The sequence below is a fragment of the Azospirillum sp. NS33 genome (assembly GCF_059703765.1).
The window spans coordinates 1-57,671 of the sequence record NZ_BAAKJB010000011.1; the positions used below are offsets into that span (position 1 = coordinate 1).

36 protein-coding genes and 1 tRNA gene (1 of these 37 running past the window's edge) are annotated in these 57,671 nt (G+C 75.2%); 30 read left to right on the forward strand and 7 right to left on the reverse strand.

Annotation, left to right across the window (positions count from 1 at the left end):
• The 7 genes from AC6H2I_RS11630 to AC6H2I_RS11660 all read left to right on the forward strand — a co-directional run.
• On the forward strand, window positions 1-3,917 hold a 3,917-nt coding region (locus tag AC6H2I_RS11630), incomplete at its 5' end, for an SDR family NAD(P)-dependent oxidoreductase (protein ID WP_497500798.1).
• Window positions 3,914-4,720 (forward strand): SDR family oxidoreductase, encoded by an 807-nt coding sequence (locus AC6H2I_RS11635; protein WP_497500799.1) that lies wholly within the window; start codon window positions 3,914-3,916, stop codon window positions 4,718-4,720. The genes AC6H2I_RS11630 and AC6H2I_RS11635, both read left to right, overlap by 4 nt.
• 17 nt (window positions 4,721-4,737) lie before the next feature.
• Window positions 4,738-23,829 carry an SDR family NAD(P)-dependent oxidoreductase gene (locus AC6H2I_RS11640; protein ID WP_497500800.1) on the forward strand — a complete coding sequence of 6,364 codons (19,092 nt, stop codon included), beginning with the start codon at window positions 4,738-4,740 and terminating at the stop codon, window positions 23,827-23,829.
• Window positions 23,816-25,111, forward strand: coding sequence for a beta-ketoacyl synthase N-terminal-like domain-containing protein (locus AC6H2I_RS11645; RefSeq protein WP_497500801.1), 1,296 nt, complete (start codon window positions 23,816-23,818; stop codon window positions 25,109-25,111). The genes AC6H2I_RS11640 and AC6H2I_RS11645 overlap by 14 nt, the downstream gene beginning before the upstream one ends.
• On the forward strand, window positions 25,108-26,331 hold the full coding sequence (locus AC6H2I_RS11650) for a hydroxymethylglutaryl-CoA synthase family protein (protein WP_497500802.1): 1,224 nt from the start codon (window positions 25,108-25,110) through the stop codon (window positions 26,329-26,331). The genes AC6H2I_RS11645 and AC6H2I_RS11650 overlap by 4 nt, the downstream gene beginning before the upstream one ends.
• A 4-nt stretch (window positions 26,332-26,335) precedes the next feature.
• Window positions 26,336-27,106 carry an enoyl-CoA hydratase-related protein gene (locus AC6H2I_RS11655; protein ID WP_497500803.1) on the forward strand — a complete coding sequence of 257 codons (771 nt, stop codon included), beginning with the start codon at window positions 26,336-26,338 and terminating at the stop codon, window positions 27,104-27,106.
• Window positions 27,091-27,858 (forward strand): polyketide synthase, encoded by a 768-nt coding sequence (locus tag AC6H2I_RS11660; protein WP_497500804.1) that lies wholly within the window; start codon window positions 27,091-27,093, stop codon window positions 27,856-27,858. Before AC6H2I_RS11655 ends, AC6H2I_RS11660 begins: the two co-directional genes overlap by 16 nt.
• A 25-nt stretch (window positions 27,859-27,883) precedes the next feature.
• On the opposite strand, the gene AC6H2I_RS11665 is transcribed toward AC6H2I_RS11660, so the two are convergent.
• Window positions 27,884-30,955, reverse strand: a complete 3,072-nt coding sequence (locus AC6H2I_RS11665; RefSeq protein WP_497500805.1) for an efflux RND transporter permease subunit — start codon at window positions 30,953-30,955, stop codon at window positions 27,884-27,886.
• Window positions 30,956-30,958: 3 nt separating this feature from the next.
• Window positions 30,959-32,047: an efflux RND transporter periplasmic adaptor subunit gene (locus tag AC6H2I_RS11670; RefSeq protein WP_497500806.1), complete on the reverse strand. Its 1,089-nt coding sequence runs from the start codon at window positions 32,045-32,047 to the stop codon at window positions 30,959-30,961.
• Window positions 32,048-32,436: 389 nt separating this feature from the next.
• Here AC6H2I_RS11670 and AC6H2I_RS11675 point away from each other — a divergent pair, with 389 nt between their 5' ends.
• Entirely contained in the window at window positions 32,437-32,628 is a 192-nt protein-coding gene (locus AC6H2I_RS11675) for a type II toxin-antitoxin system VapB family antitoxin (RefSeq protein ID WP_497500807.1), read from the forward strand.
• Window positions 32,625-32,996, forward strand: a complete 372-nt coding sequence (locus tag AC6H2I_RS11680) for a type II toxin-antitoxin system VapC family toxin (protein ID WP_497500808.1) — start codon at window positions 32,625-32,627, stop codon at window positions 32,994-32,996. The genes AC6H2I_RS11675 and AC6H2I_RS11680 overlap by 4 nt, the downstream gene beginning before the upstream one ends.
• A 123-nt stretch (window positions 32,997-33,119) precedes the next feature.
• Here AC6H2I_RS11680 and AC6H2I_RS11685 read toward each other — a convergent pair whose 3' ends face one another.
• Genes AC6H2I_RS11685 through AC6H2I_RS11695 form a run of 3 tightly spaced genes read right to left on the reverse strand, consistent with a single transcriptional unit; the run spans window position 33,120 to window position 37,227 of the window.
• On the reverse strand, window positions 33,120-34,508 hold the full coding sequence (locus AC6H2I_RS11685; protein WP_497500809.1) for a cytochrome P450: 1,389 nt from the start codon (window positions 34,506-34,508) through the stop codon (window positions 33,120-33,122).
• On the reverse strand, window positions 34,505-35,884 hold the full coding sequence (locus AC6H2I_RS11690) for a cytochrome P450 (protein ID WP_497500810.1): 1,380 nt from the start codon (window positions 35,882-35,884) through the stop codon (window positions 34,505-34,507). The genes AC6H2I_RS11685 and AC6H2I_RS11690 overlap by 4 nt, the downstream gene beginning before the upstream one ends.
• Window positions 35,881-37,227 carry a PfaD family polyunsaturated fatty acid/polyketide biosynthesis protein gene (locus tag AC6H2I_RS11695; RefSeq protein ID WP_497500811.1) on the reverse strand — a complete coding sequence of 449 codons (1,347 nt, stop codon included), beginning with the start codon at window positions 37,225-37,227 and terminating at the stop codon, window positions 35,881-35,883. The genes AC6H2I_RS11690 and AC6H2I_RS11695 overlap by 4 nt, the downstream gene beginning before the upstream one ends.
• 305 nt (window positions 37,228-37,532) lie before the next feature.
• On the opposite strand from AC6H2I_RS11695, the gene AC6H2I_RS11700 reads away from it, so the two are divergent.
• From AC6H2I_RS11700 to AC6H2I_RS11740, 9 genes are all read left to right on the forward strand, one after another.
• Window positions 37,533-37,850 (forward strand): DUF6312 domain-containing protein, encoded by a 318-nt coding sequence (locus tag AC6H2I_RS11700; protein ID WP_497500812.1) that lies wholly within the window; start codon window positions 37,533-37,535, stop codon window positions 37,848-37,850.
• A gap of 37 nt (window positions 37,851-37,887) precedes the next feature.
• Window positions 37,888-38,226, forward strand: coding sequence for a DUF6200 domain-containing protein (locus tag AC6H2I_RS11705; protein ID WP_497500813.1), 339 nt, complete (start codon window positions 37,888-37,890; stop codon window positions 38,224-38,226).
• A gap of 266 nt (window positions 38,227-38,492) precedes the next feature.
• Complete coding sequence (locus tag AC6H2I_RS11710; protein ID WP_497500814.1) at window positions 38,493-39,518, forward strand: efflux RND transporter periplasmic adaptor subunit; 1,026 nt, start codon at window positions 38,493-38,495, stop codon at window positions 39,516-39,518.
• Entirely contained in the window at window positions 39,518-42,613 is a 3,096-nt protein-coding gene (locus AC6H2I_RS11715; RefSeq protein ID WP_497500815.1) for an efflux RND transporter permease subunit, read from the forward strand. Before AC6H2I_RS11710 ends, AC6H2I_RS11715 begins: the two co-directional genes overlap by 1 nt.
• Window positions 42,614-42,680: 67 nt before the next feature.
• Complete coding sequence (locus AC6H2I_RS11720) at window positions 42,681-44,042, forward strand: hypothetical protein (protein WP_497500817.1); 1,362 nt, start codon at window positions 42,681-42,683, stop codon at window positions 44,040-44,042.
• Window positions 44,039-44,272: an acyl carrier protein gene (locus AC6H2I_RS11725; protein ID WP_497500818.1), complete on the forward strand. Its 234-nt coding sequence runs from the start codon at window positions 44,039-44,041 to the stop codon at window positions 44,270-44,272. Before AC6H2I_RS11720 ends, AC6H2I_RS11725 begins: the two co-directional genes overlap by 4 nt.
• Before the next feature lie 39 nt (window positions 44,273-44,311).
• Window positions 44,312-44,674 (forward strand): DUF6312 domain-containing protein, encoded by a 363-nt coding sequence (locus AC6H2I_RS11730; protein WP_497500819.1) that lies wholly within the window; start codon window positions 44,312-44,314, stop codon window positions 44,672-44,674.
• Between the two features lie 20 nt (window positions 44,675-44,694).
• Entirely contained in the window at window positions 44,695-44,985 is a 291-nt protein-coding gene (locus tag AC6H2I_RS11735; protein ID WP_497500820.1) for a DUF6200 domain-containing protein, read from the forward strand.
• Window positions 44,975-46,915 carry an ABC1 kinase family protein gene (locus AC6H2I_RS11740; RefSeq protein WP_497500821.1) on the forward strand — a complete coding sequence of 647 codons (1,941 nt, stop codon included), beginning with the start codon at window positions 44,975-44,977 and terminating at the stop codon, window positions 46,913-46,915. Before AC6H2I_RS11735 ends, AC6H2I_RS11740 begins: the two co-directional genes overlap by 11 nt.
• 13 nt (window positions 46,916-46,928) lie before the next feature.
• Here AC6H2I_RS11740 and AC6H2I_RS11745 read toward each other — a convergent pair whose 3' ends face one another.
• Both AC6H2I_RS11745 and AC6H2I_RS11750 read right to left on the reverse strand, forming a co-directional pair.
• Window positions 46,929-47,654: a 4'-phosphopantetheinyl transferase family protein gene (locus tag AC6H2I_RS11745; RefSeq protein WP_497500822.1), complete on the reverse strand. Its 726-nt coding sequence runs from the start codon at window positions 47,652-47,654 to the stop codon at window positions 46,929-46,931.
• Window positions 47,655-47,732: 78 nt separating this feature from the next.
• Window positions 47,733-47,822, reverse strand: a tRNA-Ser gene (locus AC6H2I_RS11750).
• A gap of 305 nt (window positions 47,823-48,127) precedes the next feature.
• Between AC6H2I_RS11750 and rplU the strand changes: the two genes are divergently transcribed.
• From rplU to AC6H2I_RS11810, 12 genes are all read left to right on the forward strand, one after another.
• A complete protein-coding gene (rplU, locus tag AC6H2I_RS11755) occupies window positions 48,128-48,445 on the forward strand; it encodes a 50S ribosomal protein L21 (RefSeq protein ID WP_497500929.1) in 318 nt (105 codons plus the stop codon).
• Window positions 48,446-48,479: 34 nt separating this feature from the next.
• Window positions 48,480-48,788: a 50S ribosomal protein L27 gene (gene rpmA / locus AC6H2I_RS11760; RefSeq protein ID WP_497500823.1), complete on the forward strand. Its 309-nt coding sequence runs from the start codon at window positions 48,480-48,482 to the stop codon at window positions 48,786-48,788.
• 87 nt (window positions 48,789-48,875) lie between these two features.
• A complete protein-coding gene (obgE, locus tag AC6H2I_RS11765) occupies window positions 48,876-50,015 on the forward strand; it encodes a GTPase ObgE (protein WP_497500824.1) in 1,140 nt (379 codons plus the stop codon).
• Window positions 49,993-51,150 carry a glutamate 5-kinase gene (gene proB, locus AC6H2I_RS11770; RefSeq protein ID WP_497500825.1) on the forward strand — a complete coding sequence of 386 codons (1,158 nt, stop codon included), beginning with the start codon at window positions 49,993-49,995 and terminating at the stop codon, window positions 51,148-51,150. Before obgE ends, proB begins: the two co-directional genes overlap by 23 nt.
• A gap of 68 nt (window positions 51,151-51,218) precedes the next feature.
• Window positions 51,219-51,887, forward strand: a complete 669-nt coding sequence (locus AC6H2I_RS11775) for an HAD family hydrolase (RefSeq protein ID WP_497500826.1) — start codon at window positions 51,219-51,221, stop codon at window positions 51,885-51,887.
• Between the two features lie 266 nt (window positions 51,888-52,153).
• Window positions 52,154-52,357 carry a 30S ribosomal protein S21 gene (gene rpsU / locus AC6H2I_RS11780; protein WP_497500827.1) on the forward strand — a complete coding sequence of 68 codons (204 nt, stop codon included), beginning with the start codon at window positions 52,154-52,156 and terminating at the stop codon, window positions 52,355-52,357.
• A gap of 599 nt (window positions 52,358-52,956) precedes the next feature.
• The gene (nhaA, locus tag AC6H2I_RS11785; protein ID WP_497500828.1) at window positions 52,957-54,156 is read left to right on the forward strand and encodes a Na+/H+ antiporter NhaA; all 1,200 of its coding nucleotides are present in this window, start codon (window positions 52,957-52,959) and stop codon (window positions 54,154-54,156) included.
• Between the two features lie 84 nt (window positions 54,157-54,240).
• Window positions 54,241-54,402 carry a YqaE/Pmp3 family membrane protein gene (locus tag AC6H2I_RS11790; RefSeq protein ID WP_497500829.1) on the forward strand — a complete coding sequence of 54 codons (162 nt, stop codon included), beginning with the start codon at window positions 54,241-54,243 and terminating at the stop codon, window positions 54,400-54,402.
• On the forward strand, window positions 54,371-54,757 hold the full coding sequence (locus AC6H2I_RS11795; RefSeq protein ID WP_497500830.1) for a DUF4112 domain-containing protein: 387 nt from the start codon (window positions 54,371-54,373) through the stop codon (window positions 54,755-54,757). The genes AC6H2I_RS11790 and AC6H2I_RS11795 overlap by 32 nt, the downstream gene beginning before the upstream one ends.
• Window positions 54,758-54,832: 75 nt before the next feature.
• Complete coding sequence (gene hemN, locus AC6H2I_RS11800; protein WP_497500831.1) at window positions 54,833-56,209, forward strand: oxygen-independent coproporphyrinogen III oxidase; 1,377 nt, start codon at window positions 54,833-54,835, stop codon at window positions 56,207-56,209.
• A gap of 128 nt (window positions 56,210-56,337) precedes the next feature.
• Window positions 56,338-56,949 carry a glutathione S-transferase family protein gene (locus tag AC6H2I_RS11805; protein ID WP_497500832.1) on the forward strand — a complete coding sequence of 204 codons (612 nt, stop codon included), beginning with the start codon at window positions 56,338-56,340 and terminating at the stop codon, window positions 56,947-56,949.
• A 13-nt stretch (window positions 56,950-56,962) separates the two neighbouring features.
• Window positions 56,963-57,671, forward strand: the 5' portion of a protein-coding gene (locus AC6H2I_RS11810) for a M20 aminoacylase family protein (RefSeq protein WP_497500833.1). Its footprint extends 467 nt past the window's final position; the window shows 709 of its 1,176 coding nt (coding positions 1-709); its start codon is at window positions 56,963-56,965; its stop codon lies off the right edge, out of view.

A 57,671-nucleotide genomic window follows, 5' to 3' on the forward strand; every position in this document is an offset into this window, starting at 1 on the left:
GGGCCGGCACGGCCGCCCGCGGCGCGCCGCCGCCGCCGGCCGGTGCCGACACCGCCGCCCTGGCCGCGTCCTGGGTGGCCGGGGCGGCCCTGGACCCGGCGGCGCTGCACACCGGCGCGCGGCGCCGGGTGCCGCTGCCGACCTATCCCTTCGCGCCGCGGCGCTGCTGGATCGACATCGCCCCGGCCCGCCCGGCCGCCCCCGGCCCGGTCGCCCCTGGCCCGGCCGGGCCGGCGACCCGCCGCTTCGACCCGGCGGAGCCGCGGCTGGCCGACCACGCCGTGGCCGGCGTGCCGGTGGTGGCGGGGGCGCTGCTGCTGGACTGGGTGCGCACGGCGACCGGCGCCACCGCGCTGCGCGGGATCGCGTGGCGCGAGCCGCTGCGCCTGGACGACGGTGCCGCGACCGCGACCCTGGAGCGCGACGGCGACACCGTCACCATCACCAGCGGCGGCCGGGCGCGCGCCAACGCCGTGGTGGCGGCGGCCGGGCCGGTGCCGCCGGCCATCGCCACGGCGGCGGCCGGCGAGCGGCTGGAGGGCGACGCGGTCTACGCCGCCCTGGGCACGGCCGGCGTCGCCTACGGGCCGTCGTTCCGCCACATCGCCCATGTGGTGCGCGGCGACGGGGCGGTCCTCGCCCGGCTGGAACCGGGCGCCGGCGCCGAGCCCGGCACGGTGCTGGACGCCGTGTTCCAGACCACCTTCGCCCTGCTGCCCGAGGGTGGCGGCGGCGCCTACCTGCCGTTCACCATCGACACCCTGTCCTGGTGGGGCGCGGTGGCGGGGCCGCTGTGGGTGCACGGCGTGCGCCGCGGGAGCGGCGAGGGGCATGTGCTGCTGGACTTCACCGTGGCCCGGGACGACGGCACCCCGGTGCTGGGCGTGGAGGGCTTCGCCGCGCGGCGTGTCGCGGCCCCGCCGCCGCTGCGCCTGCTGCGCCCGATGTGGGCGGCGGCCGACCGCCGCGCCGGCCCCGACCGGGCCGCCGGCACCCTGCTGGTCATCGCCACCCCCGGCGGCGAGGCGGTGGCCGAGGCCCTGGCCGCCGCCGCCCGGCACCGGCCGGTGCGCCGCCCGCCCGCCGACGGGCCGTGGTCCTTCGACGGCGTGGCGACGGTGGCGGTGACCGTCGAGCACGGCGACGCCCGGGTGGTGCTGGAGTGCCTGCTGCGGGTCATGCAGGCCGTCCAGGCGACGGCGGTGCGGCCGCTGCCGGCGCTGCTGCTGGTGACGGCCGGCGCCCAGGCGGTGCCCGGCGACGCCGCCCCGGCGCGTCCGGTGGGCGCCGCCGCGGTCGCCTTCGTCAAGGCGGCGGCCCGCGAGATCCCCGGCCTGGGGCTGCGCCTGGTGGACGTGGCGAGCGCCCACCGGGCCGGCGACGCGCTGACCGCGGGCGAGGAGCCGGCGGACGCCGAGGTCGCGGTGCGGCGCGGCGTCCGCCACGTCAAGCGGCTGGAGCCGGTGGCGCTCGACCCGCCCGCGGTGCCGGCCTGGCCGCGCGGTGCCGTGGTGCTCATCGCCGGGGGCGCCAGCGGGATCGGCGCGGCGCTGGCGCGGCGGCTGGCCGCCGGCGCCGCGGCGCGGCTGGTGCTGGTGGGCCGCAGCCCGCTGGACGGCGCCCGCCGCGCCCTGGTGGCGGAGCTGGAGCGGCTGGGCGGCGAAGCCGTCTATGTCAGCGCCGACCTGTCCGACGCCGCCGCCGTGCGCGCCGCGGTCGCCCAGGCGCGGGACTGCTTCGGCGCCGTGCACACGGTGGTGCATTCGGCGTTGGTGCTGCGCGACCGGGCGCTGGCCCGCAGCGGACCGGCCGACCTCGCCGCGGTGCTGGCGCCCAAGGTGGCCGGCCTCGATCATCTGCTCGACGCGCTGGGGCCGGGCGGGGCGGAGCGGCTGCTGGTGTTCTCCTCCTCCAACGCCCACACCGCCAACCCGGGCCAGGCGGCCTACGCCGCGGCCAGCGCCCATGTCGACGCGGCGGCGCTGCGCTGGGGCGGGACGGCGCGGGTCATCGACTGGGGGTTCTGGGGCGACACCGGGTCGGTCGCCGACGCCGAGCACCGCGACCGGCTGGCGGCGGTCGGCGTCTTTCCCATCGCCACGGCGGAGGGGCTGGAGACCATCGACCGGGTGCTCGCCGGCCCGGCCCCGCGGCTGCTGGCCCTGCGGGTCGCCGACGCCCTGCTGGAGCCGCTGGGGGTGCTGCCGGGCCCGGCCGGGCGCTGGCGGCCGGGCGGCGCGCCGGCGGTGTTCGACGCGCTCGCGCACCGCCTGGAGGAGGCCGCACGGGCCGCGGCCCCGGCGGCCGACGGCGCCGGTTTCGCCCGGGTCGACGCCTACGCCGCGCACGGCCTGTGGCTGGCCCTGCGGCGGGCGGCGGTGCCGCTGGACGAGGACTCCATCGTCACCGGCCTGGGCGTCGCCCCGGCGCGGCGCCGCCTGGTGGCGGCGCTGCTCGACGTGCTGCGGCGGGCCGGCCTGCTCGACGGCGGCGCCGCGACCGCCGAGCGGGCGTGGCGGGAGTCGCGGGCGGGGCTGCTGGCGGAGTCCGCCGACGCCGGCCCGTACCTCGACCTGCTCGACCACTGCCTCGACGCCCTGCCGGACGTGCTGGCCGGGCGCACCGACCCCGCGGAGGTGCTGTTCCCCGGCGGCTCGACCCACCGGGTGGAGGCGATCTACCGCGGCAACGCGGTGGTCGACTTCTACCAGGGTCTGGTCGCCGCCGCCGTCGCCGAGGCGGTGCGGCGCCACCCCGGCGACGCCCCGGTGCGGGTGCTGGAGGTGGGGGCCGGCACCGGCGGCACCACCGCCTTCGTGCTGCCGGCGCTGGCCGGGCTGGGCCGGGCGGTGGACTACCGCTTCACCGACATCGGCCGTGGCTTCCTCGACGCCGCGCCGGTGCGCTTCGCCGAGCATGGCTTCGTGCGCTACGAGGTCTTCGACGCGGAGCGCCCGCCCGGCCCCCAGGGCATCGCGGAGGGGAGCGTCGACGTCGTGCTCGCCGCCAACGTGGTCCACGCCACCCGGCGCATCGACGCCACCCTGGCCAACCTCAAGGCGCTGCTGCGGCCGGGCGGGGTGCTGGTGCTGAACGAGGCGACGGCGGCGGCCGATGTCAACACCCTGACCTTCGGCCTGACCCCGGGCTGGTGGCGCTTCGAGGACGAGGGCGCGCGCCTGCCCCACAGCCCGCTGCTGGACGAGGCCGGCTGGCTGGCCGCCCTCGACGCCGCCGGCTTCCGGCCCGCCCGTGCCTTTGCCGCCGCCGGGGGCGGCCTGCAGCGGGTGCTGGTGGCGGCCAGCGACGGCTTCGTGCGCGCCGCGGCCCCGGCGGCGCGGGCCGTCCGGGCGGTGGCGGCGGCGGAGCGCAGGATGGCGGCGACGGCCCCGGTCGGGGAGCGCGGCCGCTGGATCGAAGGGGTGGTCCGCGACAAGGTGGCGGCGGCGCTCAAGCTCGGCGTGGAGGAGGTGGACCTGGACGGCAGCTTCTCCGAGTACGGGGCGGACTCGATCATCAGCGTCGACCTGGTGCGCCAGTTGAACGAGGCCTTCGGCATCGAGCTGAAGACGACGACGCTGTTCAACTACGCCACCGTGCGCGAGCTGGCCCGCTTCATCGCGCTGGAGCACGGCGACGGCATCGCCGCACCCGCCGGGGCGGTCGACGAGCGGCTGAGCAGCGCCAAGCAGCGCACCCGGCGCCTGCGCGACGTCATCCGCCGCCGGCTGGACGCCGCGCCGGTCAACCAGGAGCGCGCGTTCCTGGAGCGGGAGCAGTCCCGTCAGCCGCCGCACCCCCCCGGCCCCCCGGGGGCGGAGAACGACGAACCCAACGACCTCGCCGCCGTGCTGCGGCGGCTCGAAGCGGGCGATCTCGACTGGCGGGACGCCGTGGCCTTGAAGGTGGACGCATGATCACGCGCTGTTTCGCCCCCGACCTGTTCGCCGGCAAGACGGTGTTCGTCACCGGCGGGGCCGGCACCATCAACGTCGGCATCGCCAAGGGGTTCGCCGAACTGGGGGCGGCGGTGGCGCTGGCCGGGCGCACCGCCGGGACGCTGGAGGCGGCGGCCGAGAGCCTGCGCGCCCTGGGGGCGCGGGCCCTGCCGGTGGTGGCCGACGTCCAGGACTACGCCGCCGTGGAGGCGGCGCTGGCGGCGTGCGAGCGCGACCTCGGCCCGGTCGACGTGCTGGTGTGCGGTGCCGCCGGCAACTTTCCCGCCCCGGCGGAGCAGATGAGCGCCGACGGCTTCCGCAAGGTGGTGTCGATCGACCTGATGGGCTCCTTCAACGCCGCGCGCGCCGCCTTCGACCAGCTGCGCCGCACCCGCGGCTGCATCGTCTTCGTCTCCGCCACCAACGCCCTGATGCCGTTCGCCTACCAGGTCCATGTGGGGGCCGCCAAGGCGGGCATCGACAGCCTGATGCGCGGCCTCGCGCTGGAATGGGGCAAGCACGGCATCCGCTGCAACTCGGTGCTGCCCGGCCCCATCGAGAAGACGGAGGGGCTGAGCCGGCTGCTGACCTCGGAGGACATCGAGACCCTGCGCCACTACGTGCCCGTCGGCCGCTTCGGCACGGTGGAGGACGTGGCCGCGGTGACCCTGTTCCTGGCCTCGCCGCTTGCCTCGCTGCTGACCGGCGTGGCCCTGGTGGCCGACGGCGGCCAGTCCTTCTCCGGCTCGGCCATGCTGGCCGAAGTCATGATGAACCCCTGAGAGCGGAGCCGCGCCCGATGCCCCGCGACGTCGAAGAGACCGGCCTCAAGGCCCTGCTGTTCCGCATGGTGGCCGACAAGCGCCTGAGCGCCGAGCAGGCGCTGGAGTTCGTCGCCCGGGCGCGCGAGCAGGCCCCCGGATTCCGCCTGGACGCCCCCGGCCAGGCGCCGGCTCCGGCGCCGCCGGCGCCGATCGCCGTGGTCGGCATGGCCGGGCGCTTCGGCCCGGCCGGCGACCTCGACGCCTTCTGGTCGCTGCTGGCGGAGGGCAGGAGCGGGGTCGGCCCGCTGCCGGAGCATCGGCGCAAGCCCGGCGGCGCTGTCCCGGTGGGCGCCTTCCTGCCCGACCACGACCGCTTCGACCCGCTGTTCTTCCGCATCTCCCCCACCGAGGCCGCGCTGGCCGACCCGCAGCAGCGGGTGTTCCTGGAGGAGGCCTACCGCGCCCTGGAGGACGCCGGCTACGCCGAGGAGGCGGTGGCGGGCCAGCCGGTCGGCGTGTTCGTCGGTGCCGGCTCCGGCGACTACGCGCGCGAGCTGGACGACGCCGGCGAGGGATCGGGGCCGCTGGCCCTGATGGGCAACGTCGCCTCGATCCTGGCGGCGCGCATCGCCTACCACCTCAACCTCAAGGGGCCGGCCCTGGCGGTGGACACCGCGTGCTCGTCGTCGCTGGTGGCGGTCCACCTGGCCTGCGAGGCGATCCGCGCCGGCACCTGCACCATGGCGCTGGCCGGCGGGGTCTGCGTCATCAACACACCGCTGTTCCTGGCCTCCATGCGCGAGGCCGGCATGCTGTCGCCGAGCGGCGCCTGCCACACCTTCGCCGCCGCCGCCGACGGCTTCGTCGCCGGCGAGGGGGCGGGTGTCGTGGTGCTGAAGCGCCTGTCCGAGGCGGTGCGCGACGGCGACCACATCTACGGCACCATCCTGGCCAGCGGCGTCAACCAGGACGGCCGGACCAACGGCATCACCGCCCCCAGCGCCCCGTCCCAGGCGGCGCTGGAGGCGGCGGTCTACCGCGCCGCCGGCATCGACCCGTCCACCCTGTCCTACGTCGAGGCCCACGGCACCGGCACCCCGCTGGGCGACCCCATCGAGATCGAGGCGCTGACCACGGCGTTCCGGCAGTGGACCGGCGCCACCGGTTTCTGCGCCATCGGCTCGGCCAAGACAAACATCGGCCACACCCTGACCGCCGCGGGGGTCGCCGGGCTCATCAAGGTGCTGCTGGCGCTGCGCCACGGCACGCTGCCGCCGTCGCTCAACTTCGCCGCCCCCAACCCGCGCATCGACTTCGCCGCCACCCCCTTCACCGTCCCCGCCACCGCCCGGCCCTGGCCGCCGGTGCCGGGGACGCCGCGCCGCGCCGCCGTCAGCTCCTTCGGCTTCTCCGGCACCAACGCCCATCTGGTGGTGGAGGAGGCGCCGGCCCCGGCGCCCCGTCCCGACCCCGACTCCGGCGCCGGCCCCTGGCCCTTCCCGGTGTCGGCCAAGTCGGCCGAGGCGCTGGAGGAACGCTGCCGGACGCTCGCCGCGGCGTTGCGCCGGGCCGGCGACGCGCACCCGGCCGATGTGGCGTGGACGCTCGCCACCGGGCGCAGCCATTTCGCCCACCGGGCGTGCGTCGCGGCCTCCACCCTGGCGGCGGCGGCGGCGGCGCTGGAGTCCGGTGCGCTGGAGTCCGGTGCGGCGGCGACCGGTGCGGCGGTGGACGACGCCGACGCCCGGCGCTATCGGGCGGGGGAGGCGGTGGACTGGGCGCGGCGCTTCGGCGGACCGCGCCGGCGGGTGCCGCTGCCCGGCCATCCGTTCCGCCGCATGCGCTGCCGCCTGGCGGACCGCGTCCCGGCCGGCGATGCCATCGCCGCCGCCGCCGCCGCGGTGCAGGACCGGGCCGACCCGGCGCTGGCCGGGAGCGGGGCCGGCTTCGCGGCGGTCGAGGCGTGGGGGCGCCGCGCCATGGTGGCGGCGGTCGCCGGCATGGGCGCCTTCGCCGGCGACCGCCGGGCCCTGACCCGCGAAGCGCTGCGCCGCCGTCTCGGCGTCGCCCAGGCGCGGCGGCGGCTGTTCGACGCGCTGGTGGCGATGCTCGACGCGATGGGCCACGTGACCCTCGAAGGGGATCTGGTGCGGCTGCGCCCGGGGGCCGTCCCGGACCCGGAGGCGCTGGACGCGGAGCGGCGCCGTCTGGAGGCGGAGCAGCCGGAGCTGGCGCCGTTCCTGACGCTGCTGGCGCGCACCACCGGCGCGCTGCCCGACCTGCTGACCGGCCGCATCGCCCCGGCGGAGGTGATGTTCCCCGACGGCCGCATGGACCTGGTGGAGCCGATCTACCAGGGCAACCGCCTGGCCGGCCTGTTCAACGACCTGCTGGCCGCGGTGGTCGCGGCGGCCCGGCCGCGCCGGGTGCTGGAGGTGGGGGCCGGCACCGGCGGGGCCACCGCCGGCACGCTGGCGGCGCTGGGCGCCATCGAGCGCTACGACTACACCGACGTCTCCCTGGGCTTCACCCAGTTCGGGCGCGGGCGCTTCGCCGCCGCCCATCCCTTCCTCGCCTTCGGCACCCTGGACCTGGAGCGCGACCCCGAGCACCAGGGCTTCGCCCCGGGCGGGCACGACGTGGTCGTCGCCTCGAACGTGCTGCACGCCACCCGCAGCCTGCCCGCCACCCTGGCCCGGCTGTGGCGGCTGGTCCGCCCCGGCGGCCTCCTGGTGCTGAACGAGGTCACCGCGGTGCAGGACTTCGCCACCCTCACCTTCGGCACCACCGACGGCTGGTGGGCCTTCGAGGACCGGAGGCTGCCCCACGCGCCGCTGCTCGACGTGGCCGGCTGGCGCCGGGCGCTGGCCGAGGCCGGCTTCCCGGAGACCCGCGCCTTCGGCCTGCCCGGCGTCGCCGAGGCGGAGCTGGGCCAGGCGGTCCTGGTGGCGCGCCGTGACGACCGCCCGGCCCCGGTGGCCCCGGCGGCGGCCACCCCGAGGGCCGCGGCAACCCGGCCGGCGGCGGCGGTGGCAGCCGGCCCCTCCGCGCCCCCGGGCGACGTGGTGGCGGTGGTGCGGCGCATCGTCGCCGACGCCCTGACCCTGCCGGTGGCCGAGGTCGACCCGCGCGGCCGCTTCATGGACTACGGCGTCGATTCCATCCTCGGCGTGCAGCTGGTCGGCCGGATCAACCGGCGCTGGGGCCTCGACCTGCGCCCCACCGTGCTGTTCGATCACCCCACCGTCGCCGATGTCGCCGCCCATCTCGTCCGGGAGCACGGCGCCGGCGACGCCCGGCCGCTGCCGCGGCCCACCCCGGTCCCGGAGGCGGGCGGCGATCCCGGGTCGCCGGGCGGTGGCGGCGGAGAGGGCCCGCCCGGCGCCGTCGCCGTCGTCGGCATGGCCGGGCGCTTCGCCGACAGCCGCGACCTCGAGGGCTTCGCCGCCATGCTGGCCGAGGGGCGGTCCGGCATCGTCGACATCGCCGGCCGCTGGGGCCGCGACCTCGAGGCGCTGGAGCGCGAGCGCGGGATCGACGCCCGCTTCCTGCGCCGTGGCGGCAACCTGCCCGGCATCGACCGCTTCGACCCCCTGTTCTTCCGCATCTCCGGCCGCGAGGCGGAGCTGACCGACCCCCAGCACCGGGTGTTCCTGACCGAGGCGTGGCGCGCCCTGGAGGACGCCGGCTACGGCGAGGCGGCGCTTGACGGGCAGCGCTGCGGCGTCTTCGTCGGCGCCCATGGCGGCGACTACACCCACGCCATGGCCGCGGCGGGCGTGGTCCCCGACGCCTTCGCCTTCATGGGCAACGCCGCCTCGATCCTGGCGGCGCGCATCGCCTATCTCCTGAACCTCAAGGGGCCGTGCCTGGCGGTCGACACCGCGTGCTCGTCGTCCCTGGTGGCGGTGCACCTCGCCTGCCGCAGCCTGGCCGACGGCGAGTGCGCGATGGCCCTGGCCGGCGGCGTCTTCATCAACACCACCATGGGCTTCAACACCGCGGCGTCGAAGGCCGGCATGCTGTCGCCGACCGGCGCCTGCCACACCTTCGACGCGGCGGCCGACGGCTTCGTGCCCGGCGAGGGCGCCGGGGTGGTGGTGCTGAAGCGCCTGGCCGACGCGGTGCGCGACGGCGACCATGTCTACGCCACCATCCTGGCCAGCGGCATCAACCAGGACGGCAAAACCAACGGCATCACCGCGCCGTCCATGCAGTCCCAGGCCGAGCTGGAGCTGGCGGTGTGGGAGAAGGCCGGCATCGACCCCGCCGCCCTCTCCTATGTGGAGGCCCACGGCACCGGCACCCGCCTGGGCGATCCCATCGAGGTCGAGGCGCTGACCCGCGCCCTGCGCCGCTTCACCGAGGCCCGCGGCGTCTGCGCCATCGGCTCGGTCAAGACCAACGTCGGCCACGCCGCCCACGCCGCCGGCATCGCCGGGCTGATCAAGGTGCTGCTGCAGTACCGCGACGGCACCCTGTTCCCGTCCTTGAACTTCCGCGAGGCCAACCCCGACCTGCACCTGGAGGACAGCCCGTTCCGGGTGGTGACGCAGGCGCGGCCCTGGACCGGCACCCGGCTGGCGGCGGTCAGCTCCTTCGGCTTCAGCGGCACCAACGCCCACGTGGTGCTGGCCCCGCCGCCGGCGGCGGAGGGTCCGGCAGCGGAGCCGCGGCCGGTCCGGCTGGTGGCGCTGTCGGCCAAGACGCCGGCCGCGCTGGAGCGCCGCAAGGCCGACCTCGCGGCCTGGCTGGAGCGGCACCCCCAGGCCGACCTGGCCGACCTCGCCCACACCCTGGGCTGGGGCCGCAGCCATTTCGAAGAACGCTGGGCCGCCGAGGTCGCCGACCTGCCGTCGCTGGCGCGGGCGCTGGCCGGAGCGCCGGCCGCCGGCCCCCTGGCCGGGGCGTATCGGGCGGGGGAGGCGATCGACTTCCGCGGCCTCAACCCCGGGGCCCGGCGCCTGCCGCTGCCGACCTATCCGTTCGAGGAGGAGCGCTATTGGCTGCCGGAGGGCACCACGGCTCCGGCGGGGCGGGGCGCCGACCGTCCCGCCCTCTTCACCCCCCACTGGGCCCCGGCCCCGCCGCCGGCTCCGGCGGCGGCGACGGCGCTGCTGGTGATCGGCGGTACGCCGGCCCTGCGCGCGGCGCTGGCGGCCCTGGGCCACCGGGTGCTGGCGGCGGGCGCGGCCGAGCCGCCGGGGGCCGTGCTGCTGCTGGACGACGCCCCGCTGCGCCCGCTGTTCGACCTGGTCCACGCCCTGTCGCCGCGGCTGGGGGCGACGCGCGTCCCCGTGCTGGCGGTGCACCATGGCGGCCCGGCGGCGGACGCCGCGGTCGGGTTCACCCGGTCGCTCGCCTTCGTCGGCAGCCCGCTGGCGGTGCGCTCGGTGGCGGTCGACGGCGCGCCGGACGCGGCCCTGCTGGCGGCCGAGCTGGCGGATTTCGGCCCCGGCCATCCCCTGGAGACCCGCTGGCGGGACGGCCGGCGATTCGCCCGGCGCCACGGCGCGTTCACCCCGGCGGCCAGCGCCACCCCGGCTGGCGGCGTCTGGCTGATCGCCGGGGGCGGCGGCAGCCTGGGCCTGCGCGTCGCCCGCCATCTCATCGACCGGCACGGGGCGCGGGTCGCCCTGGTCGGCCGCAGCGCGCCGGAAGGCGCGCGCGCCGCCGCCGTCGCCGCGCTCGGCGACCGGGCGGCGTGGTTCACCGCCGACGTCACCGACGCCGGGGCCCTGGACGCGGCGGTGCGGGGGGCGGTGGCGCGCTTCGGGCCGATCACCGGGGCGCTGCACGCCGCCGGGGTTCCCGGCGGCGCCGTGGTCACCGGCAAGGACTGGGCCGAGTTCGCCCGGGTCTTCGCGCCCAAGGCCGACGGGCTGGTGACGCTGGACCGTGCGCTGGCCGGCCAGCCCCTGGCGTGGTTCGTGGTCTTCTCCTCGCTGGCCGCGGAGATGGGCGATTTCGGCCAGGTGGACTACGCCGCCGCCAACGCCTTCGCCGCCCGCTACGCCGCGCAGCGCCGCGGACCGGGCCGTGGGCGGGCGCTCGCCTGGCCGCTGTGGCGGGGCGGACGGACGGTGATGTCCGAGGCGGGAGAGCGCCTCTACCTGGAGACCGCCGGCCTGCCGATGCTGGAGCCGGACGCCGGCCTGGCGGCCTTCGACGCCGCCCTCGACCCCGAGGCGCCCGCCGAGATCGTGGTCGTCCCCGGTGATCCCGCCCGCGCGGCGGCGCTCCTCGCCGCCGAACCGCCGCCCCCTGCCCCGAGCGGAGACCCCATGCCCGACGCCTCCGGCGAGTCCCTGCGCCCGGCCCTGGAACGCCGCCTCGTCCAGGCGGTGGCCCGGCTGCTCAAGCTCGATCCGGCGCGGGTCACCCCGCGCGCCGAGCTGGGCGCGTTCGGCTTCGATTCCATCGCCCTGAAGACCTTCGCCGACGACCTCTCCGGCCTCTACGGGGTGGCGATCACCCCGGCCGTGTTCTTCGCCCACGGCACCCTGGACGCGCTGGCCGGCCACCTTCTGGAGGCCCACGCCGACGCGGTGAGGCGGGTCGATGGGGCAGCGGCGGCGGCGCCGGTGGCCATGGCACCACCGCCCGCCGCCGGCGTGGACCCGGCGCCGGTGGCGCCGCCGCGGCCGCCAACCTCCGGCGCCCTGGCCGCCGGCGCCCTGGCCGCCGGCGCCGTGGCCGCCGGCGCCGTGGCCATCGTCGGCATGGCCGGGCGGTTCCCCGGCTCGCCCGACCTCGACGCCTTCTGGGACAACCTCGTGGCCGGCCGCGACCTGGTCGGTCCGCCGCCGGCGGGACGCGGCGCCGGCCTGCCGGAGGCCGGCTACATCGCCGATGTGGAGGCCTTCGACGCCGCCTTCTTCCGCCTGCCCGCGCGCGAGGCTGTGCTGATGGACCCGCAGCACCGGCTGGCCCTGGAGACGGTGTGGCACGCCCTGGAGGACGCGGCCATCGCGCCGTCGTCGCTGGCCGGCGCCGCCGCCGGCGTGTTCTTCGGCCAGCAGGTCAACGCGTACGCCCGCCTCATCCCGCCCCACGCCGAGGGCCAGGCCAAGGCGGCGCTCGGCAACATCGCGGCCCTGCTGCCCAACCGGATCTCCCACCTGCTCGACCTGCGCGGCCCCAGCGAGGCGGTGGACACCGCGTGCTCCTCCGCCCTGGTGGCGGTGCACCGCGCGGCGTCGGCGCTGCTGGCCGGGGAGTGCGACCTGGCGTTGGCCGGCGGGGTGTCGGTGATCCTCGACCCGGGCAGCGTGGAGACGACGACCCGGCTGGGCGTGCTGTCGCCGGGCGGGCGCTGCCGCACCTTCGACGCCGGGGCCGACGGCTACGCCAAGGGCGAGGGCGTCGGCGCCGTGGTGCTGAAACGCCTCGACGACGCGCTGGCCGCCGGCGACCCCGTGCGTGCGGTGATCCGCGGCAGCGCCGTCGGCCATGGCGGCCGCGCCCAGTCGCTGACCGCCCCCAACCCGGTGGCCCAGGCCGATGTCATCCGCCGCGCCCTGGGCCGGGCCGGTGTCGACCCCGCCACCGTCACCGCGGTCGAGGCCCACGGCACCGGCACCGAGCTGGGCGACCCCGTCGAGGTCGACGGGCTGAAGCGCGTGTTCGGCCCGGCCGGGGACGCCGGCGTGTGGTGCGGCCTGGGGGCGGTGAAGAGCAACATCGGCCATCTGGAGCCGGCCTCGGGCATCGCCGGGCTGGCCAAGATGGTGCTGGCGCTGCAGCACGGCCACCTGCCGCCGACGCTGCACGTCCGCACCCCCAACCCGTATCTGGGGCTGCAGGGCAGTCCGTTCCGCCTGCTCACCGAGGGCGGCCCGTGGATCCCGCCCGGCGGGGAGCCGCGCCGTGCCGGGGTCAGCGCCTTCGGCTTCGGCGGCGCCTACGCCCATGTGGTGCTGGAGGAGGCGCCGTCGCCCGCCCTGCCGTCGCCCGCCCCGCCGTCGCCCGCCCCGCCGTCGCCCGCCCCGCCGTCGCCCGCCCTGCCGCCGGCCGCCGGGGGGCCGGTGCTGCTGCCCCTGTCGGCCCGCGACCCGGACCGGCTGGCCGCCCTCGTGGAGACGCTGGCCGCCCATCTGGAGCGGCATCCCGGGCTGTCGCCGGCCGATCTCGCGGTCACCCTCCAGACCGGGCGCGACGCCATGGCGGCGCGGCTGGCCCTGGTGTGGGCACCGGGCGAGGACCTGGCGGCCCGCCTGCGCGCCGCCGCCGCGCACCTGCGCGGCGCCGCGCCGGGCGACGGCCTGCACGTCGGGCGGGACGGCGGGGCCGCCGGCCTGCTCGGCGATTCGCCGGAGGACCGCGCCTTCGTCGCCGGCCTGGTGGCGGCCGGCCGGCTCGACCGGCTGGCCGCGCTGTGGGTGGCCGGCGCGCCGGTGGAGTGGGCCGCCCTGCCGCGGCCGGCCGCGGCGCGCCGGGTGCACCTGCCGGGCTACCCCTTCGCCCGCACCCGGCACTGGGTGGACGGCGTGCGCGCGCCCGGCGCGCTCCTCGCCCCCGCGGTCCCGGCGGTGGCGTCGCCGGCCCCCGCCGACCCGCCGGACGGCGGAGGGCACGGCGGAGGGCACGGCGGAGGGCCTGGCGGGGACGTGGACGCCATCCGCGAGGCGGTGCTGGAGCTGGTCGCCAACGCCCTCTACCTCGCGCCGTCGGACGTCGACCCGCGGACCAGCTTCGCCGATCTCGGCCTCGACTCCATCCTGGCGGTGGAGCTGACCAAGGAGATCAACGACCGCCTGGGCACCGCGCTCCAGGCCGCCCGGCTCTACGACTACGGAACGGTGGAGGCGCTGGCCGGCCATCTCGCCGGCACGGCGGTACCGGCACCGGTTCCGGCGGCTGCAGCCGCGGCGGCTCCGGTCCACGCCGCGGCACCCGTGCCCGAGGCGTCCCGGGTCGACGTGCGCGGTGTCGTGCGCCGGCGCATCGCCGAGGTGCTCTACGTCGACGAGGGCGCGCTGGACGACACCGTCAGCTTCACCGACCTCGGCCTCGATTCGATCCTGGCGGTGGAGGTGACGCGCACCCTCAACGACGATCTCGGCACCGACCTCCAGGCGACCCGGCTCTACGACCACGCGACGGTGGCCGATCTCGCCGCCTTTCTGGAGCAGCGCATGGCCGCGCCGCCGGCCGAATCGCCGGCCGAATCGTTGGCCGGGCCGGCGGCCGCCGCGCCGCTGCCGGACGGGGCGGGCCCGGTGCTCGACGCGCTGGTCGGCCTGGTCGCCGGGGCGCTGGGCGGGGGGCCGGTCGACCCGGCCGCCCCGCTCGACCGCTTCGCCCTGGCGCCGGAGGCGGCGGCGCGCATCCTGGAGGCGGTGCGGGGGCGCTTCGGCGTGGCGCTGGACGCCGGCGACGTCGGCCGCTGCCGCGACCTGCGGGCGGTCGCCGCGCTGGTCGTCGCCCGGATGGCGCCTCCGGAGCCGCCGCCGTCCGGGGGCGGCGGCCGGCCGGCGGCGGCCGGTGGCCCGGCTCCGGCGGCGGCCGCCGCCATGCCCGCCCCGCTGCGGTCGCAACCGGCTCCCGCCACCTCCGCCGCGGGGCCGGCGGAGGTGGCGGTGATCGGGCTGGCGTGCCGGTTCCCCGGCGCGTCCGACGCCGACGCCTTCTGGCGCAACCTGCGCGACGGCGTGTGCAGCACCGGCCCGGTGCCGCCGGAGCGCTGGGACGCCCGGGCCGCCGCAGCGGGGCTGGCCGACGCGGCGCAGCGGCGGGCCGCCGGCTGGGGCGGCTTCGTCGACCGGGTCGACCGCTTCGACCCCCTGTTCTTCAACCTGTCGCCCAAGGAAGCGGAGCTGATGGACCCCCAGCAGCGCCTGTTCCTGGAAGAGGCGTGGCACGCCGTCGAGGACGCCGGGCTGACCCGCGAGGGGCTGTCCGGTGCGGCCTGCGGCGTCTATGTCGGGGTCGGGCAGGGTGACTACAGCCGCGTGCTGCCCGACGACCCGGAGCGCCTGACCGGGCAGCTCCTGCTCGGCAACACCTGCTCCATCCTCACCGCGCGCATCGCCTATTTCCTCAACCTCACCGGCCCCGCCGTGGCGGTCGACACCGCCTGCTCGTCCTCGCTGGTGGCGCTGCACCTGGCGGCGCGGGCGATCCTGGACGGGGAGTGCGACCTGGCGCTGGCCGGCGGCGTCAACCTGACGCTGACCCCGCAGATGCACGCCATGACCGCGGCGTCGGGCATGCTGGCGCCCGACGGGCGCTGCAAGACCTTCGACGATGCTGCCGACGGCTTCGTGCCGGGCGAAGGGGTGGGCGTGGTGGTGCTGAAGCGCCTCGACCGGGCGCTGGCCGACGGCGACCGCATCCACGGCGTCATCAAGGGGTCGGCCACCAACCAGGACGGCAAGACCAACGGCATCACCGCGCCCAGCGCGCTGTCCCAGGAGCGCCTGGAGCGCCGGGTCTACGAGCGCTTCGCCATCCCGGTGGAGGGGATCTCCTACGTCGAGGCCCACGGCACCGGCACCCGGCTGGGCGACCCCATCGAGGTCGACGCGCTCACCGCCGCCTTCCGCCGCGACACCGACCGCACCGGCTTCTGCGCCCTGGGCTCGGTCAAGAGCAACATCGGCCACACCCTGGCCGCCGCGGGCATCGCCGGGGTCATCAAGGTGCTGCTGATGCTGCGCCACCGCGCCGTGCCGCCGTCCCTGCACTTCACCACGCCGAACCGGCACCTGGACTTCGCCACCACACCCTTCGTCGTCAACGACCGGCTGCGGCCGTGGACTCCGCCGGCCGGCGCAGCGCGGCTGGCCGCGGTCAGTTCCTTCGGATTCAGCGGGACCAACGCCCATGTGGTGCTGGCGCAGGCCCCGGCCGGCGCCGCGCCTGTGGCCCCGGCCCCGGCCCCGGCCCGACCGTGGAGTCTGGTTCCGCTGTCGGCCCGCTCCGCGGCCGCGCTGGACCGCGCGGCGGCGGCGCTGCTGGCGCGGCTGGAGGGGCCGGAGGCGCCGGGCCTCGGCGATCTCGCCTTCACGCTGGCCCGCCGGCGCAGCCATTTCGAGCACCGCCTGGCCCTGGTGGTGCACGACCTCGACGAGCTGCGGGCGGGCTTGCGCGCGCTCGCCGCGGGGACGCTGCCCGGCATCGCCCGGCGCGGCACCGGCCGGGCCGGCGGGCCGGTCGGCGCGGACCGGCCGCCGCTGGAGCTGGCCGAGCGCTACGCCGCCGGCGCGGCCCTGCCGTGGGAGGCGCTGGCCCCGGCGGGGCGCGTGGTCGACCTCCCGGGCTACCCGTTCGAGCCGCTGCGCTGCTGGGTCGACACCCCGCCCCCGGCCCGGGCGACCGAGACGGCCCGGGCGACCGAGACGGTCATGACGACCGAGACGGTCATGACGACCGAGATGGTCATGACCCTTGCCCCCGATCATCCCTGGGTCGCGGACCACCGGGTGCAGGGGCGCCCGGTGCTGCCCGGGGTGGCCTATCTCGACCTGTTCCGCCGCGGCGGGGCGCTGCCGCTGGCGCTGCGGGACGTGATGTGGCGCCTGCCGCTGGTGGTCGAGGGCGCCGCCGCGGTCGCCGTGACCGAGGAGGGCGGCACCCTGTCCGCACGCCGTGGCACGGTGGTGCACGCCACCGCCCGCGCCGCCGCGGCGGACGCCCCGCCGCCGCCGCTCGACATCGCGGCGGTGCGCCGCAGCTGCCCCCGCGAGCGGCCGGTGGCCGAGGTCTACGCCCTGTTCGCGGCGGCCGGCCTCGACTACGGGCCGGCCTTCCGCGGCATCGCCCGGCTGTGGACCGGCGAGGGCGAGGCCCTGGCCGAACTGGCGGCGCCCGGGGACGGCGCCCCGCTGCCGCCCCAGGCGCTGGACGCCGCCCTGCAGGCGGCGGCCGGGCTCGCGCTCGGGCTGGACGGGGCGGGGGCGCCCTTCGTTCCCTTCTCGGTCGGGGCGGTGCAGGCGTGGGCGCCGGTCGCCGGCCCGTGCCTCGCGCATGTCCGCCGGCGGGGCGATGGCGACGCCCACAGCTTCCGCTGCGACGTGACCGTGACCGACCGCGCCGGCCGGGTGCTGGTGCGCTTCGAGGGGTTCACCGCGCGGGCGCTCCGGACCCAGGCGCCGCCCCCAGGGGAGGGCGAGGCCGCGGGCGAGTTCCTCCACCTCTGGCCGCGCTGGGTGCTGGACTCCGCGCCGCCGACGGCGCCCGCCTCCGGCCCGGTGCTGGTGGTGCACGGCGGGCCGGAGGCCGCGGTCGCCCACGCGCTGGCCGGTCGGGACGGCCGCGTCGTCAGCGACCGGCCACCCGACCCCGGCCGGCCGGCCGCGCTGTGGTTCCTGGCGTGGCGGGAGCCCGGGGCGCCGCCCCTCGACCCCGCCGCGCTGCGCGCCGCCGAACGGCGTGGCGTCTACCGCCTGCTGCACCTCGTGCGGGCCCTCGCCAGGGCCGACGCGCTGGACGGGCTGCGCCTCACCGTGGTGACGCGCGGCCTGCACGCCGTCACCGGCGGCGACCGGCCGGACCCGGCCTTCGGCGCGCTGGCCGGCCTCGCCAGGACCCTGGCGCGCGAGCACCCGGGGCTGCGCGTCGCGCTGGTCGATCTGGATCCCGGCGGCGACCCCGGCGACCCCGGTGCCCTGGACCGCCTGCGCGCCGAGCCCGCCGGGTCCGGCGCCGCGGTGGTGGAGGTCGCCCACCGCCGCGGCGGCCGCTTCGTGCTGCGGCCGCAGCGGGTGGCGCTGCCCGCGCCGGGCGCCCTGCCGCTGCGCCGCGGCGGGGTGTGGCTGATGGTGGGCGGGGCCGGCGGGCTCGGCGTGGTGTTCAGCCGCTGGCTGGCGCGGCGCTGCGGGGCGCGGATCGCCTGGATCGGCCGGCGGGCCGAGGACGCGGCCATCCGCACCGCGCTCGATGGCGTCCGCGCGGCGGGGGGCGGGGGCCGCCACCCCCCCCGCGACGCCACCGACCCGGCGGCCCTCGCCGGTGCCGTGGCCGTGGTCGAGGCGCAGTGGGGTCCGGTCACCGCCGCCGTCCACGCCGCCCTGGTGCTGCGCGACGGCGTGCTGGCCGCCATGGACGACGCCGCGCTGGCGGGGCCGCTGGATGCCAAGGCCGCGACCGCGGTCGCCCTGGCGCGGGCGCTGGAGGGGCGGGCGCTCGACCATTGGCTGGTGTTCTCCTCGGCCAACGCCTTCACCTGCAACCCGGGGCAGGCCAACTACGCCGCCGGCTGCACCTTCGTCGACGCCCACGCCGCGGCGCTGGGCCGCGAGCGGGGCTGGCCGGCGACCGTGGTCGACTGGGGCTTCTGGGGCGAGGTCGGGGCGGTGGCCGGCGCCGACTACGTCGCCCGGGCGCGACGCGAGGGGGTGGTGCCGATCCGCCCCGACGAGGGCATGGACACGCTGGAGCGCATCCTCGCCGCCGCCCTGCCGCGGGTCATGGTGCTGAAGGCGGAGCCCGCCCGCGCCGCCGAGACCCGCGCCGCCCTGCCGGTCCTGCTCAGCCGGGTCCCCGCGGCGGCGGTCGACGCCGCCGCGGTGGCGCCGGCGCTGCGCGCGCTGGAGGCGGCGGCCCCCCTGGACCGCGCCGCGGCGGACGCGGGCATGGGGGCGCTGCTGCGATACGGCCGGCACCGTCTGTTCCAGGTGCTGGCGCGGCTCGGCCTGTTCGCCCATGGCGGCGGGGCGGTCGACGCGGTGGCGGCCGACCTCGGCGTGGCCCCCGGCTACCGCCGTCGTCTGTTCGCCGCGCTGCTCGGCATCGCCGCGCGCGGCGGGCTGGTGCTGCGCCGCGACGGCGGCCTGGCGATCGCCGAATCCGGGGCCACGCCGTCGCCGCTGGAACGGCCGGGCGACCCGGCCCTGGCGGCACCGCTGGCGCTGCTGGACGCGGCGCTCGACGGGCTGGAGGACGTGCTGGCCGGGCGGCGCGAGGCGGCGGCCGTTCTGTTCCCCGGCGGCTCGTTCGACCTGGTGGAGGGGCTCTACCGTGGCAACGCCGCGGCCGACCGCTTCAACGCCCTGCTGGCCGGCGCCGTGGCGGCCCTGGCGGGGAGCGCGCGCGGGCCGCTGCGGGTGCTGGAGATCGGCGCCGGCACCGGCGGCGCCACCGCCGGCGCGCTGGCCGCCCTGGCGGGCACCGGGGCGGCGGTGGACTACGTCTTCACCGACGTCTCCGCCGCCTTCCTCGATCCCGCCGCCCGGCGCTTCGCGGACCACCGCTTCGTCACCTACCGCAGCTTCGACGTGGAGGGCGACCCGGCGGCCCAGGGGCTGGAGCCCGGCAGCGTCGACGTGGTCATCGCGTCCAACGTGCTGCACGCCACCCGCGACCTCGCCCGCACCCTGGCGAACGTCAAGGCGCTGCTGAAGGCGGGGGGCGTGCTGCTGCTGAACGAGGCGACGGCGGTGTCGGACTTCGCCACCCTGACCTTCGGCCTGACGCCGGGCTGGTGGGCCTTCGAGGACGCCGCGCGGCGCCTGCCGGACGCGCCGCTGTGCGACGGCGACCGCTGGCGCAACCTGTTGGAAAGCGCCGGTTTCGGCGCAGTGGTGGAGGCCGGTCCGGGGACCGGGCAGGCGGTCATCGCGGCGTGCGCCGACGGCTGGCTGGCGCGCCGCGAGGCGGTCGTCTTGCCGGCGGCCGCGGCCCCGGCCGTCGCGGCCGCGCCGGCGCCGGCGGTCTCCGGCGGCGGGGCGCTGGACTACCTGCGCGGCGTCTTCGCCGCGGTGCTGAAGCTGCCGCCGGAGAGCCTGGACCCGGACGAGAACCACGAGCGCTACGGCGTGGATTCCCTGGTGTCCATGGACATCCTGGCCCGCCTCAAGGAGGAGCTGGGGCCGCTGCCGCCGACCCTGCTGTTCGAAAATCCCACCCTGGGCCGGCTGGCCGCGGCCGTCGCCGAGCGGGTCGCCGACCGGGCTGGCGCCCAGGGCGGCGTTGCGGAGCCGGGCGCGACCGCCCCGGCGGAGCGCACCGTGCCGGACGAGGGCGACGTGCCCGTGGCCATCATCGGCATGGCCGGGCGCTATCCCGGGGCGGCCGACCTCGACGCCTTCTGGTCGCTGCTGCGCGAGGGGCGGTCGGCCATCACCGAGGTCCCGGCGGACCGGTGGGACGTCGCCGCCCACTGGTCGCCGGAGCCGGGGCAGCTGCGCGCCGGGCAGGGCAAATGGGGCGGCTTCCTGGAGGGGGTGGACGGCTTCGATCCCTTGCTGTTCCGCATCTCCCCGGCCGAGGCCGCGGTGATGGACCCGCAGGAGCGGCTGTTCCTGGAAACCGTGTGGGCACTGCTGGAGGACGCCGGCACCAGCCGGACCCGGCTGAGCGCCGGCGGCGCCCGGCCGGTCGGCGTCTTCGTCGGCGCGATGAACGCCGACCACCTGCGCCTGGGCGCCGACGACTTCGCCCGCGGCGGTCCGGGGCTGGCGGCGGGCGGCTTCTGGTCGATCGCCAACCGGGTGTCCTACGCCTTCGACTTCACCGGTCCGTCGCTGGCGGTGGACACCGCCTGCTCGGCGTCGCTGACCGCCATCCACCTCGCGTGCGAGAGCCTGAAGCGCGGCGAGTGCGACGCCGCGGTGGCCGGCGGCGTCAACCTGATCCTGCACCCGCTGGCCTCCATCGGCCTGTCGCGGGCCGGCATGGCCTCGCCCACCGGGCGCTGCCGCGCCTTCGGGGCCGGGGCCGACGGGCTGGTCCACGGCGAGGGGGTGGGGGCGTTGCTGCTCAAGCGCCTGCCCGACGCCCTGGCCGACGGCGACCGCGTCGAGGCGGTGATCCGCGGCGGCGCCATCAACGCGTCCGGCCGCACCGCCGCCTGGCTCGCCCCCAACCCCGCCGCCCAGGCCGAGGCGATCCGCCGCGCCTGGGCGCGGGCCGGGATCGACCCGGGCGCGGCGACCTACGTCGAGGCCCAGGCCGTGGGCTCCCCGGTCGGCGACCCGGTGGAGCTGGCCGGGCTCGCCCGGGCCTTCGCCGGGGTGGAGCGGGGGGGCTGCGCCCTGGGCTCCCTCAAGCCCAACATCGGCCATCTGGAGGCGGCCTCGGGGGTGGCCCAGGTGACCAAGGTGGTCCTGCAGATGCGCCACGGCGCGCTCTGCCCGTCGCGGGACGCCGACCCGCCCAACCCCGACCTGGACCTCCCCGCCACCCCGTTCCGGATCGCCACGCCCACACCCTGGGGCGGGCGCTTCGCCGGGGTCAGCTCCTTCGGCGCCGGCGGGGCCAACGCCCACCTCGTGCTGGAGGCACCGCCGCCGGCGGTGCGGACCGCGGCGTCGGAGGGCGCGGCCGGGGAGCAGCTGCTGCCCCTGTCGGCGGCGACGCCGGAGGCGCTGCGCGCCCTCGCCGGGCGGCTGGCCGCCGCGCTGCGCGGCGACGCCGGGCGGGAACGGCTGTGCGACGTGGCGTGGACGCTGCAGACCGGCCGCGAGGCCCTGGCCTGCCGCGCCGCCGTGGCGGCCGTCGCGGCGGCGGAGGCGGCCGCGGCGCTGGACCGGCTGGCCGCCGGCGCGTCACCGGCCGGGCTGCCGGCGGCGGGGCTGGCGTGGCTGCGCGGGGAGGCGGTGGACTGGGCGGCGCTGCACGCCGGGCCGCGGCACCGGGTGCGCCTGCCGGCCTACCCGTTCCAGCACCGGCGCTGCTGGTTCGCCGACCTGACGGCGGAGCTGGCGGCGCCCAGACCGGTCCCCCTTCCGGCGCCCGTGCCGACCCCCGTGCCGGCGACCCGGCGGGCGCTGGTGGTGGTGGGCCCGGGCGACATCGACGACCTCGCCGTGCGCGAGGAGCCGCTGGCCCCGCCGGGGCCAGGGGAGGTGGGGATCGCCGTGGAGGCCTTCGCGCTGAACTTCGCCGACCTGCTGTGCGCCCGCGGCCTCTACGCCAACATGCCGGCCTATCCCTTCACCCCCGGGTTCGAGGTGGCCGGGCGGGTCGAGGCGGTCGGGCCCGGCGTCACCGGCCTCGCCCCCGGCGATCCGGTGGTGGCGATCACCGGCGGCGCCGGCGGCCACGCCGACCGGGTCACCGTGCCGGCGCATCTGGCGGTGCGCCGCCCGCCCGGCCTGTCGGCGGCGCAGGCCTGCGCCGGGCCGATCGGCGTCCTCACCTACCAGCAGGCGGTGCAGCGCAGTGCCCTGGCGGCCGGCGAGACGGTGCTGATCCACGGCGCCGCCGGCGGGACCGGCCCGATCGCCGTGCAGTTGGCCCTGGCCGCCGGGGCGACGGTGATCGCCACCGCCGGCTCGCCGGAGAAGGTGGCGTTCCTGGTCCGGCTGGGGGTGGCCCACGCCATCGACCACCGCGCCGAGGAGTTCGCGGCGCGGGTGCGCGCGTTCACCGGCGGGCGCGGCGTCGACGTGGTGTTCAACACCCTGTCGGGCGACGCCATCCAGAAAGGCATCGACCTGCTGGCGCCCGGCGGCCGCTACGTGGAGATCGCCATCACCGGGCTGAAGACGGCGCCGAGGCTCGACCTGTCGCGGCTGACCGAGAACCAGAGCCTGATCACCCTCAACCTCGGCCGGGTGCTGGCGACACCGGACCAGGCCCGGGCGGCGCTGGCGGCGATGGCCGAGGCGCTGGCCAGCGGGCGGGTGCGCCCGGTGCTGGACCGCACCGTCCCCTTCGCCCGGGTGCGCGACGCCTACCGCCGGCTGGCCGAGCGCGCCAACACCGGCAAGGTGGTGGTGGTGATCGACGGCAGCGTGCCGAACGCCGCCGCGCCGGCGCCAGCGCCGACGGGGGCGCCGACGGGGACACCGACGGGGGCGCCGGCCGGTCTCCCGGGTGTGCGCGAGGCCCTGTGCCGGGCCTTGCGCCTGGAGCCGGGGGAGCTCGACCCCGACCGGCCGCTGCCCGACTACGGGCTCAACTCGGTGATGGCGGTGGCGGCGGTGCGGGCGATCCGCGACGCCACCGGCCGCGCCGTCCCCGCCACCGCCCTGTGGGAACACCCGACGCTGAACCGGCTGCTGGGGTTTCTGGCGGCCGACGACCCCCCGCAGGCGCCCGCGCACCCGGCCATGCCGCACGACCCCGTCCTGGTCGCCCGCGCGGAGGGCGACGCCCCGCCCACCTTCTGGGTGCACGGTGCGCCGGGCGAGGTGAGCTGGGTGCTGCCGCTGGCCCGGGCGCTGGGGCCCGACGTGCCGGTCTACGGGCTGGAGGCCCGGGGGCTCGACGGCCGCCATCCGCCGTTAGAGAGCGTGGCGGCCATGGCCGACCACTACGCCGCCGCCATCGCCCGCACCCGGCCCACCGGGCCGCTGTGGCTGGGCGGCTATTCCGGTGGCGGAATCATCGCCTTCGAGACGGCGCGCCGCCTGCTCGACGCCGGCCGGGCGGTCGAGCGGCTGGTGCTGCTGGACGCCTACGCCCCTGGCAACCCCGGGCTGGAGGGGATGGGCGCCGCCTATGGCGAGGGTTTCGTCTACCAGCTCGCCGGGAACTGGTTCGGGCGGGAGTGGGGCGGCGCGCCGCCGCTGGGCGAGGGCGACCTCGCCGGGCTCGACAAGGAGGGGATGCTGGACCGCGTGCTCGACCACCTCTACGCCGCCGGCCACCCGCCCATGGAGCGGCCCGAGCTGCGCCGCCTGATGGAGGGGATGGACCGCATCGGCCGGGTCAACGGCCGGGCGCTGGGGGCCTACCGGGCGGAGCCCCTGGCGGGGGACCCCGACGTGCTGCTGGTGCGCTGCGCCCAGGGCATGTGCGGCCCGGACAATCCCTACCGCCTCCCCGCCTTTCTGGAGACCCTGGACTACCGGGACGGCTGGGACGCCCTGTTCCGGCGGCCGGTGCGGCGCACCGAGATCGACTGCGACCATTTCCGCCTGGTCGAGCCGCCCTTCGTCGAGCGGCTCGCGGCGGCGGTGCTGGCCGAACCGGCGGCCGCGGCGGAGGACCCGGTGTTCGCCGTGGTGCGGGCGCAGATCCTGGCGGTCCTGCCCGAGCTGCCCGCCGACGCCATCGTGCCCGGGCGCAGCCTGACCGAGCTCGGCGCCAACTCCATCGACCGGGTCGAGGTGGCGACCGCGGCCATGGAGGCGCTGGGGGTGGTGGTGCCGCCCCAGGCGCTGGCCGGGGTGGCCAGCATCGGCGATCTGGTGGCGGTGCTGAAGGCCCATGGACCGGCCCGTGCCGCGGCCTGAGGGGGCGGCGCCGGGGCGGATCGTCGTCACCGGCGTGGGCGCGGTGACGGCGCTGGCCGTCGACGCGCCGGGTCTCGCCGCGGCGCTGCGCGCCGGGGCCTGCGGCGTGCGGGCGCTGGCGCCCGGCGAGATGCCGGCCCTGGGGCCGCTGCGGGTCGCCGCACCGCTGGCGCCGGGCTTCTCCTGGGACGGGCGGCTCGCCGCGGTGGCGGAGCGCTGGCCCGAGCCGGCGGCACGGGGCAGGAAGGTGCTGCGCACCGCCACCCCGGCGCTGCGGGCGACCGCGGCGGCGGTGCTGGAGGCGGCGGGGCAGGCCGGGCTGCTGGAGGGCGGCGTCGATCCCGAGGGCACCGGGCTGGTGGTGGGCGGCAGCAACCTGTCCCAGGGCTACGTGGTCGAGGCGCTCCGCCGCTTCGAGCGGGAGCCGGCGTGGACGCCGGCGCGCTACGGCGTGCAGGTGTTCGACACCCATTGGGTCGGTGCCCTGTCGGCGCTGCTGCCGGCCCACGCGGCGGGGATGACGGTGGCCGCCGGGGCGGCCAGCGGCCACGCCGCGGTGACGGCGGCGGTGGACCTGATCCGCGCCGGCCGGGCGGCGCGGGTGGTGGTGGCCGGGCCGATGGCCGATTTCTCTGCCCTGGAGTGGCACGCGCTGGCCAGGATCGGGGCGCTGGCCCAGGGCCGGCCGGGGCAGGAGCCGGCGGACTGGTGCCGCCCCTTCGACGCCGACGCCAGCGGCTTCGTGCCGGGCGAAGGGGCCGGCGCCCTGGTGCTGGAGGACGCCGCCGCGGCCGCCGCCCGCGGCGTGCCGGCGCTGGCCGAGGTGCTGGCGGCCGAGCTGCTGCTGGACGGCACCGACCAGCCCGCGCCCTCGGCCCGGGGCGAGCGGCGGGCGATGGCGCGGGCGCTGGCCCGGGCCGGGCGGGCGCCGGACGCGGTGGGGCTGGTGTCGGCCCACGCCACCTCCACGCCGGCAGGCGACGCGGCGGAGGCGGCGGCCATCGCCGCGCTGTTCGGCACCGCCGGGGGGCCCTGGGTGAACGCGCTGAAAGGGCTGCTGGGGCACACCTTCTTCGCGTCGGGGGTGGTCGGGCTGGTGGCGGTGGTGGCGCAGGTGCGCGGCGGCTTCGTCCACGCCAACCCCCATCTCCTCCGGCCGGTGGCCGGCGGTCTGCGGCTGTGCGGGCCGGCGGCGGTGGAGGCGCGCGTGGAGCTTGCCCTGAGCAACGGCTTCGGCTTCGGTGGTTTCAACGCCTGCGTGGCGCTGGGGAGGGTGGAATGAGCGTGGGCATCGAGGCCATCGGCGTGTACGGCGGGCGGGCCTTCATCGACGTGGCCGGGCTGGCCGAGGCCCGCGGGCTCAACCGGGCCCGCTTCGACAACCTGCTGATCCGGCGCAAGACGGTGACCCTGCCGTTCGAGGACCCGGTGAGCCTGGCGATCAACGCCGCCAAGCCCCTGGTGGACGCCCTGGCCCCGGCACGGCGGGACTCGGTCGAGCTGCTGATCGTCGCCAGCGAATCCGGCGTCGACTTCGGCAAGTCCATGGCCACCTACGCCCAGCACCACCTGGCGCTGCCGCGCCATTGCCGCCTGTTCGAGGTGAAGCAGGCCTGCTACGGCGGCACCGCCGCCCTCCAGATGGCCCTGGCCCATGTCCGCGCCGCCGCCCACGACGCCCGGGCCCTGGTGATCTGCACCGACACCGCACGCCCGGTGCCCCATTCCTACGCCGAGCCGACGCAAGGGGCGGCCGGGGTCGCGCTGCTGGTGGGGCGCGAGCCCGACGTGCTGGCGGTGGAGCCGGTGTCGGGGGTGCACGGCTACGAGGTGATGGACGCCTGCCGCCCGACTCCCGACCTGGAGACCGGCGACGCCGACCTGTCGCTGCTCACCTATCTCGACTGCATGCAGCAGGCCTTCGCCGCCTACCGCCGGCGCGCCGGGGACGTGGATTTCCAGGACCATTTCGCCTTCCTGGCCTGCCACACGCCCTTCGGCGGCATGGTCAAGGGCGCCCACCGCACCATGATGCGCAAGTTCAAGCCGATGCCGCCGCCCGCCGTGGAGGCCGATTTCCGCCGCCGGGTCGAACCGTCGCTGCGCTGGTGCCAGGAGGTCGGCAACATCTATTCCGGCACCGTCTTCCTGGCGCTGGCCGGGCTGCTGGACGCGGTGCCGCTGGAGGGGCCGACGCGCATCGGCCTGTTCTCCTACGGCTCCGGCTGCTGCTCGGAGTTCTATTCCGGCATCGCCGACCGCCGCTCCCACGAGGCGGTGCGGCGCCTCGGCCTGGGCGCGGCGCTGGCCGACCGCCGCGAGCTGCCCATCCCCGTCTACGACCGCGTGCTGGAGGCGCAGAAGGCGCTGCCGGCGGGGCTTCGCGACGCCACCCCGGGCACCGCCGGGTTCGACGAGCTCTACCACGAGGGGTTCGCCGGGCGTGGCCTGCTGGTGCTCGACCGCATCGCCGGCTACCACCGCCAGTACCGCTGGAGCTGAGGCGATGGAGCCGCACACGCTGATCGTGGAGGACGCCGGCACGGTGGTGACCGCCACCTTGAACCGCCCGGAGCGCCGCAACGCCCTGACCGCCGCCATGGTCGAGGACCTGCACGCCCTGCTGGACCGGCTGGAGGCCGATCCCCGGGCGCGCATCCTGGTGCTCGCCGGCTCGGCCGACGCGTTCTGCACCGGGATGGATTTCGTGGAGGCCAGCGCCGCGGCGGGCGCGGCCACGGTCGAGGCGGCGGCCGGGCGCTTCTACGCCCTGATGGAGCGCTTCACCCGGAGCCCCAAGGTGGTGGTGGCGCGGGTCGAGGGGGCGGTCAACGCCGGCGGCATGGGGCTGGTGGCGGCGGCCGACACGGTGATCGCCACGCCGGCCGCCAGCTTCGGCCTGTCGGAGGCGCTGTTCGGCCTGCTGCCGGCGACGGTGGCGCCGTTCCTGGTGCGTCGCGTCGGCTTCCAGGCGGCCTACCGCCTCAGCCTCACCGCCCAGCGCATCGACGCGGCCGAGGCCCACCGGTTGGCCCTGGTGGACGAGCTGAGCGACGCCCCGGCCGACGCGGTGCGTCGCCTGCGGCTGCGGATCGAGCGCATCCGCGAGGAGACGGTGGCGGCCACCAAGGGCTACTTCGCCGACCTCTCCGGCCTCGGGCCGGACACCGGCCGGCGCGCCGTCGCGGCGCTGGCCGAGCGCGCCGCCGACCCGGCGACCGCCGCGGCGATCCGCGGCTTCATCAGCGGGGAGGGGGTGCCATGGAAACGCCCGTGACGCCGCCGGCGCCGGCCGTCCGCCTGCGCTGGGTGGGGGATTGCATCGCCGTGGTGGCGATGGAGGAGCGGGTGGGGCGCAACACCTTCACCCGCGCCCTGGTGTCCGGCCTGGCCGAGGCCTTCGCCGGCGTCCGCGCCAACGCCGCGGCCAAGGTGGTGGTGGTGCACGGCTACGACAGCGTGTTCTGCGCCGGCGGCACGGAGGAGGAGCTGATCGGCATCGCCGAGAGCCGCCAGACCTTCGACGAGGCCGGGTTCTACCGCATGCTGCTGGACTGCCCGCTGCCGGTGGTGGCGGCCATGCAGGGCCACGCGCTGGGCGGCGGGCTGGTGTTCGGGCTCTACGCCGACCTGGTGGTGCTGGCGCGGGAATCCCTCTACAGCGCCAATTTCATGAAATACGGCTTCACCCCGGGGATGGGCGCCACCTTCCTGCTGCCCCACAAGCTGGGCGTCGCCCTGGGGCACGAGATGCTGTTCACCGCCAGCGGCCTGCACGGCGGGGCGCTGGCGGCGCGCGGCGTCGGGTTCCCGGTGGTGGGGCGGGCCGAGACGCTCGACCACGCCCTCAGGCTGGCCCGGGCGCTGGCCGACAAGCCCCTGCAGGCGCTGACCCTGCTGAAGGAGACGCTGCGCGCCCCGATCGCCGAGGCCCTGCCGGCGGTGGTGGAGCGGGAGAAGCGCATGCACGACCTGACCTTCGCCGCCCCGGGCATCCAGGAGCGCATCCGCAGCCGGTTCGGGCGCTGAGCGGAGCGGCGGCGCGGCCGCCGCCTCACGCCGCCGGGGCGGGCGCCGGCACCGCGTGGCCGGCCGTGCCGGCGCGCCGGCTGGGGGTCAGCAGGGTGTACATGGTCGGCACGACGAAGAGGGTCAGCAGGGTGCCCAGCGACATCCCGCCGACGATCACCCAGCCGATCTGCTGCCGGCTCTCCGCCCCGGCCCCCGTGGCCAGCGCCAGGGGCACCGCGCCCAGCACCATGGCGCCGGTGGTCATCAGGATCGGGCGCAGCCGCAGCACCGCGGAGTCCATGACCGCGTCGCGCTTGGACCGGCCCTGCTCCTGGAGCTGGTTGGCGAACTCGACGATCAGGATGCCGTGCTTGGTGATCAGCCCGACCAGGGTGATCAGGCCGATCTGGCTGTAGACGTTCAAGGTCCCGCCGGCCAGCGTCAGCGCCAGCAGGGCGCCGGCCATCGAGAGCGGGACGGTCAGGATGATCACCAGCGGGTCGACGAAGCTCTCGAACTGGGCGGCCAGCACCAGGTAGATGAAACCCAGGGCCAGCACGAAGACGAAGACCAGGCTCGACCCCGCCTCGCGGAACTCGCGGCTCTGGCCGGCGTAGTCGGTCTGGGTGCCCTGGGGCAGCACCTCGGCCGCGGTGCGCTCCAGGAAGGCCAGCGCCTCGCCCTGGGAGACGCCGGGCGCCAGGTTGGCCTCGATGGTGGCGGAGCGCAGCTGGTTGAAGCGGTTCAGCTCCTTGGGCGACACCGTCTCGTCGATGGTCACCAGGTTGGAGAGCTGGACCATCTCCCCCTGGGCGCCGCGCACGTAGATGAGGCTGAGGTCGCGCGGCGTGGAGCGGTCCTGCTCGGCCAGGCGGATGATGGTGTCGTACTGCTCGCCGTCGCGCTCGAACCGGGTGACCTGGCGGCCGCCCAGCAGCGTCTCCAGGGTGCGGCCGACGGTGGCGACCTGGATGCCGGAATCGGCCACCTTGTCGCGGTTCATCGCCACCTCGATCTGCGGCTTGGAGAGCTTCAGGTTGCTGTCGGCGTCGACCAGCCCGGGATAGGCCCGGATGCGCTCCATCATCGCCTCGACGTGACCCTGGAGGTCGTCGTAGCTGCCCGAGGTCTGGATCACGAACTCGATGGGCCGGCTGTTGCCGCGCTGGCCGAAGGAGGCCTGGTTGACCGGGAAGGCGGTGAGACCGGCGATGCGCCGCAGCTCCGGCTGGAGGGCGGCGGCGATCGCCTGCTGGGAGCGCCCGCGCTCGCTCCAGTCGGCGAGCTGGGAGATGGCCAGCATCCGCGTCACCTCGGGAAAGCCGGCGATGACGATGTAGCTCTCGACCTCCGGCACGCCGGCCACGATCGCCTCCGCCTGGCGGGCGTAGCGGGCGGTGTAGTCGATGGTGGCGCCCTCCGGCGCGGTGCCCAGCACGCGGATCACCCCGCGGTCCTCGACCGGCGCCAGCTCCGACTTCAGGTTGGTGAAGAGCAGCGCGCTCGACCCGGCCACGCCGATCGCCAGCAGCACGATCAGCGGCCGCACCCGCAGGCTGGCCCGCAGCAGCGCCCGGTAGGCCGCGGCCATGCCGTCGAACAGCCGCTCCAGCGCCCGGTAGACGCGGCCGTGGCTTTCGTGCCCCTTCAGCAGGCGGGCGCACATCATCGGCGTCAGGGTCAGGGCGACGAAGCCGGAGACGATCACCGCGCCGGCCAGGGTCAGGGCGAACTCCAGGAACAGCCGGCCGACCCGGCCCGGGGCGAAGGCCACCGGCGCGTAGACGGCGGCCAGCGTCATGGTCATGGCGATGACGGCGAAGCCGATCTCGCGGGTGCCGACGATGGCGGCGAGGGTGGGCTTCTTCCCGTCCTCAATGTGGCGGTGGACGTTCTCCAGCACGACGATGGCGTCGTCCACCACCAGCCCGATGGCCAGCACCATGGCCAGCAAGGTCAGCGTGTTGATGGAGAATCCCACGGCGTGCATGATGGCGAAGGTGGTGATCAGCGACACCGGGATGGTCACCACCGGGATGATGGTGGCGCGCACGGTGCGCAGGAAGAACAGCACCACCACGACCACCAGGACCACCGCCTCCAGGATGGTGTGGAACACCGCCTCGATGGAGCGGTCGATGAAGACCGAGCTGTCGTAGGACACCCGGGCGGTCATGCCGTCGGGCAGGTCGTCCAGCAGGCGCGGCAGGATCTCCCGCACCGCGGTGGAGACGTCCAGCGGGTTGGCGGTGGCCTGCTTGATGATGCCGATGGAGATGGCGTTCTTGCCGTCCGACCGGCTGTCCCGCCGCTCGTCGGCGGCCCCCAGCTCGACCGTCGCGACATCGCGCAGGCGCACCAGGATGCCGTCGCCCTGGCGCACCACCACGCCCTCGAACTCCGCCGGCGTGGTCAGGCCGGTGCGCGACAGCACGGTGAACTCGCGGTCCCGGCTCTCGATGCGGCCCGACGGGATCTCGACGTTCTGGCCGCGCAGCGCGTCCTCGACCTCCTGGATGGTCAGGCCGTAGGCGGCGAGGCGGGCGCGGTCGACCCAGATGCGCATGGCGTAGCGCCGCTCGCCCATGATCTGCACGTCGGCGACGCCGGGCAGGTTCTTGAAGCGGTCGACCACGAAGCGGTCGAGGTGGTCGGTGATCTCCAGGGGCGACAGGCGGTCGCTGACGAAGGGCAGGAAGATGATGGGCTGGGCGTCGGCCTCCACCTTGGAGATGACCGGCTCGTCGATCTCGTCGGGCAGCCGGCCGCGCACCCGGGCGGCGCGGTCGCGCACGTCGCTGGCCGCCACGTCGGGGTCGACGGTGCGCCGGAAGGTGACGGTGATCCGGCTCGATTCCGGGCGGCTGACCGAGGTCAGGGTGTCGATCCCCTCGATGCCCGCGATCGAGCCCTCCAGCACCTGGGTCACCTGGGTCTCGATGATCTCGGCGCTGGCGCCGGGGTAGTCGGTGCGGATGGAGACGACGGGCTCGTCGATGTTGGGGTACTCGCGCACCGTCAGGCGCTGGTAGCTGACCACCCCCAGCAGCACCAGGATCAGGCTGAGCACGGTGGCGAAGACCGGCCGGCGGACGCAGATCTCGGAGAGGCCCATGGCTCAGGTGCCCTCGCGGCCGTTGACCACCACGACCGGGGCGCCCTCGCGCAGCCGCTGCTGCCCCGCGGTGACCACCGTGTCGCCGGGCGACAGCCCCGTCAGCACTTCGACCTCGCCGGCCTTGCGCTCGCCCAGCACCACCACGGCGCGCCGGGCCGTGCCGTCGACCACGCGGTAGACGACGCGCAGGTCGCCCTGGGGCAGGATGGCGGCCTCCGGCACCAGCAGGGCGTTCTCCCGGCTGGCCGCGGCGACGCCGACCCGCACGAACAGGCCCGAGCGCAGCGCCCCGTCGGGGTTGGGCACCCGGGCGCGCAGCCGCAGGGCGCGGCCGTTGACGTCGACCTGGGGATCGATGGCGGTGATCCGCCCCTCGAAGCCGCGGCCGGGCAGGGCGTCGGCGGTGATGGCGACCGGCAGACCGACGGTGACGCTGGTCAGGAAGGTCTCCGGCACGCGGAACTCCACGCGCAAGGGGTCGACGGTCTGGAGCCCGATCAGTGCCTCGCCGCGGGACACGTACTCGCCGCGGCTGACCGGGCGCAGGCCGAGTTCCCCGGCGAAGGGGGCGCGGATCACCGTCTTGTCGAGCTGGGTTTCGGCCAGCCTGACCCGTGCCCGGGCCGAATGCAGGGCGGCGACCGCCTCGTCCAGCGCGCGCCGCGTGCCGGAGCTCTGGCGCACCAGGGTGTCGGCGCGGTCGTAGTTGGCCTGGGCCAGGGTCAGCTCGGCCTTGGCCTGGTCGAGCTCGGCCGTGAGGATGGCGTCGTCGAGGCGGACCAGCGGCACCCCGGCGGCGACCGCGGTGCCCTCGTCGAACAGAATGTCGGCGACCACCCCGTCGATCTCCGGCGACAGCACCACCGAGTCCTGGGATTGCAGGGTGCCGATGGCGTCGATGCGCACGGTCACCGTGTCGATCCGCACCGGTGCCGTCTCCACCGCGGCCGGGCGCGGCGCGGCCTGGCCGGCGGCCGGCGCCGCGGGGGATTTCTGCTGCGCGAAGCTGGTGCCGAACTGCCATTGTCCGACCCCGGCGAGCGCGAGACCGCCGACGAGCAGCGCCCCGATGACGTGTGTGCGCCTCATGCGATTGCCCGTCCTCTGTCCACAGAACCCTGATGCCACGAGGGTGACACGACACACCCGGCCCGTCCGCCCGCACTTCCTGCCCAGCACCGGCCGACCGTGGATCGCTTTTTTCGCGTCGATCTCTTGGAATGCATGGACGCCGCGACGGAGGGTCCATGGCCCGGCCGTCTGCGGCACCGCACAACAGTATAGGATGGGCCCCATGGTTAGGAAAGAGCCGGCCCTGTAACAGAGTGTAACGGCACATGGCGGGCCCTCGGCGAGGCGGCCGACCCCGCGGAGCGGTGGTCGATGCGACGCCCGCTCCATGCGGATGACGCGCGGGCGGGCATTGAAAGTGACATCAAATGATGCCATTTTCGTGCCTCCTGGTGAGGAGGATGTCCATGCGCACGACCCTGGCGCTCGATGACGACCTGGTGGCGAAGGCCCAGTCCTTCACCGGTCTGAAAGAGAAGGCCGAACTGGTGCGCGAAGCCCTGAAGGCCTTGATCGAGCGTGAGAGCGCCCGTCGGCTCGCCCGTCTTGGCGGCAGCGAGCCGGAGCTTGAAGCGGGTCCCCGGCGGCGGCCTGAATGATCCTGGTGGACACGTCGGTGTGGGTGGATCACCTGCGGCGGGGCGACCCGGTCTTGGGCCGGTTGCTCAATGAGAACCGCGTGGCGACCCATCCCTACGTCATCGGTGAACTGGCGCTCGGCCGTCTGCGCCATCGCGACGAAGTCCTTGGCCTGCTGTCAGACCTGCCGCACGCGACCCCCGCTCAGGAGGGCGAAGTCCTGCACTTCATCCGGGAGCATGCCTTGTCCGGGTCCGGAATTGGATATGTCGACGCGCATCTGCTTGCGGCCACCCGCTTGACGACCGGAGCGGCGCTCTGGACCCGCGACACGCGGCTGGCACAGGTCGCGCAACGCCTCCGTCTCGTTGCCGACCGCTTGCAATGATCAGGCCGGCACCGAAACAAGACCCGTTTTGTCTCACTTCTCCCGGGTGTCACTGGCTGGCGCTTGCTGCGTCCACCGGTAAGACCCAACGCGCGAACCGTCCCCGGCTCGTCGCTCGCCCCCTCACCCCGCGATCCGCACCCGCACCCCGGTGCGCGGCGCCATGGTGCCGGCCTTCCACACCGGGCGCACCGGCTTGGGCTCCTCCAGGGTGAGGTCCAGGGTGGTGACCACCTCGGCCAGCACGATGCGCATCTCCTCCAGGCCCAGGGTGGCGCCCAGGCAGTGGCGGCGGCCGCCGCCGAAGGGCAGGAACTCGGAGATGCCGTAGCGGCGCTCGAGAAATCTCTCGGGCCGGAACGTTCCGGGATCGGAATAAACGGCCGGGTCGTGGTGGGCGAGGTCGACCGACGCCGACACCACCGTGCCGGCCGCCAGGCGGCGGCCCAGCAGGGTCATCGGGCAGGCCAGGCGGCGCGCCACGTTGGTGCTGACGGGGTGGATGCGCAGCGCCTCCCGGCACACCGCGTCGACATAGGCGTTGCGGGCCACCAGGGCGGTGTCGCCGGTGCGCGCGTAGTCCGCCAGCTCCGCCCGCAGGCGCGCCCGCACGCCCGGGGTGCGCAGGCTCCAGTAGACCGCCCAGGTCAGCGCCGTCGCCGTGCTCTCGTGGCCGGCGAACAGCATGGTGAAGAGGTTGTCGCGGATCTCTTCGTCGGTGATGGCCGGAGAGCCGTCGGGGTTCGCCAGGCCGACCAGGTGGTTCAGCACGTCGAGGCGCGCCGGGTCGTGGCCGCGGGCGCGGGCCGCGGCGATGTCCTCGTAGATGATGCGGTCGCAACGCGCCCGGGTCGCCGTGAAGCGCCGCCACGGCGACCAGGGGCCGAGGTCGCGGCGCAGCGCCGGCACGAACACCACCCAGAAGCCGGCCGCCCCGTGCAGCTCGGCGAAGGCCTTGGCGAAGTCGGCCATGCGGGCCTCGTCCACCATGCCGTAGACGGTGCGCAGGATCACCTCCAGCGACACCCTGCGCATGCGCTCCAGCAGGCGGACCGTCTCCCCCCGCGGCCAGGAGGCGGTGTGGCGGCGCGCCACGTCGCGGATCATCGGGCCATTTCCCAGGGGACCGTTTCCCGCACCCCGCTGCTCCACCAGCGGCGCCATCAGCATGTCGCGCAGGCGGCGGTGCTCCTCGCCGTCCAGCAGGATGACCGAGCGGCGGCCGACGAACACCTCGCCGGTCTTGTCCACCGCGGCGTAGGCGCTGGCCGGGGCGGCGAAGATCTCCTTGATCAGCGGCGGCCGGCCGGTCACCACCATGCGGTTGCCCAGCAGGAACGGAACGGTGAAGGGGTCGCCCCAGCGCGCCACCAGCCGGCGGTAGCAGGCCAGCGGGTCGCGGAAGAACGCCACCATGTGCAGGATGCGCGAGCGCGGCCCGCCGGGCAGGCCCTCCGGCAGCGTCGTCGGGGAATTCGTTTCGGAGGCGGACGAAACAGGCGCGTCGGTCATGCGGGGATCTCCTGCACGGGCGTGGCGGCGGAGCCGGCGGAGGGGGGCTGGCGCGGCCCGTCGTAGACCAGCCGCACGCCGCTCTTCGGTCCCATCAGGAAGCCGGTGCGCGCCACCACCAGCGGCCCGTCCTCGGCCCGGCGGAAGCGGCAGCGGCCCAGCAGCACCCCCAGCACGATCTTGATCTCGTAGACCGAGAAGAACTGGCCCAGGCAGATGCGCTCGCCACCGCCGAACGGGATGTACTCGTAGGGCGAGGGCCGGCGGCCGAGAAAGCGCTCGGGGCGGAACGCTTCGGGATCGGGATAGATTTCGGGATCGTAATGAAGGACGGCGGCGCAGGCCGAGACGTTGACCCCGGCCGGCACGGTCCAGCCCCGCAGCTCCAGCGGCCGGGCCAGCTGGCGCACCACGTCGGGCACCGCGGGGTAGAGGCGCAGGCACTCCTTCACGACGGCGTCGAGGTAGGGCAGGGCGGCGTAGGCGTCGGGTGCCGGGTCGGGGCCGAGCCCGTCGATCTCCGCCCGCAGCCGCTCCAGCACCGCCGACGCGGCGTGGACCCAGTGCATGGCCCAGGTCAGGCCCAGCACCGAGGTCTCGTGGCCGGCCACCAGGTTGACGATCATGTTGTCCTGCAACGCCTCGTCCGCCATCGCGGTGCCGTCGGGGTAGCGGGCGTGGACCAGCCGGCTCAGCACGTCGGGGCGGTCCGCCCCGGCCGGGTCGGCGCGCCGGCGCGCCGCCAGCTCGGCGACCAGCCGGGCCAGCCGGGCGCGGGCGTCGTGGAAGCGGCGCACCGGGGGCAGCGCCCGGCTGCCGGCGCCGGCCAGCGACAGGGTGAGGAACAGCGGGTTGCCGAAGGCGCGGGAGAAGGCCAGCACCGCCGCGCGGAAGCGGTCGAGCTCGCCGGCCCGGTCCTCGGCGCCGATCACCGCCTTCAGGATCACGTCGAGGGCGATGGCCAGGGCGGCCGTGCGCACCACCAGCGTCTCCCCCGGAGTCCAGGCGGCGATGGCCTGGACGGCGGTCTCCTTCATCATGCCGCCCAGCCCCTTCATGGGGTCGCCCTGGAATTGGGGGGCGATCATCCGGCGCTCGCGCTTGTGGGCGGCGCCGGAATGGGCGACCAGCCCCTTCTCGCCCAGCACCCGCTTCTGGGCGGCCGGCAGCTCCACCGTGAAGGTGTCGGGATGGGCGGTGAAGATCTGGCGCACCCCCTCGGGGTGGCCGGTCATCACCGTGCGGGCGTTGGTGAACACCGTGAAGGGGTCGCCGTGGCGGCGCCGGCAGTCCTGGAACAGGGCGTAGGGGTCGCGGACGTAGCGCAGGCTCGACAGCGGCGCCAGCCGCGGGCCGGGGGGCAGGGCGGGGCTCATGGGGCGGTCTCCAGGGCGCCGAGGCGGCGGGTGAGGACGCCGGCCGCCCCGTCCATCAGGCGGTCGGCCAGGTCGTCGGCGTGGCGCCGGCGCCAGTCCTCCAGGGCGGTGCCGCGGAGCCAGCGGTTGCACGCCCCCATGGCCGGGCCGCAGTGGATCTGGAAGTTGGCGGCGTCGCCGCGCCGGCCCTCCAGGGCCAGGCGGTTGGTGTGGACGAAGTACCAGCGGAACACCATGGCCATCCTCCTGCGCGGGTTGGCCTCGGCCGCCGCCAGCTCGGCCGGGGCGGCGCGGCGGTAATAGGCGGCGGTCTCCTCCCACACCGCCGCCACCGAGCGGCCGAACCAGCGCTCCTCGATCTCGCGCAACGTCGCCGTGGGGATCGTCTCGAGGCCGGAATGGGTCCGGTAGAGCTCGTGCAGGCGGTTGGCCCGGGGCGCGAACAGGGTGCCGCGCTTCAGCACCTGCACCTTCGCGCCGATCTCGAACATGTCGCCGGCCGGGGCCATGTCGGTGTCCTGGACGTCGGCGCCGGCCAGCAGGTCCTTCACGGCCTCGCTGGTGCCGGCCTCCACCGTGCATTGGTTGATCGACCCGGTCAGCACGAAATCGGCGCCCAGCACGAAGGCGGCGGCCACCGCCTCAGGCGTGCCGAGGCCGCCGGCCAGGCCGATCCGCACCCCGCCGGCGCCCAGCTCGGCGCGCAGGGACAGCAGGGCCGGCAGCAGGGCGAGGGCGACGCGGCGGTCGGTGTGGCCGCCGCTGTCGGCCTCGGCGCAGACGTCGTCGGCCATCGGCAGGCGCGCGCCAAGTCGCGCCTCCTCCGCGGTGATCCGGCCGGCGGCGGCGAGCGCCGCGACGATGGCCGGGTCGGGGGGCGCCAGGAACTGGCGGGCGACCGAGGGGTGGGAGACCTTGCCCATGACCCGGTTGGCCGGGCGCGGCCGCCCGTCCGGCCCGGCGCGCAGGCCGGCGAGGCGGTAGCGCACCAGGGCCGGGGTGAGGCGGACGAAGGCCGACGCCTCCACCCGCCTGACGCCGCGCGCCAGGAAGAGGTCGACCAGGTCCTCCTCCTGGGACGGGATCAGCATGTTGTGCAGCAGGTTGACGCCGAACGGGCGGTCCGCGGGCAGGCCGGCGCGGATGGCCGCGACCGCCTCGTCCACCCGCTGCGGCGTCAACCCGCCGCTGCCGAAGAAGGCGAGGACGCCGGCCCGCGCCAGCCGCGCCACCATGGCTTCCGAGGCGATGCCCTTGACCATCGACCCCGTGGCGTAGGCCAGCCGCACGCCGTGGTCGGCGCGGAACGCGGCGCTGCCCAGTCCCTCGGCGCGGATCGGCATCGGGTCGGTCCCCGGTGTGGCGGGCCCCCCGCCGGTGGACGGGGCGACGGTGGCGATGATCGCGATGCACGGGGCGCCTGTCCACCCCCGCAACGCGCCGAAGTTGAACACCAGGGGACGAAAATGACGGGGCACGGGCAAATTTGGTTTGTTTTTTTTTGTGATCAGGCCAAAGTTTGCCCCGTTGGCTGTTGAACGCCAAGATCACTGCGGGCCTACGGCATGCGGGCGGCTGCCGCGGTGCGGCCTGGTGCGAGACGCGCGCGGTCACGCCCCCCGCGCCATTGTCGGAAGAGGGTTAAGGCATGGAACCGATGACGGTGGACAACGACGTTCGCTCGATCACCTTCCTGAAGGCGCGGCCGAACGGCGACTACGACGTGACCCATCTGACGCCCCATGGCAAGCGCAAGCGGCAGTCGCGCACCGTGCGCCCGCTGGAGCGCGCCATGCGCAAGCTGGCCCAGGCCCAGGCCAACGCGGCCATGGTCTACCTGGCCCGCCACGAGCGTTCCAACCGCCGCAAGCGCAACGGCTGGCTCTGGGATCTCGGCGAGAACATGTCAAAGGCCAGCAAGGCGGCGCGCAAGACGCCGCGCGTGGTCGTCCTGCGCGAGAGCTGATCCACCACACCTAACCGACCGCGAAGGGGATGGAGCGATGGCAGAGACGGTGCAGACGCCCGAGTCGGCGAAGAGCGCGGCGGCCAAGGCCGCCGGCACGCCCGCCGGCGCGGTGAACAGCGACGCGGTGAACAACGACCTGGTCGTCATCGACATGGGCGAGCAGGACCGCAGCGGCGTGCGCAAGCTGCGCCGCGGCGAGGGCAAGCTCCTGCGCAAGGTCAAGGGGGTCGTCGCCGAGCTGCGCGACCACGACAAGATCGAGGGCAACGCCCAGGTGGTGGTCGTGGTCGTCCGCGAGACCTCGGACCTCGATTGGTTCGATGACGACGATGATGACGACGATGACGACGACGACGACGATTACGACGACTGAGCCCCACCACCGACTCCGAGCACCGGGGCGGCGCCCTCCCTTGCACGCCGGGGGGTAGGCGCCGCCGTCCGAGGGCCGCGCGGCGGCACGCCGCCGCGCGGGCGTGGCTCAATCCCGGCACGGACCGCGATCGGGAGTCTTCCATGCCGAGACCATCGCCGACGGCGGGACCCTCGCCGGCACCGGGATCATCGCCGACGGCGGGGCCAGCGGAACCGGCGCCGCGCGGCCCGCGACGGGGGCGCTGGCGGGGGCGCTGGCGGGCCGTGGTTCCGCTCCTGGTGGGCGGCTGGGCCGCCGACCCGGGCCCCGCCACCCCGGGCCCGGCCGGCCCGGTCGCGGCCGCCCCGATCCCGGTCACCGTGGCGGCGGTGGAACGGGCCAGCATCCCGGACATCGAAAGCGCCACCGGCATGCTGCTGGCGTGGCGCGAGATCGACGTCGCCCCCGGCACCGCCGGCAACATCACCGCCGTGCCGGTGGAGTCCCACGCCACCGTCAGGGCCGGCGACGTCCTGTTCCAGATCGACGACCGCATCGCCCGGGCCGACCTCGCCCGGGCCGACGCGCGCCTGACGGTGACCCGCGGCGCGCTGGAGCGCGCCCGCGACCTCTCCACCCGCGGCAACGTCTCGCGCTCCCAGCTCGACAGCGCCGAGGCCGACTACGCCGAGGCGCAGGCGAACGTGGCCAGCGCCCGGGCGACCCTGGCCACGCTGACCCTGCGGGCGCCGTTCGACGGCCTGCTCGGGATCATCTCCATCGCCCCCGGCGCCTACGTCCAGGCCGGCCAGGTGCTGACCGAGCTGGAGGACGAGACCCGCCTCTACGCCGATTTCCACGTGCGCCAGGGGCTGCTGCCGCGGCTCGAGCCCGGGCTGCCCTTCACCGTCACCTCGGACGCGCTGGGCGACCGGACCGCCGAGGGAACGGTGGCGCTGGTGGTGCCCCAGGGCACCGAGGAGGCGCGCTCGCTGCGGGTGCGCGGGATCATCGAGAATCCGCAGGGCACGCTCACCGACGGCATCGCGGTGCGCGTCGACATGCGGCTGGGCAGCCACGATTCGGTGCTGTCGGTGCCGGTGGCGGCGCTCATCCCGACCATGACCGGCAACTACGTCTACCGGGTCGCCGACGGGCGTGCGGAGTGGACGGCGGTGGCGGTGGGGGCGCGCGACGCCCGACGGGCCGAGATCCGCTCCGGCCTCGGCGAGGGCGACAAGGTGGTGACGGTCGGGCAGTTCCTGCTGAAGGACGGGGCGCCGGTCACGGCGGTGGGCGAGGGCTCCTGATGGTCCTGCGCGACGCCTGCATCCAGCGCCCGGTCCTGGCCATCGTCATCAACCTGTTCCTGGTGCTGGGCGGGCTGTGGGCGCTGACCGCGCTGCCGATCCGCTACCTGCCCCAGTTCGACGTGCCGATGGTGACCGTCACCACCCTGTTCCCCGGCGGCAGCGCCGCCCTGGTGGAGCAGTCGGTGACCGTGCCGGTGGAGCAGGCGGTCACCCAGGTCAACGGCATCGACTACGTCACCTCGGTCAGCACCGCGAACCTGTCGACCATCCAGATGGTCTTTCGCGGCGACGTCGACCCCGCGGCGGCGGCGGCGGAGGTGCGGGCCAAGGTCAACGAGGCGCAGCGCACCCTGCCGGCCGGAGCCGAGGCGCCGGTGGTGGCCCAGCTCAGCCTGGACAGCCAGCCCACGCTCTACCTCTCCTTCACCGACCCCAAGCGCAGCGCGCTGGAGATCACCGACGTGCTGGAGCGGGTGGTCAAGCCGCAGCTCGCCACCGTGCCCGGGGTCGCCAGCCTGCAGGTGCTGGGCGAGCGGGCCTACGCGGTGCGGGTGTGGATCGACCGTTTCCAGCTCGCCGCCGAGGGGCTGACCCTGGACGACGTGATCGCCGCCCTGCAGGCGCAGAACGTCGACCTGCCCGGCGGCGAGATCGTCGACGACACCCGCCGCGTCAGCGTGCGCGCCCGCACCACCATCGCCGCCCCCACCGACTTCGCCCAGCTGGTGGTGCGCAGCGGCGGCGCCTACGCGGTCCGCCTGGGCGACGTGGCCGAGGTCGAGGTGACGGCGCAGTCCGCCGACACGGCCGTGCGCATCGACGGCGCGCCGGCGGTGGCGATCGGCATCCAGCGCCAGAGCGACGCCAACCCGGTGGACATCTCCGACGCGGTGGAGTCGCTGCTGCCGGCCCTGCAGCGCACCCTGCCCGGCGGCATGACGGTGGAGATCGCCTACGACAGCGCCGTCTACATCGACGCCGCGGTGTGGGAGGTGTTCGAGACCATCGGCATCACCATCGCCCTGGTGGTGCTGGTGGTGGTGGCGTTCCTGGCCTCCGTGCGCTCCTCCATCATCGCCCTGGTGGCGATCCCGCTGTCGCTGGGCGGCGGCCTGGCCTTCCTGCTGGTCATGGGCTACAGCCTCAACATCTTCACCCTGCTGGCCTTCGTGCTGGTGATCGGCCTGGTGGTCGACGACGCCATCGTCGAGATCGAGAACATCCAGCGCCACGTCGACCACGGCATGGACCCGATCCACGCCGGCTTCAAGGGCAGCCGCGAGATCGGCTTCGCGGTGGTGGCGATGACCACCACCCTGGCCGCGGTCTACGCCCCCATCGGCCTGCTGCCCGGCACCATGGGCGCCCTGCTGCGGGAGTTCGCCTTCACCCTGGCGGCCACCGTCATCGTCTCCGGCTTCGTCGCCATGACCCTGTCGCCGATGATGTGCTCGCGCATCCTGCGCCGGCACTCGGGGCGCGGCGTCGCCGGCGCGGTGGACCGCCTGTTCGCCCACCTGGCCGGCGGCTACCGCCGCCTCCTGGCGGGCAGCCTGCGCCACCGCTGGCTGGTCGTGCTGGTGGCGCTGGCGGCGGTCGGCGGCGGCTTCGCCACCATGGCCCGGCTGGGCGGGGAGCTGGCCCCGGTGGAGGACCAGGGGTTCCTGCTGGTGCTGTTCTCCGGCCCCCAGGACGCCTCCCCGGCCTACATGGACGCCCGCGCCGACGCCATCGGCGCGGTGCTGGACACGGTGCCGGAGAAGGATGTCACCATGGCCATCACCGGCATGCCCGCGCGCGAGCAGGGCATGGTGTTCACCCTGCTGAAGCCGTGGGGCGAGCGCAGCCGCACCGCGATGGAGATCGAGGCGGACGTCAAGGGGCGGCTGGCCGGCCTGCCCGGCGCCCGGGTGGCGGTGATCGACCCCAACCCGCTGGGCGGCGGCGGCCAGCGGCCGGTCCAGCTCGTGCTGAAGTCGACCCTCGACTACCCCCAGCTCCAGGAGGCGGCGCAACCCCTGCTGGACGCGCTCGGCGCCGACCCGGACCTGCGCAACGTCTCCACCGACCTCGCCCTCAACACACCGATCATCGGCATCGAGGTCGACCGCAGCCAGGCCGCCGAGGTCGGGGTGGAGATGCGGGTGGTCGCCGACGCCATGGGCAAGCTGCTGGGCGACCAGGAGGTCAACCGCTTCGACTGGCAGGGCAACCTCTACCCCGTGCTGCTCGGCCTGAAGACCCAGGACGCCCTCGACCCGCGCTTCCTGGAGCAGATCTTCGCCCGCGGCGCCAACGGCAGGATGGTGCCCTTCGGCGCCTTCTCCAACGTCCGCTACGAGGTGGGGGCGGCCCAGCTCAACCATTTCGACCAGCTCCACGCCATCACGGTGAGCGCCGACCTCGGCCCCGACGCGTCGCTCGCGGCGGTGGCGCAGCGCGTCACCGACCTGGCCGACCGGCTGCTGCCGCCCACCGTCCAGACCGACTGGAACGGCATGGTGCGCCAGCTGCGCGAGGCCAACGCCTCCATGGGGCTGGTGTTCGTGCTGGCCTTCGCCGTCATCTACATGGTGCTGGCCGCCCAGTTCGAGAGCTTCCGCGACCCCTTCATCGTGCTGTCGGTGGCGCCGCTGTCGATCGCCGGGGCGGGTTTCGCCCTGGCCCTCGACGGCGGCAGCATCAACCTCTACAGCGCCATCGGCTTCATCACCCTGATCGGGCTGATCGCCAAGCACGGCATCCTGATCACCGAATTCGCCAACCAGCTGCGCGACGAGGGGATGGCGCGCATGGAGGCCCTGGTGGAGGCGGCGGCGACCCGGCTGCGGCCGATCCTGATGACCACCGCGGCGATGGTGCTGGGGGCGGTGCCGCTGGCCATCGCCAGCGGCCCGGGGGCGGAGAGCCGGCGGGCCATCGGTTGGGTCATCGTCGGCGGCATGCTGTTCGGCACGCTGCTGTCGCTGTTCGTGATCCCGACCGCCTATTCGCTGCTGTCGCGCCGGGCCCGCCGGCCCATCGTCGCGGTGCCGGACGAGGCGGCGCTGCGCGATCCCGTCACCGACCCGGCGGCCGGACCGGCCGATTGACAGCCCGCGCGTGCGGCCAACAAGATGCGGCCCGCCCGGACGGCGGCCGAGAAGGAGAGGGACACCCATGGCGCTCGCGCCCGCGATTCCGCAGACCTTGGACGCCGATTTCCAGGACCAGATCGTGCGCGTGTGCGCCGAGCTGGGGACCACCGGCCCCATCGTCGTCGCGCTGGGCTTCTCCGACCGCCTCGACGCGGCGCGCCTGGACCGTGCCGCACGCCTGCTGATGGACGCCGAGCCGATCCTGGGCTGCCGCTTCGAGGCCGATCCCGAGCGGCCGCGCTGGCGCCGGCGCGACGACCTGGAACGCCGCGACTGGTGCGTCGTCCACGACGTGGCCGACGAGGGGGAGGGGCTGCGCCGGGTGCTGGCGCCCGGTCCCGACGACCTCGAGCTCAACTTCCGGGTCCACCTGCTGCGCCATCCCGCCGGTGACACCGTGCTGGTGTGGGTCAGCCACGTGGTCGCCGACGGCACCGCGGCGGGCGACGTCGCGAGCCGGCTGGCGGCGCTCTACACCCGGCTCGGCACCGAGCCGGGGCACCGGCCGGAGCCCAACCCGGCGCCGCGCGACAGCCTGCAATGGATGGCCGACCTGACGTGGCGCGACGTGCTGCGCATCCTCCGCCGCGACGCCGGCGACGCGCTCCGCGCGCGCGGCGCCGTGCACGGCCTGCAGCGCGACTTCGACCGCTTCCGCGCCACCGTGCCCGGCGCGGTGGCGGTGGCGGCGCACCGCCTGGCCAAGCCGGCGGTCGCGGCGGCCGACCGCGCCGCCGCGGCGCGCGGCTGCACCCGCAACGACCTGCTGCTGGCCGCCTTCCTGCGCGCCTTCGCCGGGTTCGCCGGGCAGGGTGCGGGCGCCCGCGCCCGGGTGGCGCTGCCCAACAACCTGCGCCGCTACGCGCCGGCCCGGCGTCACCACGCCGTCTGCAACATGGGCGGCATCGCCTATGTCAGCGTCGGCCCCGACCTGGGCGCCGGGTTCGACGACACGCTGGCCCAGGTGACGGCGGAGGTGGAGCGCCAGAAGCGCGGCCTGATGGGCGCCGCCAACCCGCTGGCGGTGCGCGTCATGGCCCGCCTGCCGTTCCGGCGCAAGCGGGCGATGGTGGAATCGATGATGCGCAAGGGGATGCGCGGGCCGGTCCCCCCGACCTTCACCAATGTCGGGCGCCTGCGCGCCGCCGCCCTGCGCTTCGACGCGGTGGCGCCGGACCACGCCGCGATGCTGGTGCACCCCGGCGCGGCGCCGCTCTTCCTGTGCTGCGTGGTCGAGTACGACGGGGTGGTGACGCTGACGGTCTGCGTCCAGGCCGCCGACCTGCCGGAGGAGCGGGTGCGGGCGCTGCTGGAGCGGGTGGAGCGGGAACTCCCGGCGCCGCCGGTCCCCGCGGAGGCCTCTGTCGACAAGGAGATGGCATGACGCGCGCCGAGATCTACGAGGTGATCGAGGAATCCGCCCACCTGGAGCCGGGCACGGTGACCGGGGCGGAGACGCTGGCCGGCATCGAGGGGTGGGATTCCCTGTCGGGGTCGGAGTTCCGGCTGATCGTGTCGGACCGCTGGGGCACCGCCCTGTCGGGTCCGGCGGTGGAGCGCTGCGAGTCGGTGGCCGACCTCGTGGCCCTGTTCGGACCGGCCGTCGAAGGGTAGGGTGGGCCGGCCCATTCCGGCGATCCGCGGGAGGACAAGGTGGCGATCATCGTGCATTCCGACGTGAGGCGCATCACCGTGCTGCGCGGCCAGGGCCCGCGGGCCCGGCGCGACGTGCTGGTGGCGGCGCCGGACGCCGTCCTCGGCCGCCCGCCCGTGGCGGCGGACGAGCCGGAGGTGAACCGGCGGGTCGAGCTGGTGGTGGTGGGGCGCCCGCGCCGCCGCCAGAGCCGGGCGCTGCGCCCGGTCGAGCGGCTGGTCCGCCGGATGGCGGAGCGGGAGGTCCGGGCCGCGTCCGTCTACCTGGCGCTGCACGAGCGGTCCAACCGCCGGCGCCGCAACGGCTGGCTGCAGGACCTCGCCAAGAACCTGATGAAGGCGGTGCGCCGCTCCCGGCGCTAGGGTCGGCCATGGCGGACGAGATGAGCGACAAGAAGGGGCCGCCCGCCGTGACGGGTGGCGTCACCTGCGTGATCGACCTGGGCCGCCACAGCCACGAGCGGGTGCGCCGGCTGCGGCGCGGCGGCGGCCGCCTGCTGGACGAGGTCGAGGAGGTCGTCGACGGCCTGAAGGCGGAGGGGGTGCTGACCCCGGGCGCCGACACCGTGGTCGTGGTGGTGCGCGAGGAGACCGGCCTGCGCGCCCTGTTCGGCGACGACGACGACGAGGGCGACGACCGGGACGACGACGAGGACGCCGACGATGACGACTGAGGATGCGTCGGGGCGGGCGCGGGTCGTCGTCCACCTGCGCCGGGCGGACCGCCCCGGCCGGCGCCGCTACCGGGTGACCATGCTGGACCGCCGCCCGCTGGCCCGCCGGCCCGGGGCGGGCGACGACGCCGCGCCGCCGCGCCGTCGCGGCGCCCTGTCGCCGGCTATGGCCGACGCGGCGCCGTCGCCCCTGCGGCCGGCCGGGGCGGACGACCCCATCGTCCTGGTCGCCGCGCCGGCGGCGAAGACCAGCCGCACCTGGCGGGCCCTGCGCCTCTACGGCGCGTTCGTCATGGAGGGGCTGCGCCAGCGCCTGCGCGGCCGCGACGACGACGAGGTGCGGGCGGTGCGGCTGCGCCAACTGTTCGAGGAGCTCGGCGGGCTGTGGATCAAGGTCGGCCAGCTCCTGTCCCTGCGCACCGACCTGCTGTCGCCGGTCACCGCGCGCGAGCTGTCGCGCCTGCAGTACCGGGTCGCCGGCTTTCCCTCCGACCAGGCGGTCGCCGTGGTGGAGCGCGAGCTGGGCCGGCCGATGGGCCAGGTGTTCGCGTCCTTCGACGCGGCGCCCTTCGCCGCCGCGTCGATCTGCCAGGTGCACCGGGCGGTGCTGCGCCGCAACGGCCGGTCGGTGGTGGTGAAGGTGCAGCGCCCGGGGGTGGCCGAGGGGTTCGAGGCCGACATGACGGTGCTGTCGCGCACCGTCTTCGTCATGCGGATGCTCGGCATCGGCGGCTCGCTGCGCCTGGACGAGGGCATCGAGGAGCTGCGCGCCATCATGCGCGAGGAGACCGACTACCGCTACGAGGCGGCCAACCTGCGCCGCATGCACCAGAGCCTGAGGGGGCACGGGGTGTACGTGCCGCGGCTGTACGAGAAGATCTCCACCGACCGCATCCTGGTGATGGAGTACATCCCCGGCGTGCTGATGTCTGAGTACATCCGGGTGCGCCGCGAGGACCCGGCGCGGGTGCATGCCTGGCAGCGGGCCAACGGCATCAACCCGCGCACGATCGCCCGCCATCTGGTGAAGTCGACCTTCCGCCAGATCCTCGAGGACAACCAGTTCCATTCCGACCTGCACCCCGGCAACATCATGCTGCTGCGCGACAACCGCATCGCCCTGATCGACTTCGGGACGATCGGCCACATGGAGCCGGAGATGCTGCTGATCTACCGGCAGGTGAACCGGGCGATCGCCCTCAAGGACTTCGCCCGGGCCGCCGACTACATGATCTGCCTGGCGCCGGCCTTCCCGTCCTCCGACGTCGACTCGCTGCGCCGCGACCTGACCCGCTGCATGAAGGAGTGGTCGCAGCGCGCCCAGCTCAGCGGCATCCCCTACGCCGAGCGCGCCATCAGCAGCGTTTCCACCGAGACCTCGCGGGTGCTGCAGCGCTACGGGGTGGCGCCGAGCTGGGCGATGATGCGCGTCGGCCGGGCCCTCGGCACGCTGGACGCGTCGCTGCAGACGCTGGTCCCCGACGCCAACTTCATGCAGCTCTACGCCGCCTATTTCCGCGATGCCGCCAAGCGCACGGGCGGCCTGCGCGGGCTGGGGCGGATGCTGCGCCAGCGCCTGGGCGAGTTCGCGGTGATGGCCGACGACGCGCGCATCCTGCTGGGCGGGCAGACGCGCCAGCGCATCCTGGCGGTGCGCGGCATGGCCGACCGGGTGTCGCGGCTGTGGGCCATGGCGTTCGGCTGGATCCGCCGGCTCCTGCTGATCCTCTGCCTCATCACCATCGTCGCCTGGTTCCACCACGAGCACGACGCGCCGTGGCCGGACTCCGTCGACCAGGCGCTGTACTGGCTGGAGGACGCCTTCCCCGACCTGCACTACATGCAGTGGCTGGCGATCATCGCCTTTCTCGGGGTGGGCGTGCACATCCTGGGGCGGGCGCGCAGCGGATTACTGAAGAACGGGCGCTGAGGCACGGACCGCCTCACCCGGGAAGATCCTCCGCACCGGCCGGGCGGGCGTGCACGCGCACCCGCTCCGGCCGCGCGTGACGCAGCGCCAGCGCCAGGGCGTGGTCGGGACCGGGGCGCAGGCGGCGCAACAGCCAGGCCGCGGGATCGTCGGCGGTGTCCGGGGCGAGGAAGGCGATGGCCGGCGGGTCCAGGGTGACGGCGAAGCTGTCCAGCGGCAGCGACAGGCCACGGCCCACCGCCTTGATGTACGCCTCCTTCAGGGTCCATGTGGCGTACAGCGCCTCGCCCAGCTCCTGCGGCGGCAGGGCGGCGAGATGGGCGGTTTCGGCCGGGGCGAAGAAGCGGGTGGCCAGCTCCAGGGTGAGGTTGGGCCGGCGCACCGATTCCACGTCGATCCCGACGTCGTTCGCCAGGGTCACCGCCACCGCCGCCATGCCATGGGTGTGGGACAGGTTGGCGCGCAGCGGCGGGGCACCCTGGCCCGGCGCGATCTCCGGCCGGCCATGGGCGGTGGCGGCGAAGCGCCAGTCGGCCGGGGCGATGGCGGGGTGGTGGCGCGACAGCAGGGAGCGCACCAGGGCGTGGCCGGCGATGAAGGCGTGGCGGTCGCGCTCGAAATGGAAGCGGGCGGCGCGGGCGCGCTCGGCGTCGTCGAGGAGGCGCTCCAGGGCCGGCCACGCGGCGGCGGGGATGCGCTCCAGGGCGACCCACACGACCTCGACGTCGTCGAGGGTCATGACCCCACCCCACCGGGGCGCCGGGCGGCGGCGCGCGTCGGTTCGCGGGTGTGGCGGCGACGGCCGGTCAGGAGAAACTGGCGGATGGGGGGAGATTCGAACTCCCGGTACCCTCGCGGGTACGCCGCATTTCGAGTGCGGTGCATTCAACCACTCTGCCACCCATCCGTGGCCCCCGCTGGGCGGGGCGGCGCGCAACCTAGCCGAAACCCCTGGGGTCCGCAAGCCCTGTTTCCGCACTTTCGGCGCGCCCCCGGAACGGCGGCCGGGCGCCGGCCGCGGGGCGCCCCGTCCCCCCGCCGGGGAGCCGGCCGTCACCACCCTTGCCGCCCTGGCCGGGGGCACGCGTTTCGGTGCGCCAAGCCTGTTGACTCCGGGGAAAAGGGGCGTATAAAACCCCCCTCTCACAAGCGGGCGTGCACCTATAGACGGTGGGCGACGGCCCGCCGTTTGTTATGGAATGGGCAGTGACGATGTTTGCAGTGATTCGCACCGGCGGCAAGCAGTACAAGGTCGCCAACGGCGACGTGATCAAGGTCGAGAAGCTCGAAGGCGACGCTGGCGCGACCATCACGCTCGAGGACGTTCTGATGGTCAGCGACGGCGGCGCCACGACGATCGGCACGCCGACGGTGGCGGGCGCGTCGGTGGCCGCCGAGGTGGTCGCCCAGGACCGCGGCCCGAAGATCATCATCTTCAAGAAGAAGCGGCGCCAGAACTACCGCCGCAAGAACGGCCACCGCCAGGACCTGACGGTGCTCCGCATCACCGGGATCAACGGCGCGGCCTGAGCCGCCGCCGCGCAGAGTTCGAGGGAGTAGGACTATGGCTCATAAAAAGGCAGGCGGCTCTTCGCGCAACGGGCGCGACAGCGCCGGCCGGCGTCTGGGCGTCAAGAAGTTCGGCGGCGAGGCCGTGCTCGCCGGCAACATCCTGGTGCGCCAGCGCGGGACGAAGTTCCACCCCGGCGCCAATGTCGGCATCGGCAAGGACCACACCCTGTTCGCCCTGACGAACGGGACGGTGGCGTTCAAGCGCGCGACCGGCGGCCGCACCTACATCGCCGTCGATGCCGCCGCCAAGGTCGCCGCCAACGCGAACGTCGAAGAGGCGCCGGCCGTCGCGGCCGAGTGACCGCGACCGCGCCAGCCGGACGGACGTGACGTGATCGATCGGGGGACCGGGTGACCGGACCCCCGATTTTTCTTTGCTGAAAAGACCATGAAGTTCCTCGACCAGGCCAAGGTGTTCGTGAAGAGCGGCGACGGCGGCCCCGGCGCCGTCAGCTTCCGCCGCGAGAAGTTCATCGAGTTCGGCGGGCCCGACGGTGGCAACGGCGGGCGCGGCGGCGACGTCGTGGTCGAGGCGGTGCAGGGCCTGAACACCCTCATCGACTACCGCTACCAGCAGCACTTCAAGGCCAAGCGGGGCAACCACGGCATGGGCCGCGACCGCAACGGATCGCGTGGCGACGACGCGGTGCTGCGCGTTCCCGTCGGCACCCAGGTCCTCGACGAGGACCAGGAGACGGTGCTGGTCGACCTCACCGAGGTGGGGCAGCGGGTGGTGCTGCTGAAGGGCGGCGACGGCGGCTTCGGCAACGCCAACTACAAGACCTCCACCAACCGCGCCCCGCGCAAGTTCCATCCCGGCTGGCCCGGCGAGGAGCGCTGGGTGTGGCTGCGCCTGAAGCTGATCGCCGACGCCGGGCTGGTCGGCCTGCCCAACGCCGGCAAGTCGACGTTCCTGGCGGCGACCACCGCGGCCAAGCCGAAGATCGCCGACTACCCCTTCACCACGCTGGCCCCCAACCTGGGGGTGGTGCGGGCCGGCGACGACGAGTTCGTCATCGCCGACGTCCCCGGCCTGATCGAAGGCGCGCACGAGGGGCACGGGCTGGGCGACCGCTTCCTCGGCCATCTCGAGCGCACCCGCATCCTGCTGCACCTGGTCGACGGCACCGCCGACGACGTGGTCGAGGCCTACCGCATCATCCGCCAGGAGCTGCAGGCCTATGGTGGCGGCGTGCTGGCCGACAAGGCGGAGATCGTCGGGCTGAACAAGAGCGACGCGATCCTGGACGAGGAGCTCGCCGCGAAGAAGGCGGCCCTGGAGGAGGCGTCGGGGGCCGAGGTCATGGTGCTGTCCGGGGCCACCGGGCAGGGCGTGCAGGCCGTGCTCTACCGGCTTCTCCAGGCGATCCGGACGGCCAAGGAGGAGGAGCCGGAGGTTCTGCATCCGCCGCCGACCCCGGTCCAGCCGCGCAACTGGCACCTGCGCGACCCGCGGACCTCCGAGGACGACGAGGGCTGGGACAACTACGACGACCTCGACGACGATGACGACGACCGCGAAGACTGAGCCTGCCGCCGTCACCCTGCGCGACGCCCGGCGACTCGTCGTCAAGATCGGCTCCGCCCTGCTGGTGGACGAGACCACCGGGCAGATCCGCCGCGCCTGGCTGGACGCGCTCGGCGACGACATCGCCGCCTGCCGCGCCCGCGGCCAGGAGGTGGTGGTGGTGACCTCCGGCTCGATCGCCGTGGGCCGCGAGCATCTCGGCCTGCGCGGCCGGGCGTTGCGCCTGGAGGAGAAGCAGGCCGCCGCGGCCACCGGCCAGATCCGCCTCGCCCATGCCTACCAGGAGACGCTGGCCCGCCACGACATCACCGTGGCCCAGGTGCTGCTGACCCTGGAGGACACCGAGGAGCGGCGCCGCCACCTCAACGGCCGGGCCACCATCGACACCCTGCTGCGCCTCGGTGCGGTGCCGGTCATCAACGAGAACGACACGGTGGCCACCGCCGAGATCCGCTTCGGCGACAACGACCGGCTGGCGGCGCGGGTGGCCCAGATGATCAGCGCCGACACGCTGGTCCTGCTCTCCGACATCGACGGGCTCTACACCGCCGACCCGCGCAAGGACCCGGACGCCGCCCACATCCCGGTGGTCCGCACCCTGACCGCCGACATCGAGGGCATGGCCGGCGAACCGCCGCCCGGCTACAGCTCGGGCGGCATGGTCACCAAGATCGCGGCGGCGCGCATCGCCATGGCCGCGGGCTGCCGCATGGCCATCGCCAAGGGCAAGCGCATGAACCCGCTGGCCGCCCTGGCCACGACGGCCGCCGAGGGCGGGGCGCTGTGCACCTGGTTCCTGCCGGGCGCCGAGCCGCGCACGGCGCGCAAGTCGTGGATCGCCGGCCACCTGGCACCCCATGGGACGCTGGTGGTCGACGCCGGCGCGGTGCGCGCCCTGCGCCGCGGCAGCAGCCTGCTGCCGGCCGGTGTGGCCGAGGTGCGGGGCAGCTTCGAGCGGGGCGACCTGGTGGTGGTCACCGACCCCGAGGGCAACGAGATCGCCCGCGGCCTCTGCGCCTACGCCGCCGAGGACGCGCGGCGCATCCGCGGTCGCAAGAGCGCGGACATCGAGGCCATCCTCGGCTTCCGCGGCCGCAACGAGATCATCCACCGCGACGACCTGGTGATGCGCTGACCCGCCGGCGGGCGGCGGGAGCGCGCACGGTGCCGGGGCCGGCGGGGGGCGCAACACGGGGAGTCACCATGGCCGGTGCACTGAAGGCGGTCCTGTGGGACATCGACGGCACGCTGCTCGACAGCGAGCCCTGGCACTATCGCTGCACCGTCGACGTCTGCCGCGACCACGGCTACGAGCTGAGCGACGCGGAGTTCGCCGCCGCCCTGGGCATCGGCTTTCCCGAGTTCTTCGCCCGTCTCGACGCGGCGCGGCCGATGCCGCTGACCTTCACCGCCTGGGTGTCGGCGATCACCGACCGCTACATCGCCGCCCTGGCCGGGGTGGCGCCGCGCGAGGGCGCCTTCGCCCTGGTCCAGGCCTTCGCCAAGCGCGGCCTGCGCCAGGTCTGCGTGTCCAACAGCGGGCGGCGGGTGGTCGACGCCAACATCGGCGCGATCGCCGGGGCGCTGGGCGCGAATCCCTTCGAGTTCTCCGTCAGCCGTGACGACGTGGTCAACGGCAAGCCCGACCCGGAGCCCTACCGCCTGGCGGCCGGCCGCCTCGGCCTGGAGCCCGGGCAATGCGTGGTGATCGAGGACAGCCCGACCGGCGCCCGCGCCGCCAAGGCCGCGGGCATGCTGACCGTCGCCTGGCCGCAGCACCCCGGCCTGGCGTTCGACGCCGACCACGTGGTCGACCACCCCGGTGCCCTCGACTGGGACGCCCTGTGCGGCCGGCCGGCGCCGGCGGAATAGGCGCCAGCGCGGGCCGTCGGGAGGCCGCCCGCCCCGGCCGGGCCGGCGGAGCGGCGGGGCGAATGTCCTTGCATCGGCGGTCCATGGCGGGCAGGTATGGGGCGTCGAATGCGCTTTGGGTGTGTTGGCCTCCGCCCGCGGGCGCCGCCTCCACCTGCTTTCCCCCTTAGTGATTTGATGATCGTGGCGCCGCCGTGCCGCGCCCGTCGTGGTCCGGGCCCGGGGCGTCCCCTTTCCGCGTCCGAAACAGGGAGGACCTCGACGACATGCTCGTTCATGTTCGCGACAACGACATCAACGGCGCCCTGCGCGCCCTCAAGAAGAAGATGCAGCGCGAGGGCGTCTTCCGCGAAATGAAGCTGCGCCGCAGCTACGAGAAGCCGTCGGAGCGGCGGGCGCGCCAGGCGGCCGAAACCCAGCGCCGCCACCGCAAGACGATGCGCAAGCGGATGCTCCGCGAAGGTTACTGACCGGCCGGCGGAGTCAGCGCGCGCCCGGGCGGGCGCCCGTCCCCCCCGGGCCCCCGTCCCGCCCGGCCCCCCGCGTGGCCGCCTGCGTGGCCGGAGCCCAGGGGGAGGCGCCGCCGGTCCGGGCCGTCCAGGCGCGGCGCCGGACGTCGATCTGCCGGCGGCAGTCCGCCGAACAGTAGAGCGGCGCCGGGCCCCGCCGGGAGGCCCGCTGGAACGGACGGCCGCAGCAGGCGCAATACAACGTGTCCATGGCTCCTCCGACAGGGAGGCCGCCGACGGCGGCGGGAGCCGTCCCGGGCCGTGGCGCCTCGACCGGAAGGAGATGCGCGGCGGTGCGGCGCAAGACACCTCCCCGGTCGGTATAGTCATGGCGAATGATTCGCCTGATGAACAGCGTGAACAACGGTCAATCGGTCAGGGCGACCTTTCGCCGCACGGATGGACGGGCCAGCGATTCCATGCGGCAGGAGGGGGTATGTGGGCAGGAGCGCCGCGGAAATGTCAAAGCACCTTCCCTTAAACTTCATGTTGAATGGATCCGGGCGGCGGCGCGCAGTGCTGGCAGCCCATCCGGCCCCGTGCTCCAGGAACCGCTTGCGATGAAGCTCCCCCCGATCCGTGACTTTCTGCACAACGAAGCGACCGCCGCCGTCACGCTGATGGCCGCCTCGGCGCTGGCCCTGCTGCTGGCCAACTCGCCGGCGGCCGACCTCTACCACCATGCGCTGGAGATGACGGCGGGGATGCATGTCGGGGGGATCGGCATCGACAAGCCGCTGCACATGTGGATCAACGACGGGCTGATGGCCATCTTCTTCCTGCTGGTGGGCATGGAGATCAAGCGCGAGATCCGCGAGGGCGAGCTGTCGAGCCGCGCCAAGGCCATGCTGCCGGGCATCGCGGCGCTGGGCGGCATGGCGGTGCCGGCGCTGGTCTACACCGTCGTCAACGCCGCCGCCCCGGAGAACCTGGCGGGCTGGGCGATCCCCGCGGCGACCGACATCGCCTTCGCGGTGGGCGTCCTGGCGCTGCTGGGGCCGCGGGTGCCGACCTCGCTGCGGGTCTTCCTGCTGGCGCTGGCGATCATGGACGACCTCGGCGCCATCGTCATCATCGCCGCCTTCTACACCCACAACCTGGCGCCGGAGGCGCTGGGCTTCGCCGCGCTGGCCGGGCTGGGGCTGGCCTGGCTCAACCTGATCGGCGTCAGCCGGACGGCCCCCTACATGATCCTCGGCGTCATCCTCTGGGTCTGCGTGCTGGAATCCGGGGTCCACGCCACCCTGGCCGGGGTGGTGCTGGCCTTCGCCATCCCGCTGCGGGTGGTGAAGTCGGAATCGACCATCGTCCATCCCCTGCGCGCGCTCGAGCACGCCCTGCACCCCTGGGTCGCCTTCCTGATCCTGCCCCTGTTCGCATTGGCCAACGCCGGCGTGTCGCTGCACGGGCTCAGCCCCGCCAGCCTGGCCGAGCCGGTGCCGCTGGGCATCGCGCTGGGCCTGTTCCTCGGCAAGCAGGTGGGGGTCTTCCTCGCCAGCGTGCTGGCGGTGCGCGCCGGCGCGGCGGCCCTGCCGGCCGGCGCCAACTGGTCGCAGATGTACGGCGTGGCGGTGCTGACCGGCATCGGCTTCACCATGAGCCTGTTCATCGGCAATCTCGCCTTCGCCGATCCCCAGCACGCGGTGGCGGTGCGCCTCGGCGTCCTCAGCGGCTCGATCGCCTCGGCCGTGCTGGGCTACGCCCTGCTGCGCCGCTTCGCCACGCCCCAGGCCGTCCGGCTGGCGCAAGCGGCGCAGTGAAGGGCGCGGGGAACCCGAGGGCCGGACGCGCGTTCTTTGATGCGAACCCGCCGACGCGATGGCCACGACTCGAAAGCCGCTCCCATGGACATCCTCCGCCTCCTGCTCGCCATCCTGCTGCCGCCGCTTGGCGTGTTCCTCCAGGTCGGCTTCGGTCTGCATTTCTGGATCAACGTGATCCTGACCATCCTCGGCTACATCCCGGGGATCATCCATGCCATCTACATCATCATCAAGGTCAAGTGAGGCCGACAGGCTGCGGCTGGAGCGGCTGCGCCATCTGGCGACGCTGCTCGACTCGCGCTGGCGCATCCCCGGCACCCGCATTCCCATCGGTCTCGACGGGATCGCCTCGGTGGTGCCGGTGGTCGGGGACAGCGCCACCGCGCTGGTGTCCGCCTACATCGTCTACGAGGCGCTGCGTTTCGGCCTGCCGAAATCGCTGATCGCGCGGATGGTCGCCAATGTCGGGCTGGACTGGGCGGTCGGCTCGGTGCCGGTGCTCGGCACCATCTTCGACATCGCCTTCAAGGCCAACCGCCGCAACATCGACCTGCTGCAACGCCACCTGGAGGAGGACCTGGCCCGCCGCGCCGCGTGAGGCGCGGCCGGCGCGGTGCCGGACCCTTGACGCACATCAAGGCTTCGCGCCCGCCCGTGCCGCACTCTGCGCGCCATGACGACGCACCCGACCGACGCCCTGAACCCCGCCCTGCTCGCCACCTATGACGGGCTGCGGATTCCGCGCTACACCAGCTACCCGACGGCGCCGCACTTCTCGCCCAACGTGGCGCACGAGACCTACGGGCGGTGGTTGGCCGGGCTCGACCCGGCCCGCCCCGGCTCCCTCTACGTCCATGTGCCGTTCTGCCGGCAGATGTGCTGGTACTGCGGCTGCCACACCAAGATCGTCGCCCGCTACGAGCCGATCGCCGAGTACCTCGGCCAGCTCCGCCGCGAGATCGACCTGGTGGCGGCGCGCATCCCCGGCCGGCTGGCGGTGCGCCACATCCATTTCGGCGGCGGCACCCCGACCATGCAGGCGCCCGACGATTTCGCGGCGCTGATGGACCACCTGCGCGCCCGCTTCGACGTGGCGGAGGGTGCGGAGATCGCCGTGGAGATCGATCCGCGCACCCTGACCGCGGCGATGGCCGGGGCGCTGGGCCGCAGCGGCGTCACCCGTGCGTCGCTGGGGGTCCAGGACTTCGATCCCGCGGTGCAGGCGGCGGTCAACCGCATCCAGCCCCGGGCGATGACCGAGCAGTCGCTGGCATGGCTGCGCGCCAACGGCATCCGCCACGTCAACCTCGACCTGATGTACGGGCTGCCCCACCAGTCGGTCGACAGCGTCCGCCGCTCCGCCGCGATCGCCCTGGCGATGGACGCCGACCGCTTCTCCGTGTTCGGCTACGCCCACGTGCCGTGGATGAAGACGCACCAGAAGCGGATCGACGAATCGGCGCTGGCCGGCACGCTGGGCCGGTGGGAGCAGTTCGCCGCCATCGCCGGGGCGCTGACCGCCGCCGGCTACGCCGCCATCGGCCTCGACCACTTCGCCAAGCCGGGCGACGAGCTGGCGGTGATGCAGGCGTCGGGCAAGCTGCGCCGCAACTTCCAGGGCTACACCACCGACGACGCGGACGTGCTGCTGGGCTTCGGCGCGTCGTCCATCGGCGCGCTTCCCCAGGGCTACATCCAGAACGCGGTGCCCTTCGGCGACTGGGCCGAGGCCATCGAGGCGGGGCGGCTGGCCACCGTCAAGGGCCTGGCGCTGGACGACGAGGACCGCCTGCGGCGGTCGGTGATCGAGCGGCTGATGTGCGATCTCGCCGTCGACGTCGGGGCGCTGGCCGCGCGCTTCGGCCGCGATCCCGGCCATTTCGACGCGGAGCTGGCCGGCATGGCCGACCTCGTCGCCGACGGCGTCGCCGTGGTGGAGGGCCGCCGCGTCGGCGTGCCGGAGGCCGCGCGCCCGCTGATGCGCATCGTCGCCGCCCGCTTCGACACCCACCTCGCCAGCGGCGCCGGGCGGCACAGCCGCGCCGTGTGAGCCCGCCCCCCTCGCGCCGTCCCGCGGCGGGGCGGGGGGGCGCCCGTCTCAACCGCCTGGAATTGGCAGCGCAAATCGGCAACAGTGTCCGGCGACGACACCAGCCATCCGGGAAGGGTTTGGCGGCGATGATCACGCTGTACACGGTTCCGACGCCCAACGGCCACAAGGCCTCGATCCTGCTGGAGGAGCTCGGCCTGACATACCGGGTGGCGGCGCTCGACCCCCTGGCCGGCGACAACCGCGCCGCGGAATTCCTCGAGATCAGCCCGGCCGGCAAGCTGCCGGCCCTGGTGGAGGACCTGCCGGGCGGCGTCAAGCGCCGGCTGTTCGGCTCCGGGGCCATCCTGCTGCACTACGCCGAGGCCACCGGCCGCCTGCTGCCGGCCGGCGAGGCGCGGCTGGAGGCGCTGTCCTGGTTCCAGTTCGCCATCAGCGACCTGGCGCCGGTCGCCCTCGACCTGTTCCGCTTCGCCGTGCGCGCGCCAGAGAAGATCCCCTACGCCATCGAGCTCTTCAAGGGCGAGATCGCCCGCTACTACGACGCCCTCGACCGCCGGCTGGGCGAGGCCGAGCACCTCGGCGGGGCCGAGTACTCCATCGCCGACATCGCCTGCTACCCCTTCGTCGCCGTCGCCGCCGAGGGCGGCAAGCTGGGCGAGCGCCCCAACATCGAGCGCTGGCGCGCCCTGCTGGCGGCGCGGCCGGCGGTGCAGCGCGGCATGGCCGTGCCGGGCTGAGGGGGGAGCGGGCATGCCGATCATCGAGCGCATCGCCGCACGCCGGGACGACCTGGTGGCCTGGCGCCGCGACATCCACGCCCATCCCGAGCTGGCCTACGAGGAGGAGCGGACCTCGGCGCTGGTCGCCGCGGCCCTGGACTCCTTCGGTGTCGCTGTGCACCGCGGCCTGGGCGGGACCGGCGTGGTGGGCACCCTGCGCGGGCGGGGCGGCGGCAACCGCGCCGTCGGCCTGCGCGCCGACATGGACGCCCTGCCGCTGACCGAGGCCAACGGCTTCGCCCACGCCTCGCGCCATCCCGGCAAGATGCACGCCTGCGGCCACGACGGGCACACCGCCATGTTGCTGGGGGCGGCCCGCCACCTGGCCGAGACGCGCGCCTTCGACGGCACGGTCCATTTCATCTTCCAGCCCGCCGAGGAGGGGCTGGCCGGGGCGCGGCGGATGATGGAGGAGGGGCTGTTCGCGCGCTTCCCGTGCGAGCAGGTCTACGGCCTGCACAACTGGCCGGAGCTGCCGGCCGGCGTCATGGCGGTGCACGACGGGCCGGTGATGGCCGCCGCCGACAAGTTCGTCATCACCGTGACGGGCCACGGCGCCCACGCCGCGATGCCGCACCGCGGCGTCGACCCGGTGCTGGTGGGCGCCCACATCATCACCGCCGCCCAGAGCCTGGTCAGCCGCGGCACCGACCCGCACGACGCCGCGGTGGTGTCGGTGA

Coding starts and splice junctions, on each gene's coding strand:
- AC6H2I_RS11705 (WP_497500813.1), top strand. CDS start 37,888: ATGGCAGAGACGGTGCAGACGCCCGAGTCGGCGAAGAGCGCGGCGGCC.
- proB (WP_497500825.1), top strand. CDS start 49,993: ATGACGACGACCGCGAAGACTGAGCCTGCCGCCGTCACCCTGCGCGAC.
- obgE (WP_497500824.1), top strand. CDS start 48,876: ATGAAGTTCCTCGACCAGGCCAAGGTGTTCGTGAAGAGCGGCGACGGC.
- hemN (WP_497500831.1), top strand. CDS start 54,833: ATGACGACGCACCCGACCGACGCCCTGAACCCCGCCCTGCTCGCCACC.
- AC6H2I_RS11720 (WP_497500817.1), top strand. CDS start 42,681: ATGGCGCTCGCGCCCGCGATTCCGCAGACCTTGGACGCCGATTTCCAG.
- AC6H2I_RS11715 (WP_497500815.1), top strand. CDS start 39,518: ATGGTCCTGCGCGACGCCTGCATCCAGCGCCCGGTCCTGGCCATCGTC.
- AC6H2I_RS11690 (WP_497500810.1), bottom strand. CDS start 35,884: ATGAGCCCCGCCCTGCCCCCCGGCCCGCGGCTGGCGCCGCTGTCGAGC.
- AC6H2I_RS11790 (WP_497500829.1), top strand. CDS start 54,241: ATGGACATCCTCCGCCTCCTGCTCGCCATCCTGCTGCCGCCGCTTGGC.
- AC6H2I_RS11635 (WP_497500799.1), top strand. CDS start 3,914: ATGATCACGCGCTGTTTCGCCCCCGACCTGTTCGCCGGCAAGACGGTG.
- AC6H2I_RS11685 (WP_497500809.1), bottom strand. CDS start 34,508: ATGACCGACGCGCCTGTTTCGTCCGCCTCCGAAACGAATTCCCCGACG.
- AC6H2I_RS11640 (WP_497500800.1), top strand. CDS start 4,738: ATGCCCCGCGACGTCGAAGAGACCGGCCTCAAGGCCCTGCTGTTCCGC.
- AC6H2I_RS11735 (WP_497500820.1), top strand. CDS start 44,695: ATGAGCGACAAGAAGGGGCCGCCCGCCGTGACGGGTGGCGTCACCTGC.
- rpsU (WP_497500827.1), top strand. CDS start 52,154: ATGCTCGTTCATGTTCGCGACAACGACATCAACGGCGCCCTGCGCGCC.
- AC6H2I_RS11745 (WP_497500822.1), bottom strand. CDS start 47,654: ATGACCCTCGACGACGTCGAGGTCGTGTGGGTCGCCCTGGAGCGCATC.
- AC6H2I_RS11675 (WP_497500807.1), top strand. CDS start 32,437: ATGCGCACGACCCTGGCGCTCGATGACGACCTGGTGGCGAAGGCCCAG.
- AC6H2I_RS11740 (WP_497500821.1), top strand. CDS start 44,975: ATGACGACTGAGGATGCGTCGGGGCGGGCGCGGGTCGTCGTCCACCTG.
- AC6H2I_RS11670 (WP_497500806.1), bottom strand. CDS start 32,047: ATGAGGCGCACACACGTCATCGGGGCGCTGCTCGTCGGCGGTCTCGCG.
- AC6H2I_RS11655 (WP_497500803.1), top strand. CDS start 26,336: ATGGAGCCGCACACGCTGATCGTGGAGGACGCCGGCACGGTGGTGACC.
- AC6H2I_RS11680 (WP_497500808.1), top strand. CDS start 32,625: ATGATCCTGGTGGACACGTCGGTGTGGGTGGATCACCTGCGGCGGGGC.
- AC6H2I_RS11700 (WP_497500812.1), top strand. CDS start 37,533: ATGGAACCGATGACGGTGGACAACGACGTTCGCTCGATCACCTTCCTG.
- rplU (WP_497500929.1), top strand. CDS start 48,128: ATGTTTGCAGTGATTCGCACCGGCGGCAAGCAGTACAAGGTCGCCAAC.
- AC6H2I_RS11795 (WP_497500830.1), top strand. CDS start 54,371: ATGCCATCTACATCATCATCAAGGTCAAGTGAGGCCGACAGGCTGCGG.
- AC6H2I_RS11695 (WP_497500811.1), bottom strand. CDS start 37,227: ATGCCGATCCGCGCCGAGGGACTGGGCAGCGCCGCGTTCCGCGCCGAC.
- rpmA (WP_497500823.1), top strand. CDS start 48,480: ATGGCTCATAAAAAGGCAGGCGGCTCTTCGCGCAACGGGCGCGACAGC.
- AC6H2I_RS11650 (WP_497500802.1), top strand. CDS start 25,108: ATGAGCGTGGGCATCGAGGCCATCGGCGTGTACGGCGGGCGGGCCTTC.
- AC6H2I_RS11660 (WP_497500804.1), top strand. CDS start 27,091: ATGGAAACGCCCGTGACGCCGCCGGCGCCGGCCGTCCGCCTGCGCTGG.
- AC6H2I_RS11805 (WP_497500832.1), top strand. CDS start 56,338: ATGATCACGCTGTACACGGTTCCGACGCCCAACGGCCACAAGGCCTCG.
- AC6H2I_RS11775 (WP_497500826.1), top strand. CDS start 51,219: ATGGCCGGTGCACTGAAGGCGGTCCTGTGGGACATCGACGGCACGCTG.
- nhaA (WP_497500828.1), top strand. CDS start 52,957: ATGAAGCTCCCCCCGATCCGTGACTTTCTGCACAACGAAGCGACCGCC.
- AC6H2I_RS11665 (WP_497500805.1), bottom strand. CDS start 30,955: ATGGGCCTCTCCGAGATCTGCGTCCGCCGGCCGGTCTTCGCCACCGTG.
- AC6H2I_RS11725 (WP_497500818.1), top strand. CDS start 44,039: ATGACGCGCGCCGAGATCTACGAGGTGATCGAGGAATCCGCCCACCTG.